Origin of the sequence: Rhodococcus sp. NPDC059179, assembly GCF_042754885.1 — a bacterium.
Classification (GTDB): Bacteria; Actinomycetota; Actinomycetes; order Mycobacteriales; family Mycobacteriaceae; genus Rhodococcus_G.
In genome coordinates this window covers 56,674-111,199 of record NZ_JBHZBV010000011.1, presented here as the reverse complement: position 1 = coordinate 111,199, position 54,526 = coordinate 56,674, and the positions used below count along the sequence as shown (strand labels likewise).

Here is a 54,526-nt window from a genome sequence, read left to right as displayed (position 1 = left end):
GTCGACGGCGATGACCCGCTCGATGTTCGGATTCTGCGCGAGCCGCGCAACCAGGTATCCCCCGAGGAATCGGCTGGCGCCGGTCACCAGTACGACACCCGGCGGCTGCACTCCGCGTTCGCTGACCTCCACACGTACCCCTGTCTGCTCGTCCCCTGCGAGCGTAGTCACACCGAGCGCAGACCGCACGGCATCTTAATGCGCCCGAAACACGCGGCTACCAGGTATTTCGTATTGCCCTATAACGAAGTTCGCCCGTCCGAAATCCTGGACATTCGCCCAGTCTTGGCCCGAACGCAGCGATGCCCGCCACCTTTCGGTGACGGGCATCGTCGGGGACCTGAGTCCCACACCTGCGAACTCGGCGATTTACTTACCGAGCTTCCTACGCTGCACTCGCGTCCTACGAAGCAGCTTGCGGTGCTTCTTCTTCGACATGCGCTTGCGTCGCTTCTTGATCACTGAACCCATGGCGGGTGTCCCTCACGTTCTTCTCTAGCGTTCCTGCGCACGCCGGTTACGTACGCGTGCGTTACGAATCTGGCGCTCGGCCTCGTATCTGCTAACCCAGCGCCTGATGACACCGGCTGGCTGGCACGACAAGTCATCATCGTACCGGTGCGGCCTCGCTCCGCAGAAACCGAGCTTCCGTTCTCCCCCGGATGCAGCATCCGAGGGGAACGTCCGGACCGGTCAGCCCGGCGTCGAGCTCGTCAGCCCGCGTCGAAATACGAGGTTTCCAGGTAGTCGTGCACCGCCTTCGCATGCACTCGAAATGACCGGCCCACCCGCACCGCGGGCAGCTCGCCGTTGTGCACCAACCGGTACACCGTCATCTTGGAGACCCGCATCAGCGTCGCCACCTCGGCGACGGTGAGAAACTGCGTGCCGCCGACCATGGGTTGACCGTCCGGGTTTGAGCCCTTCGACTTACTTGTAGACACCATTAATCCACTTACCTCCGGCACGTCTCGCGCCGCCGGCTTCCCCTCCGGCGGAACAGACACGCACGTGCTGCAATCAGCTTAGCGGGACAGATGGGGTTACAGCGACGGGTGTGGAGGACCAATATCTATTCGGGACCACCGCCGAGCACGGCGGATCGGCTCTTCGCCGCCACCAGCGCTTCGTAGAACGCGGTCCGGACCCCACCCCGCTCGAGCTCGCGCAGGGCCGCGGCGGTGGTGCCGCCCGGCGACGTCACGGCGGCCCGCAGGTCCGCCGCGGACTCGCCGGACCGGTCGAGCATGGCCGCCGAACCCAGCATCGTCTGCACGACCAGTTCGGTCGCGGTCGCCCGGGTCAGGCCGATCCCGACACCCGCGTCGACCATCGCCTCCGCGATCAGGAAGAAGTAGGCGGGCCCGGACCCTGACACCGCGGTGACCGCATCCATCTGCGACTCCTTGACCGCGACGACCTTGCCCACGGACGCGAGGATGTCGGTGACCAGCGCGAGGTGCTCCGCCTTCGCGTACCGCCCGCCCGCGATCGCGCTGGCCCCCTCGCCCACCAGCATCGGCGTGTTGGACATCACGCGCACCACCGGGAATCCTGCGGGCAGCTTGGCCTCGTAGCGAGAGGTCGGGAGACCGGCCGCCAGCGTGACAACCAGCTGCTCGCGGTCCCCGTCCAGGTCGATCGATGTCAGCTCGACCATCACGGCGTCGACGTCGTCCGGCTTGACCGCGATCACCACGACATCGGCACCCTCGGCGGCATCCGCGATCGTGGTCGCCCTGATCCCGAACAGCCCCGTCAATTCATCCGCCCGCGCGGCCGAGGACTCGGCGACGACCAGATCCTTCGGCGCCCGACCCGACTGGAGCAGACCCGCGATCAGCGCCTCGCCGATCCTGCCGCCACCGATCACTGCAATTCTCGTCATGGCCGCAAGCCTGCCATGCAGCCGTCGGCCGCCTGCGACAGAGGTCCGGCGGCTCAGCCCTTCGGGATCATGGCGAGCTGACGACTCTGCACCACGGCATGCCCCGCCTCGTCGAGGACGAGATGGTCCTCCTCGAACCAGGTGTCGCCGAGCACGGTGGCGCTGGCCATCACCCGCAGCCAGCCCGGCGCGGGGAGGCGTCGCAGGTAGGTGGTGAGCTGGACCGTCGGCGCCCAGCCGAACATGCCGCGGTTCATCGTGACCGGGGCGCTGATGTCGCCGGTCATCAGGGCGAACAGCACCGCGACGTCCGGATCGGCCTCGTCCTCGGCGAAGGGCCGCACCCACATCCGGTTCACCGGATCGCCCTGCTGCCCGGACAGGAACAGCGCGGCCGACGGATCGACGCGGAGGTCGCAGCCCTTCGCGACGTGCACGATCTGCCCCATCGGATGGTCGGGGGTGATGTGGATGGCGTCGGCGGGCGGCTCGGCGGGCAGCTCGGACAGCGCGAGCGACTCCTGGTGCCGCGGGTCGCCGACGTCCGGAACGCCGAGCGTCACGGCCGCGGACACCGCGACCCTGTCGCCCTGGATCAGGTCCACGTCCACCAGGCACACCTGCCTGCCACGCTTGCGGACGGTGGTGACCAGCCGCACCTCACCGGGATCGGGCGCGCTGAGGTAGCTGGCGCTCACCGAGATCGGCTGCATCGCGGCGGCATCGTCGCCGGAGGCCCGGATCACGTCGCGGGCCGCGGCCGCGCAGACGGCCATCATGCAACCGCCGTGCACCTTCGGGCCGATGGTCCAGATCGGGTCGATCAACGCTCCGAACGTGCCGCCGCCCAGGTCCGTCAGCGCGGTCAGGTCCGCGAACGGGCGGGTCGAGGTCAGGGTGGCGGTCTCGGTCATCGGGTTTCCTCTCGGGGGTCCTGCGGTGAAAAGTTTCTGGACGCGATGTCCTGGTGGGCGAGGCGTCGCATCGCGGCGATCACGGGTTCAAGGATTGCGGTGCCGAGCACCGCGTACTCGACGGCTGCCTGGGTGGATCCGGTCGGCATCAGCGCAAGGTCCACCTCCGCAATTCCCATGATGTGCCTGCCGTAGGCATCGATGCGTTCGTCGGTGATCGGGATGCCGACGTCCTCGACCGCCTTCAGTCCCCGCTCGAGCTGTCCGACCGCGGGGAAGGCGGGGTCGTAGACCTGCCCCAGCCGTTCGAGCACCCGGCGCGCGCGGGGAAAGTCGCGCTCCGGGTCGCCCTCGCGATCGTCGGAGTAGGGCGGCAGGGTAGCCACCGCCCGGCCCAGCGTGTCGTAGAGCCCGCCGACGGGCTCGTCGATCAGGCGAATGATCGCGCGGATTTTGTGGATCGGCAGCCCAGCCCCCGCCAGCGCCTTGATCAGCGCGAGGCGCCGCAGGTGCTGTTCGCCGTAGCTGGACTGGGTCGCACTGGTCGGTTCGCCCGACATCAGGACGCCCTCGCGCAGGTAGTACTTGATCGTCGCCAGCGGGAGACCCGACCGCTCGACGAGCTCGGAGACGCGCATCGACCCTCCCTGTTGACGGATAGATTAGATACTTCTACTATCCAACTCACTGGATAGTGTTGCTATCCGGGCACCCGAGAGTACCTCCCGACACAGGAGATTCGAAATGGACCCCATCCTCACGATCATCGTCGGCGTCACCCTCCTCACCGTTGTCGGGATCGCCTTCGGGGGCACGTTCATGCTCCGGATCGTCAGCGGGAAACAGGGCGCCAACGCCCTGCAGAAGACGATGTTCCGCGCCGGGCACGCGCACGCCGGGGTGCTCGTCACGCTGGGTCTCGTGGTCGCACTGCTCACCCAGGCCGCAGGCGTCTCGCCCGGGTGGTCGGCGGCCGGATCGATCCTCGTCCTCTCCTCGGCGATCTTCGTCCCGGCCGGGTTCTTCCTGTCCGTGATCGGCGCGGATCCCGCGCGCCCCAATTCCTGGATCCGCTCGGTGTGGATCGGGTTCGGGGTGCTCGTGGCCGGGCTGATCGTCTCCGGGATCGCGGTGATCGCCGCGGGCGTCGGGGCGCTCTGACCCTCTAGGACCGCGCGCCCACCGACAGGTGCTCGCGGGCGAAGGCCAGCGACTGCGCGAGCATCGACGACCGCTCGGCCTGGGTGCGCGCGTTCTGGGTGTTGATCTCCAGGACCGCCTGCCCGTCGAAGCCACTCTCGACGAGGTGCCTGCACACCTGCGCGCACGGCTGATTGCCGTGCCCGGGGATCAGGTGCTCGTCGACCGACGCACCCCGCCCGTCCGCGAGGTGCAGGTGGGTCAGACCCGAGCCCATCCGCCGTGCCAGCTCGAGCGCGTCCATGCCCGCCGTCGCGGTGTGTGACAGATCAAGCGTGTAGTGCGCATGATCGCTGTCGGTCGGGTCGTAGGAGGGCGCAAAGGCAGACACCCCTGGGCCTGGACCGCCCCGCTTCTCGAGCCGCTCTGCCGATTTCCCGCGCTTGCCCCAGAAGCGGTCGGCCCGCATCGGGAACATGTTCTCCACCGCGACCGCGACGTCGCTGCGCTCCTCGAGCTCGCGCACCTGGTCCGCGAAACCCTCGGAGTACTTGCGTTGCCAGCGAAACGGCGGATGCACGACCACCGTGCGCGCCCCGAGCACCTCGGCGGCGCGAACCGACCGCTCCAGCTTGGCGACCGGGTCCGCGCCCCACACCCGCTGCGAGATCAGCAGACACGGCGCGTGCACGGCCTGCACGGGGACCGCGTACTTGCGGACCAGCGCCTTTACCGCGTCCATGTCCTGGCTGACCGATTCCGCCCAGACCATCAACTCGATGCCGTCGTAACCCAGCTCGGCGGCGTACTCGAAGGCCGCCTCCGTGTTCTGCGGATAGACCGACGCCGTCGATAGTCCGACGAGTATCTTGCGTGTCCCGGTATGGGAGCCGTCCATCGCCACCCTCGGTCAGGTCGTGAGCAGAAAGGCCAGCGGACCGATCGTCACGAACACACCGACGATGATCGCGATCAGCAGGCTCACCAGGTCGTCGGTCTGCCGCAGGATCCGGACCACCGCGACCAGCCCGGCGATCACGAGCACCGCGAGGATCAGCGCCACCCAGGGCAGCACATCCCACAGCTTCTCGAAGCCCTTGAACAGCAGTGCACCGACCAGCAGCGCGACGACGCCCTGTCCGATCAGTACCGCCCACTCGCGGGCCGCCTGCCGGTCGGAGCCACCGGAGGTCGCATCTGCGGCCGCGACGGAGTCGACTGGCGCCTGATCCGCCGACTCCTCCGACCTGAGCGCCACGGCCTCGCGCGACGAATCCTCGGGAGCCGACCGGGTGAACGCCTGCTTCTCGACCGCGGGTTCCCTGAGTGCGGTGGTCCTCGGCACCACGACCCGCGGGATCTCACCGGTGACGTGCACCAGCGCCTTGGCCTCGTCCAGGGTCTCCCGACGGGAGGTCCCGGCGGCCCTGGCCTGGCGCATGAGGTCGCCCTCGACGGTGGACCCGGAGAGCAGCGCCGGCTCACGGATCGGGGTGTACGGCACGAAACCGGGGCGCGGGACATCCGCGGCCTGCATGGCCGCGGTCTTCGGCTGCTCCGCGATCGGAGCGCGCATCGAGGTCTCGGGCCTCACCTTGGGCGTGTCGGCCTGCGTGGGAAGGGAGCTCTCCAGGTCGAAGGCGCTCGAGCGCGACCGGTACTGCGGCGGCAGCGCGGGCACCGGTGTCGCGGGCGTGATGTCGGGTGTCGCGGCCGCCCGATACTGAGCGGGCGTCGCGGCGGCCGGTGTCGCCGGGGCCGGGGTTGCGGCGGCCGGGCGCGGGAAGGGGTCGGGAGCCGGGGTTACGGGGGTTGGCGCGGCGGCGACCCGTTCGACCTTCGGCGGCTCTACCTTCGGCGTCTCGACCTTCGGCTCCAACACCGGCGCGGCCGCGGGCCGCTCGCGTTCGGGGACGGTGTAGCGCGCGACGACCGGCGGTACCGCAGACCGGTCGGCGCGGCGGGTCCGGGGCGGGGTTGGCTGGGGATCGACGGCAGCGGGGGTGGGCTCCGGCGACCGGTCGGCGCGTCGGCTTCGGGGCGTCGCGGGCTGGGACGGGGCGGCCGGCGCGGACGACGCGACGGGCGCGGGCGGTGGGACGGGGACGGGAGGCGCGACGGGTTCGGGCGGGAGGACGGGCGCCTCGGGCATGTGCCGCGAATCCTCGACGGCCCTGATGACCGGGATCTCACCTGTCAGCTCGGCGACGCTGATCCCGCCACCCGACACGCCCTTGCGACGGCGTCCACCTCGCGACTCGACCTGCTGGCCGTTCCTGGCGAGCAGCTCGGCAACTGAGATCTGCCCGGTGTCCTCGGATCCTTCACTCATCGAGCACTCACCACCAGTTCTCCGCCCATCTCGGTATCCAGCTTCCGCAGGATCAGTCCCTCACGCAGCGCCCAGGGGCAGATCTCCAGCGACTCCACCGACAGTGCCCGCATGCTTGCCTCCGCGATCAGTGCGCCCGCCACGATCTGCTGCGACCGATCCGAGCTCACCCCCTCCAATTCTGCGCGGTCCGACGTCGTCATCCTAGAAATGAACGCGATCAGTTGACGCAGACCGCCCGCAGTCAGTGTCCTCTGCACCCGGGGTCCGGCGGCGGAGGGCGCTGCCCCGGTGAGTCGCGCCAGCGACCGAAACGTCTTGGACGTACCGACGACTCGGTCCGGCGCCCCGGCAGCACGCAGGGCCTTGGCCGGTTCGACCAGCTCGGCGTCGAGCCAATCCCGCAACACCGCCACCCTGCGCTTGCCGGGCGGGTCGGCCTGCAGCCAGTCCCGGGTCAACCGTCCGGCACCGAGCTGCAGCGAGAACGCGACGTCCGGGTCCTCGTCGCCGCCGGAGGTGAGCTCCAGCGAGCCGCCACCGATGTCGATGTTCAGGATCCGGCCGGCGCTCCAGCCGTACCAGCGCCGCACCGCGAGAAAGGTCAGCCGGGCCTCGTCGACGCCGGACAGCACCTCCAGCGCCACCCCCGTCTCGTCGCGGACGCGGGCCAGCACCGCCTCGGAGTTGTTGGCGTCGCGGACCGCCGAGGTGGCAAAGGCCATCAGCTCGCCGCACCCCGAGGTCGAGGCGATGCTCGCGAAATCCTGTACCGCCGCGACCAGCTTGTCGGCCCCCGGCCCAGTGATGTCGCCGCGGTCGTCGGTGTTCTCGGCGAGCCGCAGCGTCGACTTGGTGGAGCTCATCGGCGTCGGGTGAGCGCCCCTGTGGGCATCCACCACGAGTAGATGAACCGTGTTGCTTCCGACGTCGAGTACCCCTAACCGCACGTGACCACGGTACTGGGTCTACCGTCGGAACCTGTGACAGCAGGCAATACCGCGCCCCATCCGAAGATGGAGCCGACGCCGGAAGTCGGCCCCGACTTCCCCCGTGAATGGATCGAATTCGTCGACCCCGCCAACGCGGAACATCTCGTGGTGGCGGACCTGACCTGGCTGCTTTCGCGTTGGACCTGCGTGTTCGGCACCCCCGCGTGCCAGGGCACCGTGCCGGACCGTCCGGACGACGGCTGCTGCTCACACGGCGCCTTCCTCTCCGACGCGGACGACAAGGACAAGCTCGACCGGTCAGTGAAGCTGCTCACTCCGCAGGACTGGCAGTTCATGGAGAAGGGTCTGGGCAAGAAGGGGTATGTCGAGGAGGACGACCTCGACGACGAGCCCGCGCTGCGCACCAGGAGATATCGGGGTGCCTGCATCTTCCTCAACCGGCCCGGATTCGAGGGCGGGATCGGCTGTGCCCTGCACTCGATGGCCCTGCGTAAGGGCATCGAGCCGCTCGAGGTGAAGCCCGACGTCTGCTGGCAGCTGCCGGTCCGGCGCACCCAGGACTGGGTGGAGCGGCCGGACGGCTCGCAGATCCTCAAGACCGTCATCACCGAGTACGACCGGCGCGGATGGGGCGAGGGCGGCGAGGACCTGAACTGGTACTGCTCGGGCTCGCCCGACGCGCACGTCGGCTCGAAGCCGGTGTGGCAGAGCTATGCCCCCGAGTTGACCGAACTGCTCGGCAAGCCCGCCTACGAGGAGCTGGCCAAACACTGCCGCCGCCGCGCAGGCCTCGGCCTGATCGCCGTCCACCCGGCGACGACCGCGGCGCAGGCGTAGGCAGCTGCGCTGCCCGTGCGCGGTTAGCGGGTCCGTGGACCCGCAAACCGCGCACGGGCGCGGAGCGCCTACCCCTCGAGCTTGTAGCCCAGCCCGCGCACGGTGACGAGATGTTCCGGCTTGGCGGGGTCGGACTCGATCTTCGAGCGCAGCCGCTTGACGTGCACGTCGAGGGTCTTGGTGTCACCGACGTAGTCGGCGCCCCACACCCGGTCGATCAGCTGGCCGCGGGTGAGCACCCGGCCCGAGTTGCGCAGCAGGTACTCGAGCAGGTCGAACTCCTTGAGCGGGAGCATGACCGGGTTGCCGCTCACCTGGACGATGTGACGCTCGACGTCCATCCGCACCGGGCCCGCCTCGAGCACCCCGTCGGCGATCGAGTCGTCGGTGTCGTTGTCGGCGCCGCGCCGCAGCACCGCCCGGATCCGGGCGATCAGCTCGCGGGCCGAGTAGGGCTTGGTGACGTAGTCGTCGGCGCCCAGTTCCAGGCCGACGACCTTGTCGATCTCGCTGTCGCGGGCGGTCACCATGATCACCGGCACCCCCGACCGCGCCCGGAGTTGCTTGCACACATCGGTGCCGCTCATCCCTGGGAGCATCAGGTCGAGCAGGACGATGTCCGCTCCGGACCGGTCGAACTCGGCGAGGGCGGACGGCCCGTCCCCCACCACCGTCGCCTCAAACCCCTCCTTGCGGAGCAGGAACGCCAGCGGGTCGGCGAGCGACTCCTCGTCCTCCACGATCAACACATTCGTCACCGGTTTGCCTCCAAACTCGTCGCAGCCTCGTGCTGCGTCAATTCGTGATCGATCGATTCGGTCTTGTCCGCCGCTGATGCCGCATCCGGCGCCTGCGGTGCATCGGTGATCGGCACCGGAGTCGCGGACCGGATCGGAACGCTTGTTCCCGAGGTCGCGCTTCTCGCCGGTACCGCCTCCGTGTCGTCGGAGAGTTCTTCGTGCCCGGGAATGTGCAGCGTGAATGTGGATCCGGTGCCGAGCTTGCTCCACAGCGTGATCGAGCCGTGGTGGTTCGCCGCGACGTGCTTCGCGATCGCCAGGCCCAGCCCGGTGCCGCCGGTGGACCGGGACCGCGCCTTGTCCACCCGGAAGAAGCGCTCGAACACCCGCTCCTGGTCCTCGCTCGCGATGCCGATCCCGCGGTCGGTGACGGCGATCGCGACCTTGTCCCCGCGCCGCGACCGGCTCACCGACACCGGGGACCCCTGCGGCGAGTACGCGATCGCGTTCTCCACCAGGTTCGACAGCGCGGTGATGAGCAGGGTCCGGTCGCCGAGCACCTCGAGGCCGCTGGGCCGGTCGGCGGTGACCGTGATGGAGGCTGCCTCCGCGGTGAGCCTGGACCTGCGGATGGCCTCCTCGACCACCTCGTCCACGTCGACGACCTCGAGATCGGGCAGCTTCTCCGCGCCCTGCAGGCGGGAGAGCGCGATGAGTTCGGTGACCATGTTCCCCAGTCGCTTCGACTCGGACAGCACCCGCTCGCCGAAGTGCCGCACCGATTCCGGGTCGTCGGCCGATTCGAGCAGCGCCTCGGCCAACAGCCCCATCGCGCCGACCGGGGTCTTGAGTTCGTGGCTGACGTTCGCGACGAAGTCGCGGCGGGTGGCCTCCATCCGGACCTGCTCGGAGTCGTCGTCCGCGAAGAGCACCACGAACCGTCGGTCCTGCTCGCTGAGCAGCCGGGCGACCCCGCGCACCGCGATCTTGTTCCGGCCACGGGCCGGGTTCTTGATGCTGAGGTCCATCTCGACCGGCACTCCGGTGGTGAGCACCCGGTTTGCGGCCTCCCAGGCCCGTTGCTCGACGGTCCGGTTGCGCACCAGTCCCAGTTCCTCGGCGCGCGGATTGAACAGCACCACGTCGTGGAACCGGTCCACCACCGCGATGCCGCTGTGCGAGGCGAGCACGATGAGGTCGAGGACCTGGGACATGGTCAGGCCGGCCTGCTCGGCCTCACGTCTGGAGAACCGGTTCTTCAGGAAGGGGACCAGCACCCCGCCGACCAGGTATCCGCCCAGGGCGGCGACCACGGCCAGGAGCACGGCCTGAACAACACTCACAGCGCAATCGTACGGTCGCGTGAAGCCCGACGGACGCAGGGTGGAGGCATTTCACTGCACGTCATGGGCCCGCGGCGCCCCGTTTTCCGGCTGTTCACCAGAAGTTTGGGTCGCTCCGCCGGCTCCGCTCCGGCGTTGGCCCGGGTTGCCCGTCGTGGTGACGACGGGGACCCGGGCCGACATCGAAACTGCTACTTCGCGCCCTGGTTGGCCACCGCGGCGGCGCCGGCGGCAGCGGCCTCCGGGTCGAGGTAGGTGCCACCCCGGTTGAGCGGCGTGAGGCTGCCGTCCGCCGCGACCTCCAGGTCGTAGCGCAGCGGGATGCCGGTCGGGATGTTCAGCCCGGCGATGTCCTCGTCCGAGATGCCGTCCAGGTGCTTGACCAGGGCACGCAGCGAGTTGCCGTGCGCGGTGACCAGGACGTTCTTGCCCGCCTTGAGGTCCGCGGAGATCGTCTCCTCCCAGTACGGGATGAGGCGCTTGACCACGTCGAGCAGGCACTCGGTCAGCGGCACGTCCTCGAGGCCCGCGTAGCGCAGGTCGGCGTCCTGGCTGTACTCGCTGCCCGCCTCGATCGGCGGCGGCGGGGTGTCGTAGCTGCGGCGCCACAACATGAACTGGTCGTCGCCGTACTCGGCCTTGGTCTGCGCCTTGTTCTTGCCCTGCAGCGCGCCGTAGTGCCGCTCGTTCAGGCGCCAGTCCCGCACGACCGGGATCCAGTGCCGGTCGGCCTCGTCGAGGGCGATGTTCGCCGTGCTGATCGCCCGACGGAGCACCGAGGTGTACAGCACGTCGGGCAGCAGGTCATGCTCCTTGAGGAGCTTGCCGGCCCGCTTGCCCTCCCCGACGCCCTTGTCGGAGAGCGGCACGTCCACCCAGCCGGTGAACAGGTTCATGGCGTTCCATTCGCTCTCGCCGTGGCGGAGCAGCACAAGGGTTCCGGTACTCATGCGGACAATCCTGGCATGCGCGGCCCGTCGCCCGTGCCCGGGTCGGCTCGCCATGCCTGCCACACTCCGGCGCACCGGCACTCGAAATGTGCCAATTCTCACAATCAAATATGTAATATATGTGATCGTGAGGCGGGCATCCCCTCGATGCCCGCATTGGATGGGGGTCCAATGCATGAGGCCGGCGATCAACGGGAACGACGCGGCGGGGATCACAGGGGGATCACCCGGCGCTCGATACTGACGGGACTCGGCGCCGCCGGACTGTTGTCCGCCGCAGGCGGGGGCACAGCGGGAGCCTCGACGGCCGCCCGCCGAACCCCGATGCTGCGCACCGCAGGCGCGTCGGTCGCCGTCCTCGGGGGCGGCATGGCGGGGCTGGCCGCCGCCCACGAACTGATCGAACGCGGGTTCTCCGTGACGGTCTACGAGCCGACGGCCCTCGGCGGCAAGGCCCGCAGCATCCCCTCGCCCGGCACCGCGACGGGCGGGCGCAGCGATCTGCCCGGCGAACACGGCTTCCGCTTCTTCCCCGGCTTCTACCAACACATCCCGGAGACGATGAGGCGAATTCCGTTCCCCGGCAACCCGAACGGCGTGCTCGACAACCTGGTGGCCGGATCCGGCTTTCTCCTCGCGAGGCCGGGCGCGCCGGACCTGACCGCGCCTGCGTCCGCGGTCCCGCGACTGGACCTGTACGACGCGAACTCGCTGCGTACCTCCCTGGCTGCCATGTTCGACCTCGGCGGCTCGATCCCGCCACACGAGATGAACGTGTTCCTCGGTCAGCTCGTCCGCTTTCTCACCAGCAGCCTCGAGCGGCGCGACGGCGAGTGGGAACAGCGCACCTGGTCGCAGACCCTCGAGGTCGACGGCAAATCCGAGGCCTACCGAAATGTGCTGGTGTCCGCGCTCACCCGGCAGCTCGTGGCCGCCAGGCCCGCGACCGTCTCCACCCGCACGATCGGCATCATCGGCCAGGCCTTTGTCCTCAACGCCTCGGGGATGGTTCCCGAGTACGGGCACCTGGACCGGCTCCTCAACGCGCCGACCAACGAGGCCTGGATCGACCCATGGGCCGACCATCTGCGCGCCCTCGGGGTTCGGTTCGAGATGGGCCAGACGGCCGAGTCACTCGAGTTGAGTGGCGGTCGGGTCACCGCCGTGCGGCTCCGCGATTCCGCGGGCGCCCGCTCCACCGTCGAGGCGGACTGGTTCGTCGCGGCCATGCCGGTCGAGCGCGCGACCGCGCTGTGGACGCCGGAGATCCTCACCGCCGATCCGCGACTGGAGTTGATGAACAGGCTGACCGTCGACTGGATGGTCGGCATCCAGTACTTCCTGCGCCGCAGGATCCCGATCGCGAACGGCCACGTCGCGTACCTGGGGTCCCCGTGGGCCCTCACCTCGATCAGCCAGGCTCAGTTCTGGCGCGGCGATTTCGCCGCCAGGTACGGCGACGGCACGGTCGCGGACTGCCTGTCGGTGGACATCTCGGACTGGGACACGCCCGGCATCCTGTACGGCAGGCCCGCCAAGGCGTGCACCCGCGACGAGATCGCCCGGGAGGTCTGGGCACAGATGGCGTCGCAGCTGAACGACGGTGGCACGCCGGTCCTTCGCGACGCGGATCTGGCCTCCTGGTTCCTCGACCCGGGCATTGCCTGGGACCCCGCGCTGCAGGCCAACACCAACGCCACTCCCCTGCTGATCAACACGGTCGGGTCGCGTGCCAACCGTCCCGACGCGCGCACCGCGATCCCGAACCTGTTCCTCGCGGGCGATTACGTCAAGACCGACATCGACCTCGCGACAATGGAATCGGCGAACGAGTCCGCCCGCGCCGCGGTGAACGCGCTGCTCGAAGCGGCCGATTCGCCCGCCCGTCCGTGCGCGATGTTCCGGCTGCACGAACCCGCGGAGCTGGCCCCGATGCGGGCCCTCGACGCGCAGCGCTACGCCGCCGGACTTCCGCACATTCTGGCGACGTGAACGCCGCCGACCACGCGATTGCCTCCGCCAGCATCCCGGAACATGGCCACCTCCACGCTGATTCGGCAATCGAAACGTGCAACCTTCTCGAATGTGACATTTCGGTCTCAGAAGCGCGGCGGATCACAAGCTTTCGGTCTGCACGGTTTCACCCATGTGATCATTTCCGAACTGCACCGGTCCCTCTCCGAGGCCGGGCGTCGAGCCGAGGAGCGCTGCCATGTCCGTTCCCCCGCAAGATCCTCAACACCCAGGCCAGTACCCAGCGCCCGGCGGCGGCCAGGGAGGCCAACCCGGGCAGTTCCCGCCGCCCGGGCAATACCCGCCGCCCGGCTACTACCAGCAGCAGCCGCCGCCGGCCAAGCGCAAGAAGTGGCCGTGGATTCTCGGTGGCATTGTCCTGGTCTGCATTCTCGCGTTCGCGGGCTGCGCCGCGCTGCTCGGCGGCGCCGCCAACGAAATCGACAAGGAACTCAACGAAGTGGTCAGTGTCACCTACGAAGTGACCAGTGACGGTCCGACCGCCAGCAGCATCACTTACACCAGCGGCGATTCCGCGAACACGGCGCAGGACAACGGCGCCTCCCTACCGTGGAGCCGCAACGTGACGGTCTCCGGGCTGAAGATCGTGTCCCTCACCGCCCAGGCCGGCGAGTCCGCGACGACGATCACCTGCACCGTCCGCCAGGGCAGCACAGTGATCAGCGAGCAGACCTCAACGGGGCAGTTCGCGGTCGTGTCCTGTAGCGGGACTGCCGAGTAGGACCGACGTCCCAAGCGCACACTGAGGTGCATGGTCCGCGACCGCTGGGTGCTGCACGTCGACCTCGACCAGTTCGTCGCGGCGGTGGAGGTGCTGCGCCGACCCGAGCTGCGCGGGCGGCCGGTGATCGTCGGCGGTCGCGGCGATCCCACCGAGCGCGGTGTGGTGTCGACGGCGTCGTACGAGGCCAGGGAATTCGGCATCGGCTCCGGCATGCCGCTGCGAGTGGCGGCACGCAAGATCGCTGCCAGGGGCGTCACCGACGCGGTGTTCCTCCCCGTCGACGGCGAGGCGTACACCGCCGCATCCCGAACGGTGATGGACACTCTGCGCGGACTGGACGCGATCGTCGAGGTGCTGGGCTGGGACGAGGCGTTCCTCGGCGTGGCGACCGAGGACCCGGAGTCGTTCGCGCGGGCGGCACAGGCGGCGGTGTTCGCGGCGACCGCCCTGCACTGTTCGGTTGGCATCGGCGACAACAAGCTGCGCGCCAAGATCGCGACGGGTTTCGGCAAGCCGCAGGGCCTGTTCCGGCTCACCGCGGAGAACTGGTTCGAGGTGATGGGCGACCGCGACACACACGCGCTGTGGGGTGTCGGCAGCAAGACCGCGAAAAAGCTTGCCGCCCTGGGCATCAACTCGGTCCGGGAGCTGGCCGACGCCACGGATTCCGATCTCGCGGCGGCGCTGGGTCCGGCCACCGGACCGTGGCTGCACCGACTCGGACGCGGCCTCGGCGACGAGGTGGTCACCGCGGAACCCTGGGTGGCCCGCTCACACAGCCGGGAGATCACCTTCCAACACAACCTCGACGATCCGGCGTCGGTGGCCGACGAGGTCCGCCGCCTTGCGGTGCTCGTCACCGAGGACCTGCGGACCGAACAGCGGCCCGCGGTGCGGGTGACACTGAAGGTTCGCTACGCCCCCTTCGACACCCACACCACCGGCAGGCCGCTCGCGGAACCGACGCTCGACGTCGGGATCATCGCGGACGCCGCCGCCGCGCTGACCGAGCGTCTCGATCACGAACGGGAGGTGCGCCTGCTGGGTGTTCGCCTCGAGATGGCGCCGCGGTGAACGGCAGGCGTCACTGCGCCGGATACGGGTAGAACCCCTCCCCGGTGGCGACACCGAGCTTGCCCTTGTCGATGTAGTTCTCCTTGAGGTACTGCGCGAACCTCTGCTGGTCGGGCGAGCCCGCCATCGAGATGTTGTAGGCCGTGTTCAGTCCGACGATGTCGTAGATCTGGAACGGTCCGGCGGGCGCACCGGTGCCGATGCGCCAGGTTTTGTCGACCATCTCGGGCTCGGCGATCCCGTCCACCACCAGCTGTCCGGCCGCGGCGAGGAACGGCACCAGCAGCGAGTTCAACAGGTAGCCGGCCTTCTCCTTCTTCATCTCGATCGGCACCATGCCGATGGCGGAGGCGAAGTCGGCGACCCGGCGGTACACCTCGGGGTCGGTCTCGGCGGTGCCCATCACCTCGGCGGTGTTGTGCGCCCAGACGCGGTTCGCGAAGTGCAGCGCGAGGAACTTCTCGGGACGGCCGGTGAACCCCATCAGGTCACTCGGCAGCAGCGTCGAGGAGTTGGTCGCGAAGATCGTCTTCGCCGGAGCAACGTCACCGAGCTTGGAGTAGGTGTCGCGCTTGATGTCGATGTTCTCGGGGATCGCCTCGATGACCAGGTCGGCGTCGGAGACGGCATCGGCGAGGTCGGAGGAGTAACGGATCCGGCCAAGCGCGGCGTCGGCCTTGCCGTCGGCCGCCCCCGCGACCTCGGACTTGTAGGTGGCGGCGAGACCGGCAAAGCGCGTCTTGGCAGTCTCGAGGATCTCGTCGTTGATGTCGTACGCGACGACGTCGACGTCGTGGTACGCGCTCTGGTACGCGATCTGGGAGCCGAGGACGCCGGTTCCCAACACGGTCACCTTGGTGATGGCGGTCATTGATTTGTCCTTTCGGTTGGGGTTCTCAGTTGTGCGGGCCCGACGGGTGCCGGGTCAGATATCCGGTCACGATCAGCGCGACCTGTTCGCGGAGCGAGTCCGACGGGGTGGCGGCCGGGCGAGGCGCGCCGACCGGGTGGGCGATCTCCATGTGGACGACCGCGAAGACGGCGCGGGCCGCGGCCATCGCGGGCGAATCCGTGAGATCCGCGTCCGAGCGGAGTGCGGGGTCGAGTCCGCGGGCGATCAGGGTCTCGAGCCGGAGGACGATCGCCAGCCCCTTCGAACGGAACTGCTCGTCGGCGGGTCCGAACAGCAGGTCCCGCTGGTAGGCGACGGTGTTCTCGGACGCGACGTGCCCGGCCTCGAGCACCGGGGTCACGAGCGCGAGCACGCGCTCGATCGGCTCGTCGAGGGTCGCGGACACCGCCTCGCCCTCGGCGACGGCCGCGGCGAACACCTCGTTATAGACCATGAGCAGCAACTCCGCCTTGGTCGCGGCGTAACGGAACAGTGTCCCGATGGACACGTCCGCTCGATCCGCGATCTGCTGGGTCGTCACGGCCGCGTAGCCGTGCTCCTCGAACAGGTCCGCGGCTGCGCCGAAGATCCGGGTCTGCTTCAACGTCTTGCCGCGTTCCCGTCGGCCGACGGTGGCCGACGGAACCGGATCGACATCCGCGTGCACTGGAATCACTTCCCCAAATTCGGAACTCACTCATAAATGAGCGTACTCCGTTTTCCGGCCGGCGCACGGTACGTGGCGAGACTCACCACCGGAAACGGCCGAGGGGCACCTCGCGCGGCCGAAACCGCGCGAGGTGCCCCTCGGAACTGCTTTTGTCGGACTGCGCCTATCCCCGCGTCGCTTCGCTCGCGCTGCGCCTAACCCCGCGTCGCTTCGCTCGCACGAAGATCCTTGCGGAGGATCTTGCCCGCCGCCGACTTCGGCACCAGGTCGATGAACTCCACGATGCGGACCTTCTTGTGCGGCGAGACCCGCTCGGCGACGAACGCGATCACCTCGTCCTCGGTGAGCTCGGCCTCGGCCTGCCGGACGACGAACGCCTTGGGCACCTCCTCACCCTCCGCGTCGAGCACGCCGATGACGGCGGCGTCGGCGACCTTCGGGTGGGTGAGCAGCAGCGCCTCCAGCTCGGCGGGCGGCACCTGGTAGCCCTTGTACTTGATCAGCTCCTTGAGCCGGTCGACGATGTAGACGACGCCGTCCGCATCGACCGTGGCGATGTCGCCCGTGTGCAGGTAGCCGTCTGCGTCGAGGGTCTCGGCGGTCGCCGCGTCGTTGCCGAGGTAGCCGACCATCACGTTCGGGCCCTTGATCCACAGCTCGCCTGGCGCGCTGACGCCCTCGGCGGGGATGCCGATCTCCTCGCCGGTGGCCGGGTCGACGATCTTGTTCTCGGTATTCGCGACCGGCTTGCCCACCGAGCTGAGCCGGACATCGTCGTCCTCGAACGCGATCGCGTGACTGACCGGGCTGAGCTCGCTCATCCCGTAGCCCTGACGGACGCGGCAGTTCAGCCGGGCCGCGACGGCCTTGCCGAGCTCCTCGTCGAGCGGCGCGGCACCGGAGAAGATGGTGTGCACGCTCGACAGGTCGTACTGGTCGATCAGCGGGTGCTTGGCCAGCGCGACGGCCACCGGCGGCGCCACGAAGATGTAGGTGCACTTGCGCTCGGACACGTTGCCCAGGAACTCGACCAGGTCGAACTTCGGCATCGTGACCAGGCTCGCGCGCTCGTACAGCGCCGCGTTGAGCAGCACCGTCAGCCCGTAGATGTGGAAGAACGGCAGCACAGCCAGGATCCGGTCGTCGGCGCTGATGCCCATCCGCGGGCGGATCTGGCAGACGTTCGCCACCAGGTTCCGATGGGTCAGCATGACGCCCTTCGGGCGACCGGTGGTGCCCGACGAGTACGGCAGCACCGCGAGGTGGGTGGCCGGGTCGAAGCTGACCTCGGGGGCCGGGGCGCCCTGGGTGAGCAGGTCCCGCAGCGACGGGTGCCCCTCGGCGCCGTCGAGCACGATCACCCGGTCGGCGGGGATGCCGACCTGCTCGGCGGCAGCCTTGGCCTGCGGCAGCAGCGGCGAGACGGTGAAGAGGAAGGTCGCCTTGGAGTCGGTGAGCTGCTTGGCGATGTCCTCGGCGTTGTAGAGGGCGTTGATGGTGGTCGCGGTGCCGCCCGCGCGCAGGATGCCGTGCAGCACCGACGCGAACGCCGGGACGTTCGGCGAATGCAGCGCGGCGACGTCGCCGACGGCCAGCCCGCGGGCCGCAAGCGCGCCCGCGACGGCGTCGATCTGACCGATCAGCGCCCGATAGGTGGTCTCGGCGCCCGAGCCGCCGTCGATGAGCGCGGGTCGGTCCAGGTCGGCCTCCGAGACCTGGCCGAACAGGAAGTCATAGACGCTCAGGTTCGGGATCTCGACGTCAGGATAGGGGCTCTTGAAGCTCACGGGGGCCTCTCCTCGAGTGGTGCGGGCAGCGTTCGGCGAACCGAATAACTGTGACAGACAGGAACAGTTATATCACCCTGTGACAACGGTCACAGGATGGCCGAAACCCTACCCCGGCCCGCCGCGCCCCACCGCGTCAGTCGGTGCCGGCCGCGCGGAGCTGGTCGCCGGACATCAGGTGCTCGAACGCCTTGAGGTTCGCCAGCGACTCGCCGCGGGAGACCCGCCAATCCCATTCCCGCCGAATCGAAGCGGCGAACCCGAGCTCGAGCAGGGTGTTGAAGTCGTCGTCCGCGGCCTCGAGCACCTGCCCGAGCACCCGGTCCAGTTCCCCGCCGGTGACGGCGTGGGTGGCGATCTGGCCGAGCAGGTAGATGTCGCCGATCTTGTCGATCGTGTAGCTCACGCCGTACAGCCGACGGTTGCGACGGAGCAGGAATCTGTAGACGCCCTCGAAATTCTCGTCGGGTTTGCGACAGACGAACGCCTCGACCCGGACACCGTGCGCGCCGACGGTGAGCAGGCAGGTGGTCTTGAGCTTGCGTTCGCCGGGCAGTTCGACGACGAACTGGCCCTCGCCCTTACGGCTGTACTCGAGTTCCCGCTCGGTCAGCTCCGCGTCGATCAGCGTCGCGACATCGTTCACGCCCGCACTCCCCCCATTCGGCGCAGCTTCCACAGCCCGCGGCCGCGGCGCGGCGCATGCTCGGGCTGCCTGCGGTAGCTGGCGGCCGCCCGTTTGTAGCTCTCCAGCAGCCCGTCGGCGGTGTGCTCCCAGGAGAAGTCTTCCGCGTGCAGCGGCGCGCGGCGCGCCATCTCGGCCAGCCTGCCGGGGTCCGCGAGCAGCGAGTGCAGGGCATCGGCCCAGTCGTCGGTACGGTGCCCTGGCACCAGCAGCCCGGTCTCGCCGGACCGCACCGCAACGCCCAGCCCCCCGACGTCGGCCGCGACCACCGGCGTCCCGCAGGCCTGCGCCTCGATCGCCACCAGCCCGAAGGACTCCGAATAGCTCGGCACCGCAACCAGATCCGCGGCCCGGTACACCTGGGCAAGCCGCTCGGGCCGCTGCGGCGGCAGAAAGGTGACACGGGCGGTGATGCCCAGCGACGTTGCCAGTTCGATCAGCGAATCCGGCCGGTCCAGCCCGGTACCCGAGGGACCGCCGACGACCACGATCCGCAGCGGCAGCGCGGGCTCGCGCTCGATCAGGGCGGCCGCGGCGCGCAGCAGCACGTCCGGCGCCTTGAGCGGCTGGATCCGGCCGACGAACGTCACGATCAGCTCGTTCGGGTCCAGCCCCAGCTCGGACCGCGCAGCGGCGCGGTCCCCCGGGCGGTACCGGGACAGGTCGGCGCCGGGCGCCACCACGTCGATCTTGCCGGGGTCGGCGCCGTAGATCTCGATCAGCTGCTTGGACTCGTCGGCGGTGTTGGTGACCAGGCGGTCCGCCTCCGCCACCACCTGCTGCTCGCCTATCTGCCGCGCGGCAGGCTCCGGGGTGTCCCCGTCGGCGAGAGCGGCGTTCTTGACGGCGGCGAGGGTGTGCGCGGTGTGCACCAGCGGCACGCCCCACCGGTCGCGGGCCAGCCAGCCGACCTGACCGGAGAGCCAGTAGTGCGAGTGCACCAGGTCGTAGTGCCCGGGCTCGTGGTGCGCCTCCTCGCGCAGCACCCCCGCCGCAAACGCGCACAGCTGGGTGGGCAGGTCGTGCTTGTCCAGGCCCTCGAACGGGCCCGCGACGACGTTGCGGACCAGCACCCCCGGCGCGGCCTCGACCACCGGCGCGTCCGACGACGAGGTGGCCCTGGTGAAGATCTCCACCTCCACGCCGCGGCGGGCGAGCTGCAGCGCGGTCTGGAGCACGTAGACGTTCATTCCGCCCGCGTCACCGGTCCCCGGCTGCGCCAATGGAGAGGTGTGGACCGAGAGAACGGCCACCCTCCGCAACCGATGGTTCTGCGCTGGGGTCACGGCTCCATCTTGCCCTGCGGGGCCGCGACGCCAACAACCCCGCTCTCTGACCTGCCGTGTCGCGGGGTTCCTGGTGTGACGAGCGTCTCTCCGCGCCGCTGTCACATCTCCGGATCCCGCGGTGTCCTGGGTGATGAGATCGAAACGTCGAGAGGGGAAATGACATGAGTGAGCTCAGGCAGGTCGTCGTGGTCGGCGCGGGGTACGCGGGCGTGATGGCCGCGAATCGAATCCTGGCGGCGGGGCAGGACGGCGTGACCGTCACCGTGGTCAACCCCAGGGCCGACTTCGTCGAACGCATCCGGCTGCACCAGCGCGCCACGGACGGCGCCGAGGCCACTGTGCCACTGGCCGAGCTCCTGCATCCCGACGCGCGGCTGCATCTGGCGACCGTCGACCGAATCGGGGACCGGGCGGTGCTGCTCGACGGCGGGCAGAGCCTGCCGTACGACTACCTGGTCTACGCGGTGGGCAGCGTGGCGGACCGCGGCGGCAACCCCGCCGACAGCGTCCACACGGTGGGCGACCTCGAGGACGCGGATCGGCTGCGGGCCCGGCTGCGCGAGCTGCCAGGCGGCGCCGACGTCACCGTCGTGGGCGGCGGGCTGACCGGCATCGAGACCGCCGCCGAGGTCGCCGAGCGCCGCCCCGACCTGGCGGTGCGGCTGGTCTCCGCCGGCCCGCTCGCCGAGCACCTCCCCGCCGCGAGCCGGGCGTCGATCACCCGGACGCTCACCTCCCTCGGCATCGCGGTGCGCGAGGGCGCCCGGATCCGACGGGTCGCCGACGGCCGGGTCGAGCTCGACGACGGCAGCAGCCTCCCGAGCGACTGCACCGTCTGGGCGGGCGCGTTCGGGGTACCGGACCTCGCGCGCCGCAGCGGGCTCCCGGTCGACGAATCCGGCCGGCTGCGCACGGACGAGTCGCTGATCTGCCAGGGCCACCCGACCATCGTCGGCGTCGGCGACGCGGTGGCGCCGCCCGCGACGGTCGCCGGGCACGTCCGGATGAGCTGCCAGGCCGCCCTGCCGCTCGGTGCGCACGGCGCCGACACCGTGCTCGCGCTGCTGCGCGGCGAATCCCCCGACCGGTTGTCGCTGGGGTTCCTCGCGCAGTGCGTCAGCCTGGGCCGCCGGTCGGGCCTGTTCCAGCTGGTCCGGGCCGACGACAGCCCACGCCGGTTCGCGCTCCGCGGCCGGCTCGGGGCGTTCGTGAAGGAACAGATCTGCCGATCCACCGTGAAGTACGTCCGCGCCGGTTCGTACCCCGGCCCGGCGGGGCCGAAGCCGGTGCGGGAGCAGCCGAGCGTGTCGGCATGAGCACCGCCGCCGACGTCTTCACCGAGTACCGGCCGCTGCTGTTCACCGTCGCCTACGAGATCCTCGGTAGCGCCGCCGACGCGGAGGATGTGCTGCAGGACAGCTACCTTCGCTGGTCCGAGGTGGATCCGGCCACGGTCGACAACCCGCGCGGCTACCTCGCGCAGATCGTCACCAGGCAGTCGCTGAACCAGTTGCGTTCCTCGCAGCGCCGCCGCGAGGAGTACGTCGGGAGCTGGCTGCCCGAGCCGATCCGGACCGGGTCCGACGCGTCGGAGGACACGCTGCTCGCCGAGTCGGTGTCGATGGCGATGCTGCTGGTCCTCGAGACGCTCAGCCCGGACGAACGCGCGGTCTTCGTGATGCGCGAGGTGTTCGGGTTCAGCCACCGCGAGGTCGCGGACGCCGTCGGCAGATCCGAGGCGGCGGTCCGACAGACCGCGCACCGCGCCCGCGCGCACGTGCAGGCCCGTCGCAGGAGATTCGAGCCGACGTCGGCCGCCGCTCAGGAGGTCGCAGGGCAGTTTCTCAGCGCGGCGGTGACCGGCGACATCCAGGCGTTGATGGACCTGATGTCACCCGATGTCGTCGAGATCTCCGACGGCGGCGGGAAGGTCAACGCAGCCCGCGTGCCGATCGTCGGACCCGAGCGGGTCGCCCGGTTCATGGTGGGGCTCGGCCGGATCAGCCTGCCCGACATTCGGTTCGAGGTGGCGATGTTCAATTCGCTGCCGTCGGCGCTGATCTACTCGGGCGATCGGCTCGACACGGTGGCGATGTTCGAGGTCACCGACGGCCTGGTCTCCGCGGTGTACCTGGTGCGCAACCCGGACAAGCTGGCGTCGGCCGAGCTGGCCAAGGTCCTGGCCCGCTGAGCCGTCGAATTCGCACCCCGGCTATACCCCTCGCACCCGCGATCGCGCCCGCGACGCGTGCAACCGGGGTGCGGATCGAGTCCGGCGCCTACAGCCCGTCGACGAACCCGCTGACCTCGGCGACGAACCGCTGCGGGTCCTCGACGAACGGGCCGTGGTCGCAGCCCTCCCAGTACGAGGTGGTGTTGGCCGGGATCAGCCCGGCGGCGTGCCGGGCCGCGGAGACGTCGACGACGGTGTCGGCGGTGCCGTGCAGGATCAGCGCCGGGATGGTGAGCCCCGCGAGCAGGTCGTCGTGCCCGACCGCACGGGTGAACAGCGCGGCGCGCACCCGCGGCGGCGTCGACAGGCTGGCGCCGAACAGCGCCTGCGAGGCGACGCCCCTCCCCTCCAGAACGCTGCCGTCCGGCGGACCGGTCAGGGCGGTGCCGAAACTGCCGAGCGCGCGGATCGACTCGCGGGGGTCCTCCGACATCGCGGCCGGGATGGCCGCGCGCATCGTCGACCCGACGCGGCCGCCCTTCTGGCCGGGACCGATGCTGGTGATCGCGCCCACCAGCACGATCGCGTCGACCGCGGCGGAACCGAACTCCGCGAGGTAGTCACAGATCACCAGACCGCCGTAGGACCAGCCCAGCAGCACCGCGCCGGAGTCGACGTCCTCCGCCGCCAGCACCGCCTCGACGTCCGCTGCCCACACCTTCGGGTCGTCGTAGCCGGACTCGGGCGCCCCGGAATAGCCGTGGCCGCGCAGGTCGACGGCGATCACGCGGTACTTCGCGGCCAGCGCGTCGAGCACGTCGTCGCCCCAGCAGCGCAGCGACTGAGCCCAGCCGTGCAGCAGCACCAGCGGCCGCGCGGCGGCGTCACCCTCGACGCGGTAGACGATGGACGTGCCGTCGACGCTGACGGTTTCCCGGATAGCCATGCGAGCCATTCTGCGCCTCCGGCGACTGTGAGCGATTTTTACCCCAATCGGGTTGAATTTCACTCACAGGCGCGGAGCGCATACTCAGTACATGTGCCGCTTGTTCGGTATGACCAGCGCACCGTCACGGGTCAAGGCCACCTTCTGGCTCTTGGACGCCGCCGACAGCCTGGCCGCGCAGAGCCGACGGGAGCCGGACGGCACCGGCCTCGGCACCTTCACCGCCGACGGCGAAGCGCTCGTGGAGAAGCAACCACTGCCCGCCTATGCGGACGCGGACTTCGCGACGGAGGCGAGGGAACGCGAGTCCGCCACCTTCGTCGCCCACATCCGGCACGCCTCCACCGGGGGCCTGACCCCCGCCAACACCCACCCGTTCAGTCTCGGGGGACGCATCTTCGCGCACAACGGGGTGATCGAGGACCTGCCCCGGCTGGACGAGGAGCTCGGGCCGTACCGGTCCGCGGTGGCGGGCGACACCGACTCCGAGCGCTTCTTCGCGCTCATCACCAAGCACATCGACGTCCGCGGCGGCGACGTCACCGCCGGCCTCACCGACGCCGCCAGCTGGGTCGCCGAGCAGCTGCCGATCTTCGCCATCAACATCGTCCTGAGCACACCGACGGAGCTGTGGGCGCTGCGTTACCCCGACACCCACCAGCTGCTGGTGCTGGGCCGCGAGCCCGACACCGGCCGGCACCTCGAGCACGCCAGCCCGGCCGGCACCATCCGGGTGCGATCGGGCGAATTATCCTCCGCCCCAGCCGTTGTGGTGGCCAGCGAACAGATGGATGAGAACCCCGCATGGCGTCCGCTGGCGTCGGGCGAACTGCTGCACGTCGACGCGGAGCTGAACGTCGACACCGCCGTGATCCTCGATGGCCCGCCCGCACACCGGCTCAGCCTGTCCGACCTCGACGCCACCGCGGCCGCATCACAGTCCAGCCGCTGAGCCGAGATCGCGATCACCCCTGCTACCCCAGCCCCGCGACGATTTCCGCCGCGGTGGCGTGCACCGCGCCGATCCGCCCCGCCTCCTCGAGATGCCGATCGTCGACGCCCGAGATCGCGTCCGCCGCGATCAGCACCCGCAGGTCCCGCTCGCTCGCGTCGACGATGGTGGCCCGGGGGCAGTTCGGGTAGTTGCAGCCGGCCATCACCACCGTGTCGACACCGCGCTCGCGCAGGTGCGCCTCGAGCTCGGTCCGGTGGAACGCGCTCCAACGCGGCTTGAACAGGACGACCTCGGTCGGCGATACCTGCTGTACCCCGCCGCGCAGCAGCAGGACCGGGTCGAGGTCCGGGACGCCGAACTCGCGCACGATCTGCGATCCCGCGGTGCCTGGCCGTGCCATCGGCGCGCCCGCGGCGATGGCGGATCGCCGGACGAGGTCGACGTCGTCGCCGGCGTACAGCCGGACGATGTGAACGATCGGCAGGCGCGCGGCCCGGTAGGCGTCGAGCAGACGCGCGATCGCGGGCAGCACCTGCGAGGTGCCGGGGATCGGGCTCGATCCACCGTCCACGAAATCGCGTTGGGTGTCGACCACGAGCAGGGCGGATTCGGCCAGATGCGGCGCGATCCAGGGGTCGAGGCGCTCTCCTAGACTGCTCACCGCACCACCGTAACTCCCCGAAAACTGTGGACGGCGGGTCTAGCATCGAGCCATGGAGCTTGACGAGCTGCTGGCCACAATGCCGTTCGCGGTGAAGGCGGGAGTCGAGCTGGTCTCCGCGACCCCAGGTGAGGTCGTCGGCCGGCTGGCGTGGAGCGAAGACGTCACCACCGCGGACCACATCATGCACGGCGGGGCGCTGACCACCCTCGCGGACAGCGTCGGCGCCGTGTCGGCCTTTCTCAACATCCCGTCGGGGGCCGCGCGCGTGACGACGGCCTCGAACGCGGTGTTCGCGCGGCAGGTGCGCCGCGGCGTCGTCACCGCGGCCGCCCGCCCGTTGCACGTCGGCCGCAAGACGGTCCTCGTCTCGATCGACCTCACCGATGACGACGGCAGGCTCGTCTCCCAGGTGACGCAGTCGCACGCGGTCGTCGGCGACTTCGGTTTCTGACCCGCCGGGGGATGATGCCGGGCCGGCCCGGGCCGAGGCGGACCGGCGCGGCGCGGCCGATGCCACGGACGCGCCGCCGCTGTGACCGGCCCTAGGTCGCGGCCCTCCGCATCGCGGCGAGCGGATCGGAATAGAGGGAGCTGAGCGAGACCACCCCCGCGGCGAACTCCTGGACACGATTGCCGAACCCCGTGATCCGGATATCCTTGCGCGCCAACGTCGACGTGGTCGCGAACGCCTCCGCGACGTGCGGAATTCCCGCGGGGTACTCGGTGAAGGCCTGACCGCCGAGGATCACCCGATCGGGGTTGAACAGGTCCCGCAGCATGGCGACGGTGCGCCCGAGGACCCGGGCCCGCTCGACCAGGAGTTGGTGCGCGGGAAGCGATCCCGACGCCGCCGCGCGGTAGACCGCGGCGATGGCCGGTCGCTCGTCGGTGTCGGTGAGGATGCCTGCATCCCTCGCCGCGGCGATGGTGGCACGGTCGCTCACCGTGGCCTCGAGGCATCCCCTTGCGCCGCAGGAGCACAGCGCCGAGGAGCCGGTGGGCAGGTGCACGATCGAGCCGGGTCCGCTGGACGGCGTGTGCACCCGGCCGTCGATGGCGACGGCGACGCCCGCGGTCTCTCTGGCGTAGAAGTACAGGCTGGTCCCGGCGGTGTCCGGACCGCCAGGGCGCTGCGGCGCGAGCAGCAGCTCCGAGGCCGCCATGGCCTCGACGTGCGCGGCGACCGAGACCGGCAGGCCGAGCCCGTCGCCGATGATCGACGCCACCGGCGCGTCGGTCCACCCGAGTCGAGGGTGGTCCACCCGGCCGGTGGTCGCGTCGACGCGTCCACCCAGCGCGATGCCGACCCAGAGCGGCCGACGCCGGTGCCACCGGGACGCGAACAGCTGTGCGCTGCGGGTGATCTGCGCCAGTGCCGCCTCCTGCCGGCCAGCTGGCGTCGGGATCTCCACCGCACCAAGGATTTTGCCGCGAATATCGCTGGCGACGATGCCGGTCACCACGGCGCCGATGTGGATACCGAGCGTCAGGTAGGGCTCGTGGTTCGCCTCGAACGGCACCCGGGGCCGCCCGACCGCCCCGGAGGCGGTCAGGTCCGCCCGTTCGCGTAGCAGACCCACCGCGAGCAGGGCCGCGACCTGGCGGTTCACCGTGGCGGTGCTCAGACCTGTGGCCCTCGCGGCGGCGTCCCTGGCGATGGGCCCGCGGCTGCATGCGACCCGCAGCACGGCGGCAGCGGGCGCGTCGGCGACACGCAGTTCCGGCGGGACGACCTGGGTTCGCGGCAGCGGACGGGCGGCGGCGCGGGCCGATCGCGGCGAGCGAGCGGGTGCGGCGGACGGCGACAACGTAGAGGTGAGCACGCAGATTCCTTGCGTTTCGTCCCTGGCGGGGACAGGCCAACACGGATGAGAGCAGGCGCTGCCGGTGGGGACGCGGGCCATCAGGCCCTGATCCGCGACCCTAGGGACGACGAAAAATGGGTGATGACGTGCGAAGAGAGGGCAGCGCGATCAGCGACAGATACCGCGGGGGGAACAACACAGTTCCCGCGCCAAGGGCAGGCGAGAGCCCAACGCGGCGGTCACATAGGTGACGCGCAGGGCGTTGAGCCGGCCGGAAGACATGGCGCAAAGCTAGCACCTTGCGCCCGATTGTCCAATCAGGGACCAGCCGACGTCGTGCTATCTCGGTACGGAAAACCCTTGGCGCACTCCGCAGCTGGTGGTTCGGTATCCGAGAACAACCGCGCCACCCAGCACTACGCGATCGACGACTACGACGGCTGACGTCGACGGCTCGGCCGAATCACCCTGGCCGGCGACGTCCCGGTCAACATCCACGGCGAACGGAGTCGCGTCGTCACCGGCGACGCCTCGCACTACTCCGGCGTCGACGCCCCTGCCGGTCCGGCGTCCGAATCGCGCGGCACCGCAGCGCGGCGGTCTGGTCCTACGATGAGGTCATGATCATCTCGCCAGATGCAAACGTTGCCGTCGTCACCGGTGCGAGCTCCGGAATCGGGGAGGCAACCGCGCGAACCCTCGCCGCGCAAGGGTTTCACGTGGTTGTCGGCGCCCGCCGGATCGACCGGCTGGAGAAACTGGCCCAGGACATCGGCGGCACCGCACTCGAGCTCGACGTCACCGACGAGGACTCGGTGGATGCCTTCGCCGCCGTGCTGCCGAGGGTCGACGTGCTGGTCAACAACGCCGGCGGCGCCAAGGGCCTGGCCCCGGTGCTCGAGGCGGACCTGGACGACTGGCGCTGGATGTGGGAGACCAACGTCCTCGGCACCCTTCGGATCACCAAGGCGCTGCTGCCCAAGCTGATCGATTCCGGCGACGGCCTCATCGTCACCATCACCTCGGTGGCGGCGTTCGAGGCGTACGACAACGGCTCCGGCTACACCTCCGCCAAGCACGCGCAGGCGGTGCTGCACCGGACGCTGCGCGGCGAACTGCTCGGCAAGCCGGTACGGCTGACCGAGATCGCGCCCGGCGCGGTGGAGACCGAGTTCTCCCTGGTCCGCTTCCACGGCGACGAGGAACGCGCCAAGAAGGTCTACGAGGGCATCACCCCGCTGGTCGCCGCCGACGTGGCCGAGGTGATCGGGTTCGTCGCGTCCCGCCCGTCGCACGTGAACCTCGACCAGATCATCATCAAACCCCGCGATCAGGCCAGCCCCGGGCGCTTCTCTCGGACCTAGCCCTTCAGCCCGGCTCGAGGTGCCGGGTCCTCGTCGCGCGGCGCCGATCTCATCGACGGACGGCGGCGGTGTGCGCGACGCCGACGAGCCGCTGCACCTCCGCGGCGATGTCCTCACCGCGGGCGGGCAGCGCGCTCACGATGTCGGATCCCCGCACGAGGTAGCGGCCGTCGTCGGCGAAGTCCATCCAGTGGAAGCCCTGGCCGTCGCCGGTCGGCCGGTTGTCGTAGGCGGGGCCGGCGAAGACCGTGATCTCGCCCAGTCCGGTGCGCGGTCGCCGGAAGAATTCGTCCCGCTCCTCGTTGCCCCGTGCCCGGCTCGCCGGTTGCAGGATGGAGCCGTCGCTCACCGGCGCCACCGACCGGGGTACCGACACGCCCCGTCGTCGGCCCGCCGCGACGGGCGGAATCGATTGGGAAACAGCCGTTCCCACCTGGGTGACGGGAGCGGACGCCAGCAGGATGTCGGAGCCCGCGTGCGGGTCGGGACCCGGCAGCTGAACCGCCACGGCCGCAACGGAATTCCGGATCCCGGCGTGTAGCCGGATCGTCGACTCGAGCCGGGCCCCGCGAAACCCACACAGCTCGACCCGGACCGCGGGCTCGGCCAGGGCGACCAGCGCCTCGTACAGGCGCTCGTCGAGCATCGGTGCGACCTTCCGCGCGGCCGCCCGTCGATCGGCCCGGAAATCGTCGTCCGTCGCCGCGGTGCCACGGAACTGGAACGGGTACGGCAGCCTGTCCCGACCGAATCGCTCCCACAGGACCGTGAACTCGAGGGCGGTCAGCCGCCACCGACCGTCGCTCATCCGCCGATCACCGGCGGCGCGACCTTCGGAAGCGTGCCCACCAACTCGTTGCCGTTGTCGACATTGATGAGGTAGCTGGGGGTCCTGTGTTCCGTGTCGTCGTCTCCGTTCGCGCGGGCGCCGCCGGGCGCCATGCCGCCGCCCATCGCGCCCGGGCGGCCCGCGGCACCGGCCGCGCCGACGCCGGATCCACCCGCACCCGCCGCCGCACCTGCCCCGCCGGGCACGCCCATCCCGCCGCCGAGACCACCCGCGACACCGCCCGAAACGCCCAGGCCTGCACCTACACCTGCACCGCCGCCGGCCGATCCACCGCCCGGCGCGAACCCCGAGCCCGCCGAACCGTAGCCCCCCGAACCGTAGCCCCCGGAACCTGCGCTGGCGCCGAGCCCGCCGCCGCCCGCGCCGTCGGCACCTCCCGCGGCGGCCGGGGCTGTCCACGCGGAGGACGGATCGGTCTGCGTGAAAGGCGAATCCGTGGCATTGGCGCCGGAGCCGTCCGAAGACAGCGGATTCTGGCCGTAGGGCTCATCGCCGGGCGTTCCGGACGTCGGGTCGCTTCCGTCACCCTGCCGCATCGGGTCGGTCGGCGCGTCTCCCGCGTTCCCGGTCCTCGGGCCGGCGTACTCGGAGGGGCTGAAACCGGACGGCCCGCCTGGCCCTGGTCCGCCGGGGATCAGCCCGGGCCTGTCAATGGGTCCGTCGGTCCGATCCTGCGGCTTCGGAAACCTGGGGACGTTGGTGTCCGCCTGCACCATGACCGGCGTATAGACGGTCTTCATGATCTGGATCGCCTGCTGGCGGGCTTCGTCCGAGCCGTGCACCAGCTGCTTCACCATGCCGACCGAGGGCAGCGCGACGTTGACGAGCGTCTCGAGCGCGGAGGTCGCCTCGACCGCGGGCATGGTCGCCTTGACCTGGGAGATGCCCGTCGCCGCCTCGGCGACCTTGGTCCCCACTAGCCTGCCTGCCATGGCCAGCTGATCGGATTCGGCGACGTAGGTCGCGGTCGCCGCCAACGCGGCATTTGCGCCGATGCCCTCCCACTTGCCCTCGATCTCCGACGAGATGTAGGTCTTGAACTCGGTCAGGCCTTCCGCGAGCGAGGATCCGATCTGCTGCCATCCCTCGGCGCTGGCCCGGACCGGATCCGCGCTCATCGCGTCGACCGCGCCCTTGATCGCCTCGTGGGACATCGAATCGAAGCTGTCGGGGACCATCGACCGCGGCTCGAAGTCGGTGAGCCCAGGCGTGAGGACCGCCTGTTGGGTGTGGATCGCGGCGCGCTCAGCGTTGCCGATCGCCTGCTGAACCTCGACGCGGTCACCCTCGTCGATGTCGTAGCCGGACACCACATCGATGATCTTGTTGCCTGGGTCGCGCGCCAGATCGGACAGATCGTCGAAGGCGCCCGACGCCATGTCGCCGATCGACCCCTTCAGGTCATCCAGGCTGGGCAAAAACGACATCTCAGATCCCCCTCGTCATGCTGAAACTCATTCTCCGTGCCCGACGCCGCCGAACCGCTGCGCGCCGGACTGATCCGACGCGCTGTAGGCGGCATCGATCTTCTCGAATACCTGCTGCATCTCCTGCACGACGGTGATGTGGTCCGCGAGCGCCTGATCCATCGAGTAGTCGCCGCCGACGGCCTTCTTCCCGAATTTGGCGGCGAGCGCGACGCCGGATGGGAGGTCGCCGAACCCATCGATCGTCGCCAGCCCTCTCGCACCCAGCTGCATTCCCTTGAGCTCGACGATGAACTCTGCGCATCGCTGTGCACATCTACGCGCCACCCCTTGTTCGAGGTACACATGGCCGGCGTCGACAGCGGCCCCTACGCGCGCCCATGATTCAGTCATGTCAGACATCGCCAAGGCCCTTCTGTACAACGTGGAAAATCACGCCGGGATGTACGACTCGAGTTGGACCGCGGACCGGATCGCGACGGCGCACGGTTCCTCGACGATCGGATCGTTTCCAAGGTAGGAAATCGAAATGAGAACGGCACCCTCGTTGGACCCGACCGCGACGTCGCAGTTCCTTCGGCCCGTGTCGGCGACACCTCGGTACGAGGTGGCCTCTCGGCCGTTCAGATTCACTGCAGTGAACTCGTGATTGTTCTTGTTGGAGCGGACATCGTCCAGCGTGTAGACGGTGGCGAACACCGACAACGAATAGGCCGGACCTTGCCACATACAGACATTCCACCCGGGCTGTTTGACCCCGAGAATGTCCCGCGATTCCGTCACAACGTCGACACCCACTCCCCGTAGGGCATCGTCCGGAATGTCATCACACGGACTGAACACCGGCTCCCCCGAGCCAGACGATGACCCCTCGGCTCCGGCCGTGCCCTCCACCGTCTCCGAGCCGCATCCGGCCAGTATCAGCGCACCACAGACCGCACCAACGGCGACCTGGCTCCCGACTCTCATCCGCACGCAACGCTCCCCCACTGGGCCCGACCGATATCGGTCCACCTTAGATAGACGCAGCACCGACCCCGCCGGTTCCACCCAGGCCAGAAAAACCCGGCGAGGCAGCTCACCCCTCCGCAGCTGCCTCGCCGGTCACCGTCTCGGAACTGAACCGAGCAGCATCAGCGCGCGGCAGGCCGCCGATCGGCAACCTGCGACCCAACCCCCCGTTCGCGCGCGATACTCCCGCCCCGCCCAGTCCTTACGGCTTACCTCTAATAGACGCGCAAGGACGCCTGCCGGTTCCGCGCTCTGCAGGCGAAGACCTTCGGACCGCGGAGCCAGGCTTTGGAAAGGATTGCCGAGGCACACTCTCCGGCAATCCCGATCCCGCCCGACTTTCGAACGCCATCATTTCTCAGAGATAGCGCGAAGCTTGGAAAGCAGAGCATCCACCCCACCATGAGAATCGAAGAGGTATAGGCACGCATCGTGCTCTGAACCGAAAACCTTTCGGTCATACTTGGATCCGCGCTCGCAGTAGAAGACCTCCCACTGACCGGCTGGGGTTTCGGAAACCGAGAACGAATCGTGCGTCATTCCATTGATTCCCACTGGAACACGAATGCCCGCCAGATCCAGGGCCTCGAGCAGCTCAGAACTCTTCACTTCCTACCTCTCTCAAGTAACCGCCATCTCCGTCAGCCCGGCAGATGGAGCTGTCGACCCACCGTGCGGAACAAGCTGATCAACTGTTCCGAGAGATCGATGGATTTGCTTGGTTGAGCGGCGATGCCTCCAGTTCCGCCTCCCGCGATCAGCTCATTTCGGCTGACGGAGCGTCTCGACGGTCGGATCCAGATTGATCCGAGCCACAGCGACGTTCTCGAGCTTCGCGAAATCCACGGCTCCGTCGCGCATCTGCGAATTGTCGATCACGTACGCGAGGTTCACCCACAGGTCCCTCATGTCCGGCGCCACCTGGGTCCCCTGAAACCGCGCACAGAACACGACCGCGTAGACCAGGACGACCGCGCTGCCGTCCGTGTCGGTCTGCAAGAAATCCGACTCCACGCGCGAGACATCAAATTCCGGACCCGGCTTGAACACGAGCCGCTTCTCGAGCAGGGCCAGGCAATAGTCCGGGCGATCGGGTCCCGGCAGCACCCGCACCAGCTCGGCGCGAACCGGCAGCTGCGCCGTCAATTCGGCGGGCCCGGAATCGACCTGGTCGAGAATCACCACTGGCATCGTCAAGCCCCCTTCGTTCGATCGATTGTTGCAAGAGTTCTCGTGGTGCCGCGCACATCAGCTCGGGTCGATCGGATCGAATGCCCAGAATGGGCGCATCACCCGCATGTTCGGGATTCCCTCGGTGAGGAGATCGTCCAACTCCTCGACATCGACCATCATGGCGCGACTGAACCAGTCGCGATCACCGATCGGCACCGTGCAGTGAGCGCCCGGATCCGCCTTCCTCACCAGCAGGACCCGATCGCCGTTCGGGAAGGCCTCGACTCCCTCATTCAGTCCGAGCTCCGACCATTCCGGACCCCGTGGCGCGAATCCTGCGTGCCTACGGAGGCGGTCACCGATCCGCACCGCGAGATACCGCTCGGCGTCATCAACCCTACTGAACGACAGTGGCATGCCGGCGTCGTCATCGTTCGCCCGCGCGAGCCCGAAATGCTCGCCCTCGACGAACACCTCGTACTCGGCCGATCCGTCCCGGACCGAAATGCCACCGCGCCTGGTCAGTGCACTGCCGACCTGACCGGGCATGCCCAACTTGTCGAACCGGTATCCCCAGCGCTGAAACCTCCAGAACAGCGCGCCATATCGACCCAGCCATCCCGCCAAATCGTCGGTGCGCATGACGCCCTCAGCCGCGTTCACCGTTCAATCCCCTCGATCAGCTGCGCATCGAGTTCCGCCATCGACATCATCATGATCTGGCTGGTGGCGGCCTGCTCAGACACCGGGACCTTGCACCAGACAGATGGATCGTCACGCAACGTCAGGACCGCCGCGTACATTTCTTCCTCGACCGAGACCGCGGGATGAACTCCCATCGCCCTCCAGTCGAGGTACTTGCGCGGCAGTTTCAGGTACGACCGGACCTTTTGTCCTTCGCTCTTCAGCAGCAGTTTCGCCGCGTCGTCGAATCGACTGAACTCGTCCCCAAAGGATTGCTGGCCTCGTTCGATCGTCAAATGAGCGAAATGGTCATCGACTATGACAACCCCCCGATGCAAGTCGGCCGCAGGGTAGACGAGTCCTCCGGAGAGGGTGATCGTCGGCGATCCGCTCGCCGGAACCCCAAGTCGCGCAGCCCGGTCACGCCAGAGTTCGAAGTATCGTGTCGCTTCGCCGTACCGGTCGAGTAACCCGGCCACATTGTCAGATCTCAACGAGGTAACCCGCATCTTCCAGTCGTTCGACAGAGGGTCGGCGTCCCGATTCGTCTACCAGCCGATACTGGATTCCACCGCCTGGTTGTCCGAATCCCGGCGCGATCACAGACGCCTCGATTCTCCAATGATCTGGCAACGGAACTCCCGTGACACGGTACTGGTGATAGGGCTTCCCGAGGCTTTCCGGAGGTAGCGCGCGATCGCTGAACGGAATGCCGTCTGGCGCCAAGTATGCGCCGTTTGAGTCACCGAACCGATCGATGACCGTCCCCTCCGGAAGGCGGATGTCAGGATCGAGGATCCGCAAGTCCCCATCGCCATCGAGGGCGATCCCATCGTTGTCCGGGTATCGCCACCACCCTGTGTCCGGGTCGTAGTACCGGGACGCGAACTCCTCCTCGGTCATCCCGCCGAATCTGTCGTACCCGTCGAGCATCTCGGGCGGCACCCCGTCCGGAATCTCGTCCGGGCCTCGCATGTCGTCGGGAAGAGGCTCCTCGGGGTATTGAGGCGGGAAGTCTGCGTTGTAATCGGGCTTCGTCGGATGATCCGTGGCGTCTGCACCACTCGAACCGTCCAGCCCGCCATTCAGCCCCGGCAGCGACGGCGTTGGAGCGGTCGGTGCTACAGCCGGCTGCGCCCCGCCCGCGGCCGACGGCTGCGCAACCCCCGTCCCCATGTTCAGCCCGCCCGGCCTCCCGACCGGGGCCGTCGCGGTGGTTCCGGCGCCGGCGCCCGCTGTCGGCTCCGAGATCCCCATGTTCAGTCCGCCGGTGCGGGGACCCGACCCCGTCGAGGGCGCATCCACGACCGGGCCAGGACGCACCCCGGCGTCGGCCGAGCTGGGCACCGTGCTCGCGGGGGACTCCGGCGCCGAGAAGCGGGGAGCGTCGCCCAGCGAGGTGGGCCGGGTGGACACGTCCGCCCCGCCGATGCCGCCGCCGATCGCACCCGAGGCGAGGTCCTGCAGGGACACGCCCTGACCCGACACCGCCGCACCGGCCGCGGACCCGGCCGCCCCGCCGATCGCCTCGGTGCCGATCTGCCCGAACGCCGAGCCGGAACCGAACCGGCCCACCCCACCGGAGACCGCTCCCTCGACGAAGCCCTCGATCGCGCCGGACGCCAAACTGCCCGTGTCCAGCCGGTCCCGGTTGCCCTGCAGGATCTGCAGCGACTGAATTGCGCCGTCCAGCAACACATTCTGCGCGGCGCTCAGCGCGGCGTGCTGGAGCAGCTTCATGATCAGCTGCCGCACCACCATCCGCACCGCGATCTGGGTGGCGATCTGGGCCGCGGGGATCGCCGCGGTGCTCGCGCCGAGCGTGGGGATGGCCGCCGCCGCGAGCGCCGCGATCTCGGCGGCCAGCAGCGCCAGCGCCGCAATGATCGTCAGCTTCGCGTACTCGACGTCGGTGGCGGTGGTGTCACACGATTCGGACAACTGATCGCAAAGCGCGATCAGGGACTGGAAGGCGCCGTCGGCACCGTCGAAGTTCTCCCAGTACTGCGCCATGGCCGTGTTGACGTCACCGAGCACGGCCTCCAGCGCCTTGCTCATCGCGGCGTCGCCGTCCTGGGCGATCAGTTCCATCGCCGAGGAGGCCGAGTCCCACGCGTCGGCCAGCCTGCGCAGCGACGTCTCGTCGGCCTCCGGCCAGTCCGCCCCGACCGCGATCGAGGCGACGCCGCGGAGCCATCCCGGGATCTGGATCCCCATCAGGCGGGTCCGCCGAGGCTGCCCGCGAATCCGCGGTCCGAGCCGTCGAAGGCGTCCGAGGTGTCGGTGGCGGTGCCGGCGATCGCCCGCATCGCCTCGGCGACCTTGAGCAGCCCGTCCAGCGCCGAATCGGCGCCCGGCACGTAGCCCTCGGCGAAGGCCGCGCCGGTCTCGTCGGATCCCCAGCTCGCGCCCTCGGCCTGCATTGCGGCGGCCAGCTGGGTCCGGGTGCGGTCCAGCGCGTCGGCGACCGCCTCGAACCGCGGCGCGGCGGACCGCAGCCCGTCCGGGTCGACCCACACCGGGCGGCTCATTCGTCGGCACCCCGCAGGACGGACGCGCCGGGTTCCCAGCCGGGCCCGTCCGGTCGTGACTCAGGGGCGAGCACCACGGGCACCAGGTCCCGCAGGCTCGGCGCGCCCGGGATCAGGTCCGGCAGGTCGGGCAGGTCGAAGTCGGTCCGCGACACCGGCGCCATCAGCTCCTGCACCCGCAGGCGCGCGGTCGCCGCGGCATCGCGCGCGGCCGCGGCGATCGCCTCGCCGAGCCGGGACGGCGTGGTCCTCGCGAACGCCTCGGGCGCGATGTCGACCTCGACGATCGCCCCGGCCGAATCGACGCTGACACGGGCCAGCCCGTCCGGCGTCCGCGTCTCGACTCGCAGCGCCGCGACCTCGGATTGCGCCCGGGACAGCAGATCTGACCGACGGTGGAGATCGTCGAGCATGTCGTCGATCTGAACCCGCAACGCCTCGTTGCGGGCGCGCAGTTCCTCGCGCGCACCCGGATCCTTCACCCGTATCCCCCACAGCCTCAGCAGGGCCGCAGCTTCAGCCCGTCACCCTTCTAGACGCGACGCGGTCGGGTTCGGTTCCATCGAGTCAACGGCGGAGCTCTGCGTTGAGCCGTGCGGCCTGACGCGTGAGGTGGTCGCGTTCGGGGAGGTTGGGCGCTGATCGGGCGGCTTCGGCGTAGAGCCGTGCCGCGGTCACCGGGTCCCCGTCGCGCTCGTGCAGGTACGCCGCGGCGGCGGCATAACGGGGCAGGGAGGGGTCGAGCCCCGCCAGGGCGGCCAGACCGGCCCGCGGGCCGTCCGCCTCGCCGACCGCGACGGCGCGGTTGAGGCGGGCCACCGGGTTGTCGGTGAGCCGCAGCAGTTCGTCGTACCACTCGACGATCTGCACCCAGTCGGTCTCCTCGGCCCGGCGGGCGTCGGCGTGGAGTGCGGCGATGGCGGCCTGAACCTGGAACTCCCCCAGTCGGTCTCGGGCGAGGGCGGCCTGGAGCACGTCGACGCCCTCAGCGATGAGTCGGGTGTCCCACAGGCCGCGGTCCTGCTCGGCGAGGGGCACGAGGCTGCCGTCGGCGCTGGTCCGTGCCGGGCGCCGCGCGTGGTGGAGAAGCATGAGCGCGAGCAGGCCCGCCACCTCCTCGTGCTCGGCCTTGGCCGCCAGTTGGCGGGTGAGCCGGATCGCCTCGACGGCGAGGTCGACGTCGCCGGAGTAGCCCTCGTTGAAGACCAGGTAGAGCACCCGCAGCACCGTGGCGACGTCACCGGGTTGGTCGAACCGGACGCCCGAAACGGTCCGCTTGGCCCGGCTGATGCGCTGGGCCATCGTCGCCTCCGGGACGAGGTAGGCCTGCGCGATCTGTTTCGTAGTGAGCCCGCCGACCGCACGCAGCGTCAGCGCGACGGCCGAGGCCGGTGTCAGAGATGGGTGCGCGCACAGGAAGTACAGCGCAAGCGTGTCGTCCACCGCCTCGCCCGGGCCGGGCGCGGGTTCGATCTCGACCAGCTCCTCGCGCCGCCGCCGAGAGGTATCCGCGCGGGCGGCGTCGAGAAACTTGCGCCAGGCAACGGCGATCAGCCAGCCCCGGGGTTCGCGTGGCGGATCATCCGGCCATACGCGTACCGCTTCGACCAGCGCCTCCTGCACGGCGTCCTCGGCCGCCGCGAAGTCGGCTCCGCGGCGGACGAGGATCCCGATGACGGTGGGGATCAGGGTCCGCAACAGGACCTCGTCCACCATGCGTCACTCCGTGACGGTCGGGGGCGCGGTCAGGAACGGGCGCAGTTCGAGCCACTCGTGGATCGGCTTCCCGCCCGCGCCCGGAGCCGCAGACAGCTCGCCTGCCAGCTCCAACGCCCGCTCGTATGTCTCGACGTCGATCACCATCCAGCCGGCGATCAGGTCCTTGGTCTCCGCGAACGGGCCGTCGGTGACGGGCGGCCTACCCTCGCCGTCGTAGCGGACGAACGTGCCGCCCGGGGAGAGCGCCTGCCCGTCGACGTACTCGCCGGTGCCCTCGAGCCTGGCGGCGAAGTCGTTCATGTACTGCACGTGGGCCGAGATCTCCTCCGGCGTCCACTGGTCCATCGGCACGTCGTTGACCGCGGCAGGCGCGCCGCGGTAGTGCTTGAGCAGCAGGTACTTGGCCATCATGTTCTCCTCGATGCGGTACGGACCATTGTGGCCGTATTCACCCCTGGGACGGAGCCGCGCTCGGGATCTCGACATCCCACCGCGAAATTTCCCGGCGATCATCGGCCGCGCCGGATCGCCGCTGCTCCGTCTGGCCTCCTGCCCATCGCGGTATCCTTCAGCGCAAGGTAGCCCCGCGCCCGATGGCGTCGCCCATCGGATCCTCGAGTGCGTGGGGTTTTGACGATGATCGCCGAATCGGCCAATCGCACTCTTGCTGTGTTCGTCCCTGGATGGGTTCTCGACGACGGATCGCTCGCACCACCCGCTCGCGATGACGTCATCGAAGTCGTGCTGACCTTCGACCCCGCCGACCCGACAGCACCAGGTGGGCAGACCGTGCGGGCAAACGTGCGGCCGGTGTTCGGACACACGCCGTACAGCCACCCGGAGGGCGGACTGCGGTGGCCGCTCGAGGTGATCGGTGACGGATGGTCCGCCGGATGGATGTCCGACCGGCCACTGGCGGGACGAGTCGAACTCACGGGACGACTGTTCGCCGACATCACCTGGACAGGGTCCGACGATCCCGTTCGGGTTCGGGGGCGGGTTCGACGGGTCCAGGTCGTCGAGCAACGCATCGACCGCACCGGCAGTGGGCTGCGCGCCGTCGACGGCACCGAGCGCCTGACCGAGGTCGAGTCAGCCCCGCACCGCTCCTGGTCGAACTGGGACACGCCCTCGACCGAGGACCACTTCCGGGGGACGGGAGTGCTGGTCGACCTGGACGTCGACGACGTACCGGCCACCGAGGCGGGGTTCGTCGCAGGCGCGGTCTCCGTCGACGGACCCGACGTGTGGGTGATGGACCGGTCGAATCCTGTCCTGCTGCACATCGATACGGCCGCGACGCCACCACGAGTCGTCGAGTATCTGCTGCCGTTGACGATCGAGTCGCCGAAGGACCAGTGGACCCGCAAGGTCCACGCCGACCGCGGCGGGTGCTGGATCACCTCCCGACACGAGGTGTTCCGCTGCGACCGCACCGGGGACGCGGCCGTGACCGTCGAACGCGTCTGTGCCGAGGGCGGTTTCAGCGTCGTCGTCGACGGGCGACTGTTCCTTGTCGGCTCCTCACGTCCGGCGCTGCATGTCGACCGCCGGTACGGCGTGGTGCGGGTCGATGCCGACGCCCACCCGGTGCGGATGCTCGACGACGAACGGCGGCTGGTCCCTGTCGATGATCCGGCTACCGTCGCCCGGGTGATGGGACATAGGCGACGTGCCGACAAGGCGCACGCCGCCGACGGCTCGGAGTGGATCGCCGTCGGCGACCTCACCACGCAGTCTCCGGACGGCACGCGCCGACGAGTCGATCTCGATGCGCGTACGCGTGGCACGGTGCACTGGATTCAGCCGGATCCGTATGCCGATCCGGCCAATGCGGACATCATGGCGCGGATCTCGGTGCGGATGCCGCGTCCGCGTCCGACGGACGAGGCGGCGGGCTCGTGACCCTGCGCCCCGGGCTCGCTGTCAGCCGACCGGCGCGGCCGCACCGCCGGCGGGCAGCGCCGACATCTCCTGCCACGCCGGCCAGTCGATCGCCCAGTCGTAGATGTCGCCGTCCGCCGCGGACAGCTGGATCCGGGTCCCGGTGACCTCGACCGGGTCGCCGTACAGCGCAGTGCCGAAGTACTCCTCGGCGTCGGTCAGCGACAGGTTGATGCAGCCGTTGGTCACGTTGGCCGCGCCCTGCACGCCGGTGGTCTCCGGGTTGGCGTGGATGAACTCGCCGTTGTTGGAGATCCGCACCGCCCACCGTTCGCGGACGTTCTCGTAGTAGGGCGGGTTCGACATGAGGAAGTCCTCGTGCTTCTCGCTGACCACGTGGACGCCGCTGCGGGTCACGTTGCGGTCCTCGTTGCCCTCGCCGTAGCTGACCGGGATGTCCATGATCGTGGCGCCGTCCCGCACCACCTGCATGCGGTGGCTCGGGGCGTCGGCCTTGACGATCTGGCTGCGCCCGATGGTGAAGTTCAGGCTCAGATCCTCGGCGCCGTACGCCCCGTCGCCGTAGTCGACGCCGTACAGCTTTGCCGCGAGGTTCACCGTCGTGCCGGGCGCCCAGTAGCTCTGCGGCCGCCAGTGCGCGCGGGAGCCGTTGTCGTCCGGCAGCCACGCCCAGGAACCCGGGGTCGGCGGGCTGGTGGTCACGGCGAGCGCCTTCTCCACCGCCGCCTTGTCCTCGACGTAGTCGCTGAACTTGAGGATGATCGGCGCCGCGATGCCGACCTGCTGGCCGTCCGCGATGTTGGTGTTCGCGGACGTGGTCGACTGCGGGGCCACCGTGGTGAGCGTGCCCTGCACCGGCACGGTCTGGCCGTCGGAGCCGATCGCGCCGCCGGACCAGGTGTAAGTCGCGCCGTAGCCGAGCGGTTCGGTGACGGTGAAGGTCGTCTTGTCCGCGGACAGCTGGCCCTGCACCGGCTTGCCCGCGGCATTGGTCAGCGCGACGCCCTGCAGGGTGCCGCGCGCCGCAGTCACGGAGACCGGCGCGGTCGGGCTGACGTCCTCGGCACCGGCCGCGGGGACCTGGGTGACCGCCGCGGTCGGTCCGTCCGCCGCCACCGGGTTTCCGCCGGTGCCGCCGCCGACGGTGCAGCCTGCGAGCACCGCGACGACCGCGAGCAGCACCGCGATCAACGAGAACCCGCGGGCCTGTCTTGTCCGAACACGCTGGATAACCACGCAGGCCACGGTACCTGCGCGGCCGATGTGGCCCACGCCTCGCCGACCGGGCACCCGCCAGAAGGCGCAGCTCAGATGGCGCAGCCCACCGTCACGGGCTCCGGTTCGAGGGTCACCCCGAACGCGTCCCGCACCCCGTCCCGGACCTCTCTGGCCAGCGCCAGCAGGTCCTCCGTCGACGCGGCCCCGCGGTTCGTCAGGGCCAGCGTGTGCTTGGTGGACAGTCGCGCCGCCGCTGCCGGCCCCGGGTGCCCCTTGGTGAAGCCGGCCCGCTCGATCAGCCAGCCGGCCGAGAGCTTGGTGCCTGCGTCGCCGGGGAACTGCGGCACCCGCACCTCGTCGCCGAGCCGCGCGGCGATCGTCGCCAACACCGTCGGCAGCCGGTCGCCGGTGAGCACCGGGTTGGTGAAGAAGGATCCGGCGCTCCAGGTGTCGTGGTCGGCGGCGTCGAGCACCATGCCCTTGCCCGCGCGCAACCCGAGCACCACCTCCCGGACCTTCGCCGCGGGACGGCGTTCGCCCTCCTCGGCCCCCATCGCGTGCGCGAGCTCCCGGTACCGCAGCGGCTCGCTCAGCCCGTCGGGGCGCACGTCCAGCTCCACCGCCAGCACCAGCGCGGCGTCCGAGTGCTTGAGCACGCTGGTCCGGTAGCCGAGACCGAGCCGGTCCGGCGTCACCCACCGCACCTCGCCGGTCGCCCGGTCCAGCAACTGCACCCGGCGCAGCAGGGTGCCGACCTCCACGCCGTAGGCCCCGACGTTCTGCACCGGCGTCGCGCCCGCCGACCCGGGGATCCCGGACAGGCACTCGAGGCCACCGAGCCCGGCTTCGACGGTCCGCGCGACGACGTCGTCCCACCCGGCGCCCGCCTCGGCGAGCACCGAGTCCGGGCCGAGCCGCACCGCGTCGTTGGCCACCAGCACCACCACCGCGTCGACGCCCCCGTCGGCGATCACCAGGTTGGATCCACCGCCAAGGACGAGCGTCGGGATGTCCGCCGCGTCGAGCGCGCGCACCACGCCGACCAGCGCGTCCGTGCTGCGACAGGTGAGCATCGCCCGGCCCGGCCCGCCGAGCCGCAGCGTGGTGAACCGCGACAACGGCACACCCTCGCTCAGCTCGGCACCGAACTCCGTCGCGATGTCATTCAATGCCTGCACGGGGTCAAACGGTAGCCTGCCGAACATGGCCCGCAGCATTCCGCATTCCGCGGTGTACCCCCAGCCCGTCGATCAGGTCCACCGCGCCCTGACCAGCGAGCGGTACTGGCGCGACCGGCTGACCGAGGTCGGCGGCGACGGAGCCGAGCTGGGCCACGTGGTCACCGGCGAGGGCACCATCGACGTGGAGATGGCGCAGTCCATCCCGGCCGAGCACCTGCCCGCCATCGTGTCCAAGATCCGCCCCGGCGACCTGATCATCACCCGGACCGAGACCTGGGGCGCCCTCGACGGCGACCGCGCCGTCGGCACGTTCAGCGCGCGGGTGGAGGGCCTGCCCGGCGCCGTCACCGGCACACTCACCCTGGCCCCCGAGGGCACCGGCTCCGCGATCACGCTGGACGGTCAGGTCGAGGTGAAGCTGCCACTGATCGGCGGCAAGATCGAGGCCGTCATCGCCGAGCAGGTGGTCGAACTCCTCGACGCCGAGCACGAGTTCACCGAGGGCTGGATCTCCGCCAACGGCTGATCAAGAAGGGGCTGATGTGACGCGGGTGACGCCATGTAATCTGCGTGCCATGTCACGCCCAATTGAGTTCACTGCCAACTACCAGATCCCCGCCGAAGCGGTTCATCGCACGCTCACCGACGAGCGCTTCTGGAACCACCGAATCGAGGGTGCCGCCGACGTCACCGTCGAGCGCCTCGTCACCGGCGAGGGCACCATCGACGTGTGCATCGCCCAGAAGCTCGACCCCAGCTCGCTGCCGAGCCTGGTCTCCAAGTTCATCAAGGGTGACTTCGGTCTGGTCCGCAGCGAGATCTGGGGGCCGTTCGACGGCACCCGCGCGGAGGGCACCTTCGTCGCGGAGACCATGGGCCTGCCGATCAAGGCAACCGGCTCCGCGGTCCTGACGGTCGCCGCCGACGGGGGCGCCACCATGAGCATCACCGGTGAGGTCGTTGTCAGCGTGAAGCTGGTCGGCGGCACCATCGAGGGCCTGGCCGGCGATCAGATCGTCAACATCCTCGGGAACGACCAGGGCGCGATCGAAGAGTGGGCCACCGCGAACGCCTAGTCGAGGCTATTCCGGGCGAATGAGCCCGACGATGCGGCGGGCCGGTACCCTTGCCGGTCATGGCTCGCCGCATCGACTATTCCGCCCGTTACACCCATCCCGCCGAGAAGGTGTACTCCGCGCTGACCAACCGGGACTACTGGGAAGCGCGGATGGTCGAACTGCGAAAGTTCTCCGACAACCACGTCGAGAGCTTCGAGGTCGGCGACGACGGCATCGACCTCGTCTTCCACCACATCATTCCGCGTGACACCCTGCCCGACATCGCGCAGACCGTGATGAAGAAGGACATGGTGATCACCCGCAAGGAGCACTACAGCGTCTTCGGCGACGAGGTCACCGGCACCTACTCGGCCTCCATCCCGGCTGGCCCCGGCAGCCTCTCCGGCACCATGGCGCTGTTCGCCACCGACACCGGCTCCACCCTGCGGACCTCGTCCGAGGCGAAGGTGTTCATCCCCTTCGTCGGGGGCAAGCTCGAGCAGCTCATGCTGGTCAACCTCGTCGACCTGTTCCGCACCGAGGCCCAGGTCACGGCCGACTGGCTCGCCGAGCAGTAAGCCGACCGTCATGGCCCGCCCCAAGCCGGACGGCGTCATCACCCGCGGCACCACCGGCATCAACCGGCTGCGCCGCAGCGATCGCTGGCTGATGCACCGGCCCTCGGTCGCCGACGCGCTGCACGCGGCCGTCGATCCGCTGGTCGTCGACCTCGGTTACGGCGCCCGCCCGCACACCACCTTCGAGCTGGCGTCCCGGCTGCGCACTGTCCGTGCGGACATCCGGGTGGTCGGCCTGGAGATCGATCCGGCGCGCGTGGTCGAGGGCCGCGACGGCGTCAGTTTCGCCCGCGGCGGCTTCGAGCTGGCCGGGCTGCGCCCGGTGCTCATCCGCGCGTTCAACGTGTTGCGTCAGTACCCGGAGGAGGCCGTCGCCGGGGCCTGGGCCAAGCTGCAGTCCGGGCTGGCCCCTGACGGGTTGCTTGTCGACGGCACCTGCGACGAGCTCGGCAGGCGCTGCGCCTGGGTCCTCCTCGACGCCGAGCGGCCGCTCACGCTGACCCTCGCCTGGGACCCGTTCGACGTCGAACGGCCCAGCGACATCGCCGAACGGCTGCCCAAGGCGCTGATCCACCGCAACGTGCCAGGGGAACCGGTCCACGAGCTGCTGCAGTCGGCCGATCGGGCGTGGGCGACCGCAGCCCCGCACGCCCCGTTCGGGCCGCGGGTGCGGTGGCGTGCCGCCCTCGACCTGCTGCGACTGCAGGGTCTGCCGGTCGAGATCCCGCGCCGCAGGCTGCGCGACTGCGTGTTGACCGTCCCGTGGTCGGTGGTCGCGCCTTCCTCAGAGAACGGAAAATGACGGGGGCAAAGGGGTGCGACCGGTCAACGACAGCAGCACCTCTTGGGCCTGCCCGGTCGCCACCGCGATCGCCGCTAGCAGGACCGTCACCTCGGCGAGGACATCGGCGGGCAGCGTGAACGGGACGCCGGCAGCTCGTGCGATGTCGAGGCTGTGGACCGCCAGCTCGAAGGTGCGGGTCGGCACGTAGCTCCGCAGCCGGATGCCCAGTCCGCCGGTGACCCTGATCAGCGAGTCCTCGACGCCCATCAAGTCCGACAGCGCGGTTTCGACGAGGCCGTCGACCGCGGCGGCCGGCGCCTCGCCCAGTTCGTGCCCGGCATTCCTGCCAAACTCCTCGATGCGGGCGGCTATCGCGGCGTTCGACGCCATCGACTGGTGGACGAGCGCGTAGTAGTCCGCCGCGCTCGCGACATCCTCGCGCTCCGCCGGCCTGTGCCGATAGCGACCCACCGTGCTGAGCGCCTGCGACGTGTGCCCAACCAGCGAACGAAGATCCCACGCACCGAGACCCGGCCCGTCCCAGGCCGACTCCGGGATCTCGTGGACAAGACCCGCAAACGCTCGCGCCGCTGAGCCGAATAGAGCGATCTCATTGTCCATAGCCCGGATTGTCGTCCGCGCGCCGTGAAAAAACACGAATACCGTGTGAGCAGATTCTTCGGAGACCGGCAGCGCAAGAGGGTCGTCAGCAGTCCGTCATCTCTGACAAAGCAGGCCGCAAGGAAGTCGACACATCCGACGTTAGCCTTGTCGGTGACCACGCACCTGCGAAGGGACCAGAGAATGCGTTCGACCCTGCTGTCGCGGAGAGACCTCGACTTCCTGCTCTACGAATGGCTCGACGTCGAGGCGCTGACGGAGGACCCCCGCTACCGGGACCATTCCCGCGACACCTTCGACGGCGTGCTCGAGCTCAGCGAGCAGCTGGCCACCCGTTACTTCGCCACCCACAACAAGAAGGGCGACGAGCAGGAGCCGAGCTTCGACGGCACCCGGGTCACCATGATCCCCGAGGCCAAGGAGGCCCTCGACGCCTTCGTGAAGGCGGACCTGATGGGCGCGGGCATGGCCTACGAGGCCGGTGGCCTGCAGCTGCCCGCCACCGTGACCGCCGCCTGTTTCGCGTGGTTCCAGGCCGCGAACGTCGGCACCGCCGCGTACCCGATGCTGACGATGGGGAACGCGAATCTCATTCTGGCGCATGGCACCCCGGAGCAGATCGAGACCTTCGCGCGGCCACTCGTCGCGGGCCGCTACTTCGGCACCATGTGCCTGTCCGAGCCGCAGGCCGGGTCGTCCCTCGGCGACATCGTCACCCGCGCCGAGCCGCAGCCCGACGGCAGCTACCGACTCTTCGGCGGCAAGATGTGGATCTCCGGCGGCGAGCACGAACTCTCCGAGAACATCGTCCACCTGGTGCTGGCGAAGATCCCAGGCGGACCCGATGGCACCAAGGGCATTTCGCTGTTCATCGTCCCCAAGCTACTGGTCGATCCCGACGGCGGCCTCGGTGAACGCAACGACGTGACGCTAGCCGGACTCAACCACAAGATGGGCTACCGCGGCACCACGAACACCGTGTTGAACTTCGGCGACGGCGCCCACACCCCCGGCGGCGCGGCAGGCGCCGTCGGGTACCTGGTCGGCGAGGCCAACCGGGGCCTGTCCTACATGTTCCACATGATGAACGAGGCCCGGATCGGCGTCGGTCTCGGCGCGACGGCGCTCGGGTACACCGGCTACCTCAAGTCCGTCGACTACGCCCGGCTGCGCGAGCAGGGCCGCCCCGTCACCGCGAAGGATCCTGCCGCCAAGCCGGTCCCGATCATCGAGCACGCGGACGTGAAGCGGATGCTGCTGGCGCAGAAGTCGTACGTGGAGGGCGCGCTGGCGCTGGAGATGTTCTGCATGCGGATGGTCGACGAGCAACGCATCGCCGAGACCGAGGCCGCGCGGAACCGGATCGGGCTGCTGCTCGACATCCTCACCCCGATCGCGAAGAGCTGGCCGTCGCAGTGGTGCCTCGAGGCGAACAACCTCGCGATCCAGGTGCACGGCGGGTACGGCTACACCCGCGAGTACGACGTCGAACAGCACTACCGCGACAACCGGCTCAACCCCATCCACGAGGGCACCCACGGCATCCAGGGACTCGACCTGCTCGGCCGCAAGGTGACCCAGCAGGGCGGCGTCAGCCTGCGGCTGCTGAGCGAGTCCATCGGCCGCACCATCGCGGACGCGGCCGACGGCGGCGGCGAGCTCGCGGATCTGGCCGAGCAGCTCGGCGACGTGCTCGGCCAGGTCGGCAAGGTCACCGCCGGGCTGTTCGCGTCCGGCGACATCGACGCGGCACTCGCCAACAGCTCGGTCTACCTGGAGGCGGTCGGGCACCTGGTGGTCGCGTGGATCTGGCTGGAGCAGATGCTCGCCTGCGAGGGCAAGACCGGCGACTTCTACGACGGCAAGCGTCAGGCCGGGCGGTACTTCTTCCGGTACGAGCTACCCAAGACCGGACCGCAGCTGGCGTTGCTCGCCTCGCTCGACCGGACCACGCTGGAGATGCAGGACGCCTGGTTCTGATCGACGCGCGATCGACGCGCCGGGACCGGTCAGGCCCAGGCGGCCAACGCGCGGCCGACCCGGCGTTCGATCCGGACCGACTGTCCCACCGAGCCTGCCTCGAGACCCGCCCGGTCGAGCCTGCCGATCGCCAGCGCGTCGCCGACCACCTCGTCGAGCACCCACTGCGAGATCCCGCCGTCGGCCAGGTCGAGCACCGTGCGCAGCGGTGTGGTGATCGGGAAGGCGCCGGTGTGTTGGCAGTCGGCGGGCAGCAGGTCGGCGCGGTGCACCGCGACCCGGTCGGTCCGGACGTGCACGGACGCACCCGCGGTCACGTGCAGGAACTGCGGGTGCAGGTGGCCGAGCCCGTACAGCTCGGCCGCGCTCTGATGCGAGACGACCGCGCCGTCGAATTGGACGCAGCGCCGCGCCACGTCCTCCAGGTCGGTGTGCGGCCACGGCTTCAGCCGGAACAGGTCCCTGTCGACGCGTTCCCAGTCGCCTGCACCGATCGCGCCGCCGATCTCCCCCGGCGAGTAGCCGAGCGTCCGCGCCTGCCCGGCGGTGAAGTACCCGGCCTGTTCGAGCGCGCGCTCGTACAGCCCGCGCTCCCGGTCCTCGTGGCGCCGAATGACCCCGTCGTCCATGACGCCACAGTACGGCGACTGTGGCGTGGATCACAGGGATTCCCCACAGCGAGTTCTCAGAGCCCCCACAGATTCTTCGGGAAGAATCCCTGCAATGGCCTCCACCGCGAACGCTACATACCGGGTCAAGAACTCGGGATCGAACAACAACCGCGCCCTCCTGATCGTCCTGATCGTGATCGCCGCGCTGGTCGCGGCCCTGATCGCCGCCGAGCTCTTCGTGCGGCACAACGTCAAGCAGTGCATGGCCGACCAGTTCGAGAGTGAGCTCGGGTCCCAGGTCGACGTCGACCTGAGCTGGAAGCCGGTGCTGCTCCAGGCCGTCGACAAGAACGTCCCGTACATCAAGATCACCAGTGACGACTCCAGCTTCGGCCCCGCCAAGGACATGCACGTCACGGCGAAGGTCAACGACATCAAGCTGACCGAGACCGGCGGCACAATCGGCAGCTCCACCGCCGACGTCGACTGGTCCACCGCGGGCATCCTCGCGACCATCCAGGCGCAGCCGTTCGGCCAGCTGGTCTCCGGGGTGACCGCGGACCCGTCGGCCGGCACGCTGTCCTTCCAGGTCATCGGGCTAGCGCAGCTGACCGTCCGGCCGCAGGTCGTGGGCGGAGCCGTCGATGTGGAGACCGTCGAGGCCTCGGTGCTCGGGCTCGGGCTGCCCACCGACCTGGTCAGCGGCATCGTCGACGTGCTCGGCGCCAGCCTGCAGACCCTGCCGCTCGGGATGTCGCCGACGTCGCTGACCATCACCGACGGCGGACTGCAGATGGCGATGGCGGGCGGCGCGTACACGATGCCGGAGGCCTCCCCCGAGGCACAGGCCGCGGGCGGCGGCTGCTCCCTGCTCAGCTGAGCCGCCTCGCGGTGGTCGGGGTGCTGACCTCGCTACTCGGCCACCGCGAAGCCGTCCAGCACCGCGCGGGTTCCCGACAGCCCCAGCCTGGTGGCTCCCGCCTCGATCATCTCCCGCGCGGCGTCCGCGGTCCTGATCCCGCCGCTCGCCTTGACGCCGAGCCGGCCGCCGACGGTCTGGGCCATCAACCGCACCGCGGCGGCCGTCGCCCCGCCCGCCGGGTGGAAGCCCGTCGAGGTCTTCACGAAATTCGCCCCGGCCCGCTCGGCGGCGCGGCAGCACTCCACGATCGCCTCGTCGGACAGCGCCGCGGACTCGAGGATCACCTTGAGCACGGTGGTCTCCCCGATCCCCTCCCGCACGGTGAGGATGTCCGCGAGCACCGCGTTGTAGTCGCCCGCGACCGCGGCGCCCACATCGATCACCATGTCGATCTCCCGCGCGCCCTGCTCCGCCGCGAGCCGCGCCTCCGCCCCCTTGATCAGCGAGTGGTGCTTACCGGACGGGAACCCGGCGACGGCGGCGACGGTCAGCCCGTCGGCGCGCAGCGGGAGCATCGACGGCGACACGCACACCGCGTACACGCCGAGCTCGCGCGCCTCCGCGATCAGTGCGTCGACGTCGGCGAGCGTCGCCTCGGGCTTGAGCAGGGTGTGGTCGACCATCTTGGCGACCCGGTCTCGGGTCAGCGGGGCGTCAGGCATACCGATGAGCTTGGCACAGCGGCAAACTCGGTTGCACCGCCGCCGCGCCCCCCGCCACACTGGGGTGGTGCTGATCCGACGTGAATGCCCCGCCGACGTCGACGCGATCGCGGCCGTGCATCGCGCCGCCTTCGCGGACCAGGTCCCGCCGGGAGCGGAGCCCGCGGAGCGACCCGGGAACACCGGCGCCGACGGGCCGATGGAGCCCGGTCTGGTCGCGACGTTGCGGGCGTCCGATGCGTGGCTGCCCGCGCTGTCCCTGGTCGCCGAGGTGGACGGCGCCGTGGTCGGGCACGTCTGCCTCACCAGGGCCGCCGTCTCCGGTCGCCCCGCCCTCGCACTCGGACCGATCGGGGTGCCACCCGAGCATCAGGGTCACGGGATCGGTGCGGCGTTGATGCACGCCTGCCTCGGCGCGGCCGACGCCCTCGACGAGCCGCTGGTCGCGCTGCTCGGGCACCTCGACTACTACCCACGGTTCGGGTTCGTGCCCGGATCGACGCTGTCCATCGACCCCGGCGTCCAGGAGTGGGTCTCGCACTTCCAGGTCCGCGCCCTGTCGGCCTACACCCCGGACCTGACCGGTGAGTTCCGGTACGCGCAGCCGTTTTACGAGGAGTGAGCGCGCGGCCAGGGAATCCGCGGCTACCGTGTTCGTATGAGTGCCGACCAACTGGCCTCCGTGTTCAACTCCGGCGCCGCCGAGTTCAGCTGGCTGACCCCGCAGGTCTGGGGCCCGGCCGGGCAGGCGCTGGTCTTCCAGCTGCGGCTGCGGCCCGGCGATGCGGTGCTCGACGTGTGCTGCGGCGCGGGCGCCTCGGCTCTGCCCGCGGCCGCCGCGGTCGGGCCGAGCGGCCTGGTGCACGCGGTCGACCTCGCGGACGACCTGCTCGAGGAGGGCAGGCTGCTCGCGTCCGATCGCGCCCTGCACAACATCGACTTCGTGCGCGCCGACGCCACCGAATGGGAGCCGCCGAGCACGGTCCCCGAGGCCGGCTACGACGCGCTGGCCAGTTCCTACGGCGTGTTCTTCCTCCCGCACATGGACGAGTCGGTGAACAGGCTGGTCAACCTCGTCCGCCCGGGCGGCAAGATCGGCGTCACATCCTGGCGGCGCGGCGCCCACGAGGACTACGCGCGCGCCTACTTCGACGCGGTCGGCCGACACGTGCCGGGCTTCGCGTCGCCCGACCGGGGCGGCGCCGCCGACCCGCTCAGGAAGCTCGAGACGGTCGACGCCCTTGGCTCCTGGCTCGCCGGGTTCGGCGCCGCCTCCATCGAGATCAACGAGCTGTCCAACCGGCTGCCCGCGACCCCCGAGCTGGTCTGGGCCCTGGCGCTGGGCAGCGCGTTGCGCGCACCGCTGATCGCTCTCGACGCGGGCACCGTCGAGTCCATCCGGCTGGAGTTCCTGGCCCTGCTCACCGAACGCGACGTCGAGACGCTGGATCTGGGCACGCTGGTGGCGACGGCCGTCGTCGAGCGCTGACCGGTGACCTGCGACACTGAGGCCATGAGCTCGCCTGCCTCCGAGGACGACCGCCGCTTCGTACTCACCCTCGGCACCCCAGACCGCACCGGCATCGTCGCCCGCATCTCGACGTTCCTCGCCGACGTCGGCGGATCCATCGTCGAGGCCGCGTACCACGCGGACCCCGACAGCGGATGGTTCTTCACCCGCCAGGCGGTGAGCGCGTCGTCGATCGACATGAGCGTCGACCAGCTCCGCGCCGCCTTCACCGAGGTCGCCGCCCAGCTCGGCCCGGAAACCGAATGGACGCTTCAGGATTCGTCCGAGCGCAAGCGCGTCGTGCTGCTGGTCAGCAAGGAGGCGCACTGCCTGCACGACCTGCTCGGCCGGGCCGCGGGCGGTGAGCTGCCCGCGGACATCTGTGCGGTCATCGGCAACCACAAGGACCTGGCCCCGGTGGTGGAGGCGCACGGGCTCGCGTTCCACCACGTGCCGTTCCCCAAGGATCCCGCCGAGCGGGGACCGTCCTTCGACCGGGTCCGCGAACTGGTCGACGCGCATGATCCGCACGCCGTGGTGCTGGCCCGCTTCATGCAGGTGCTGCCCGCCGAGCTGTGCGAGCACTGGGCAGGCCGCGCGATCAACATCCACCACAGCTTCCTGCCGTCGTTCGTCGGTGCCAGGCCCTACCACCAGGCCTTCGCCCGGGGCGTGAAGCTGATCGGCGCCACCTGCCACTACGTGACCGCCGACCTGGACGCCGGGCCGATCATCGAGCAGGACGTGATCCGGGTCGACCACTCCGACGAGGTCCGCGACATGGTGCGGCAGGGCCGCGACATCGAGAAGCTGGTGCTCTCGCGCGGCCTGCGCTGGCACCTCGAGGACCGGGTCCTCGTGCACGGCCGCAAGACCGTCGTCTTCAGCTGAGCGCCTCCGGCGCCGTTCGCACTCAGAGGCTGAGCAGCCGCTCGATCTCGGCGTTGACCGCCGCGGGAGCCTCGATCGTGGTCATGTGGCCGATCCCCTTGAGCCGGATGAGGCGCTGCAGGTGGCCGGCCTCGTCGAGGATGTCGCTCATCCGCACAGAGTGCACCGGCGGGGTCAGCCGATCGACGTCGCCGACCAGCACGGTCGTCGGCACCGTCAGGTTGTCCAGCGACGCCCCGATGTCGAGGCCGCTCAGCGCGGCGCCCCAGCCGCCTCGGGTGCGGGGCTTGCAGTCCATTACGATGCGCGCGGTGAAGTCGATCTCCTCGCGGGTCGATCCGGCCGCCATTGCGACGTATTGAATGCCCTTGCGGGTCAGCGGGGATGCGATAAGCGGGGCCCGCGATCCCAGGATCACCTTGCCGACCGGCGTCGGCACCGGTGGCAGCCGCCGGGGCAGCGGGATGACGGTGGTCTCGGCGACCAACCGGTCCGGGCCGGTGCTGGCCAGCAGCACCGCGCTCGCCTTCGCCTGCACCTGCTCCGGGTACCTCAGCGCCCACGACATGATGCTCATGCCGCCCATGCTGTGCCCCACCACTACGGCCTTCTTGTCGCCGGTGACCGTCGCGGCCAGCACCGCGGCGAGGTCGTCACCGAGGAGATCGGTGCTCAGTCGACCCGTGCCCAGGCCCGTCCGGCCGTGCCCGCGCTGGTCGTAGGTGATGACGCGGTACTTGTCGGCGAGCGCGTTCACCTGCGGGTACCAGAACGAGGTCGAGCAGGTCCAACCGTGGCTGAGCACGACCGGCTGCGCCTCCGGGTCGCCATACGCGAGCACGTGAATCCGGTGCCCGTCGGCGGAGGTCACGGGGATCACCTCGGGCTGCTGACTCGGATCCCTGAATGCCACGTTCGGCTCGCCGTCGACGAGCCGTACGGGGGTCTTGCCCCGGCGCGCCTTCACGGCCGCGCCCACCCCGACGATCGCCGCACCGGCCGCCGCTCCGACGAGGATCCGTCGCATCGAACCCCGTGACTGTGCCGTCACCTGTCCACCTCCGTGGTGTGTCTGATTGTTCTCGATTGGGCTGGTTGTCAATTGGGAAGGCGCCGCGCCGGGCCTCGGGCGGAGCTAGATGATGTGCGCCCGGCGCAGCAGGAGCGTCGACGGCCCGCCCACCAGGCCGACCTCGCTCAGGAACTCGATGGTCTTCGAACTGCCCTGGCGGAGCATGTCGTGGTAGTGCTTGTTCGCCCTGGCCGCGGCGCGGGCCTTCTTGGGATCGAGGCCCGCGGCCTCGTACACCTGGTCGTTCACCAGGCTGGTGACGATGAAGTACGCGGTCACCCCGAGCACCAACCGGATCCGGGCGCGGGTGAACCACGAGATGCCCTCGACGCGGCGGACGGTCTCCTCGCGGGCGAACTTGATGTGCCGGGCCTCCTCGAGGACGTGGATCCTGCTCACCGTCCTGGTGATCGGCTGCAGGCGCTCGTCCTTCACGAAGTCACGCTGCATCATGTCGAGGATCTCCTCGGCGAACAGCGTGCCCCCGTAGGCGAGCGAGCCGCTGGCCGTCGCCTTGAAGGCGCGCGCGGCCTCACGGACCCACCTCTTGGGTCGGTACGACGGGACGCCGAAGCGCTGCGCCGACCTGGCGAACATGGTCGAGTGCCTACACTCGTCGGCGATCTCGGTGAGCGCGAACTGCACGTGCGGCTCGGACGGATCGTGCGAGTAGATGTCACGCAGCAGCATCTGCATGAGGATCATCTCGAACCAGATTCCGGTGCCCGCGACGCTGGCGACCTCATGCATGGTGAGGGTGATCCGCTGGTGCTCGGTCATCGATTCCCACAGGTCGGTGCCATAGAGGCTGGACCATTCCGGCGTCATGCCGTACAGGCCCTCGGGGATCGGCGCCTCCCAGTCGACCTCGATGAGCGGGTCGTAGGACTTCCGGGCCGCCGACGCCAGCAACCGGCTGGCGGTCTCCTGACGTTCGCCTGCCCTGGCCGCGCGCGATCCTGACCTGTTCACGGTCTTGCGTTCGTGAATGATCGACATCGCCACTCCTCGGCATCGGATCCGGTGATGCGCGCCGGCATCGCCTCACTCAAGGATGCGCGGCGGCAATGTCCGTTGTCAAGGGTTATATGTAACTGTTATTCGCAGATATTCTTCGGCTCGCGCAGGGCGTCGACCTACCAGCGCGGCCCGCGCTGGACCTCGTCCACTCGCGGCCGCACGTCGACCAGGTAGACGCAAATCGCCACGACCGCGATCATCCAGAAGAGCATCCCGAAGGGCAGCAGCAGCACCAGCAGCGCCACGAGCAAGATGCCCAGCCAGATCGGCTTGCTCAACTTGTCGACCGCGGTGAAGGCGTCCGTGCGCTGCCGGATCGCGTGGAACACCGCGAAAACGCCCGCCGCGATGGAGGCGAGCTGGAGCGCGAGCATGATCAGGCCGGTGAGGCCATTGACGGTCGGCATGGCATCCATCCTACGAGTTCGGCCCCCGCGCAAGGTGATGCGCGGGGGCCGAACTCGATTCAGCTGTGCGAAACGTCAGCTGGTTGCCTTCTTGGCCGGAGCCTTCTTGGCGGGAGCCTTGGCCGCGGTGGCGGCGGGCTTCGCGGCGGCGGGCTTGGCAGGCGCCTTCTTGGCCGGAGCCTTCTTGACCGGTGCCTTCGCGGCGGCGGTGTCGACCTTCGCGGCGGCGGTCTTGGTGGTGGACTCCGCCTTCTCACCCGCACCGACGAAGCGGCTGGCGACGCTCTCGCCCGCCTCGGTCACGGCGTCGCTGACCTCGTCGGCGACATCGCTGATGCGCTCCGCGGCACGGCCCGCAAACTTGGCGGCCTGCTCGCCGACGGCCCGAGTCTGGCGGGCGACGGTGCCGAGCGCCTCCTCGGTCAGGGTCGCGGCCTCGCCAAGGACCGACTCGGCCCGCTCGATGCCCTCTTCGACCGCGGACTGCTTGCGCAGCCGCTCGACGGTCTCCTCGCCGCGCTCGGCGAGCGAGCTGTAGATGTCGGAGGCGAC

Annotated in this window: 61 protein-coding genes and 1 pseudogene (2 of these 62 running past the window's edge); 21 read left to right on the top strand and 41 right to left on the bottom strand. The window is 69.7% G+C overall.

Annotated features, from left to right (window positions below; genetic code table 11):
• The 6 genes from ACFXMV_RS18915 to ACFXMV_RS18890 form a co-directional block, all read right to left on the bottom strand.
• Positions 1–132: the 5' portion of an NAD-dependent epimerase/dehydratase family protein gene (locus ACFXMV_RS18915; RefSeq protein WP_378498577.1), read on the bottom strand. 939 nt of this gene lie to the left of the window's left edge; the window shows 132 of its 1,071 coding nt (coding positions 1–132); its start codon is at positions 130–132; the stop codon falls past the left edge of the window.
• Positions 133–369: 237 nt separating this feature from the next.
• Positions 370–471 carry a 30S ribosomal protein bS22 gene (locus ACFXMV_RS18910; RefSeq protein ID WP_003402602.1) on the bottom strand — a complete coding sequence of 34 codons (102 nt, stop codon included), beginning with the start codon at positions 469–471 and terminating at the stop codon, positions 370–372.
• Between the two features lie 242 nt (positions 472–713).
• Positions 714–947 carry a helix-turn-helix domain-containing protein gene (locus tag ACFXMV_RS18905; protein ID WP_027500762.1) on the bottom strand — a complete coding sequence of 78 codons (234 nt, stop codon included), beginning with the start codon at positions 945–947 and terminating at the stop codon, positions 714–716.
• Between the two features lie 125 nt (positions 948–1,072).
• Positions 1,073–1,888 (bottom strand): pyrroline-5-carboxylate reductase, encoded by an 816-nt coding sequence (gene proC / locus ACFXMV_RS18900; RefSeq protein ID WP_378498578.1) that lies wholly within the window; start codon positions 1,886–1,888, stop codon positions 1,073–1,075.
• 53 nt (positions 1,889–1,941) lie between these two features.
• Positions 1,942–2,802 (bottom strand): thioesterase family protein, encoded by an 861-nt coding sequence (locus ACFXMV_RS18895; RefSeq protein WP_378498579.1) that lies wholly within the window; start codon positions 2,800–2,802, stop codon positions 1,942–1,944.
• Positions 2,799–3,440, bottom strand: a complete 642-nt coding sequence (locus ACFXMV_RS18890; protein WP_378498580.1) for a MerR family transcriptional regulator — start codon at positions 3,438–3,440, stop codon at positions 2,799–2,801. The genes ACFXMV_RS18895 and ACFXMV_RS18890 overlap by 4 nt, the downstream gene beginning before the upstream one ends.
• A gap of 106 nt (positions 3,441–3,546) precedes the next feature.
• Between ACFXMV_RS18890 and ACFXMV_RS18885 the strand changes: the two genes are divergently transcribed.
• The gene (locus ACFXMV_RS18885) at positions 3,547–3,963 is read left to right on the top strand and encodes a hypothetical protein (RefSeq protein ID WP_378498581.1); all 417 of its coding nucleotides are present in this window, start codon (positions 3,547–3,549) and stop codon (positions 3,961–3,963) included.
• Between the two features lie 4 nt (positions 3,964–3,967).
• On the opposite strand, the gene ACFXMV_RS18880 is transcribed toward ACFXMV_RS18885, so the two are convergent.
• Genes ACFXMV_RS18880 through ACFXMV_RS18870 form a run of 3 tightly spaced genes read right to left on the bottom strand, consistent with a single transcriptional unit; the run spans position 3,968 to position 7,224 of the window.
• Entirely contained in the window at positions 3,968–4,840 is an 873-nt protein-coding gene (locus tag ACFXMV_RS18880; protein WP_378498582.1) for a sugar phosphate isomerase/epimerase family protein, read from the bottom strand.
• Positions 4,841–4,852: 12 nt separating this feature from the next.
• Complete coding sequence (locus ACFXMV_RS18875) at positions 4,853–6,274, bottom strand: hypothetical protein (protein WP_378498583.1); 1,422 nt, start codon at positions 6,272–6,274, stop codon at positions 4,853–4,855.
• Positions 6,271–7,224, bottom strand: coding sequence for a hypothetical protein (locus tag ACFXMV_RS18870; protein ID WP_378498584.1), 954 nt, complete (start codon positions 7,222–7,224; stop codon positions 6,271–6,273). The genes ACFXMV_RS18875 and ACFXMV_RS18870 overlap by 4 nt, the downstream gene beginning before the upstream one ends.
• Positions 7,225–7,290: 66 nt before the next feature.
• On the opposite strand from ACFXMV_RS18870, the gene ACFXMV_RS18865 reads away from it, so the two are divergent.
• On the top strand, positions 7,291–8,064 hold the full coding sequence (locus tag ACFXMV_RS18865) for a hypothetical protein (RefSeq protein WP_378498594.1): 774 nt from the start codon (positions 7,291–7,293) through the stop codon (positions 8,062–8,064).
• Between the two features lie 68 nt (positions 8,065–8,132).
• On the opposite strand, the gene ACFXMV_RS18860 is transcribed toward ACFXMV_RS18865, so the two are convergent.
• The 3 genes from ACFXMV_RS18860 to ACFXMV_RS18850 form a co-directional block, all read right to left on the bottom strand.
• Complete coding sequence (locus ACFXMV_RS18860) at positions 8,133–8,822, bottom strand: winged helix-turn-helix domain-containing protein (protein WP_378498585.1); 690 nt, start codon at positions 8,820–8,822, stop codon at positions 8,133–8,135.
• Positions 8,819–10,147, bottom strand: a complete 1,329-nt coding sequence (locus ACFXMV_RS18855) for a sensor histidine kinase (RefSeq protein WP_378503455.1) — start codon at positions 10,145–10,147, stop codon at positions 8,819–8,821. The genes ACFXMV_RS18860 and ACFXMV_RS18855 overlap by 4 nt, the downstream gene beginning before the upstream one ends.
• Positions 10,148–10,338: 191 nt before the next feature.
• Positions 10,339–11,097: a phosphoglyceromutase gene (locus tag ACFXMV_RS18850; protein WP_378498587.1), complete on the bottom strand. Its 759-nt coding sequence runs from the start codon at positions 11,095–11,097 to the stop codon at positions 10,339–10,341.
• A 171-nt stretch (positions 11,098–11,268) separates the two neighbouring features.
• On the opposite strand from ACFXMV_RS18850, the gene ACFXMV_RS18845 reads away from it, so the two are divergent.
• The 3 genes from ACFXMV_RS18845 to ACFXMV_RS18835 all read left to right on the top strand — a co-directional run bounded on the left by ACFXMV_RS18845 (position 11,269) and on the right by ACFXMV_RS18835 (position 14,929).
• On the top strand, positions 11,269–13,089 hold the full coding sequence (locus ACFXMV_RS18845; protein WP_378498588.1) for an FAD-dependent oxidoreductase: 1,821 nt from the start codon (positions 11,269–11,271) through the stop codon (positions 13,087–13,089).
• Between the two features lie 220 nt (positions 13,090–13,309).
• Positions 13,310–13,852, top strand: a complete 543-nt coding sequence (locus ACFXMV_RS18840; RefSeq protein ID WP_378498589.1) for an MmpS family transport accessory protein — start codon at positions 13,310–13,312, stop codon at positions 13,850–13,852.
• Between the two features lie 30 nt (positions 13,853–13,882).
• The gene (locus ACFXMV_RS18835) at positions 13,883–14,929 is read left to right on the top strand and encodes a DNA polymerase IV (RefSeq protein WP_378498590.1); all 1,047 of its coding nucleotides are present in this window, start codon (positions 13,883–13,885) and stop codon (positions 14,927–14,929) included.
• 10 nt (positions 14,930–14,939) lie between these two features.
• Here ACFXMV_RS18835 and ACFXMV_RS18830 read toward each other — a convergent pair whose 3' ends face one another.
• From ACFXMV_RS18830 to mshA, 5 genes are all read right to left on the bottom strand, one after another.
• A complete protein-coding gene (locus tag ACFXMV_RS18830) occupies positions 14,940–15,800 on the bottom strand; it encodes a 3-hydroxyacyl-CoA dehydrogenase (protein WP_378498591.1) in 861 nt (286 codons plus the stop codon).
• A gap of 25 nt (positions 15,801–15,825) precedes the next feature.
• Entirely contained in the window at positions 15,826–16,497 is a 672-nt protein-coding gene (locus ACFXMV_RS18825; RefSeq protein ID WP_378503454.1) for a TetR/AcrR family transcriptional regulator, read from the bottom strand.
• 188 nt (positions 16,498–16,685) lie between these two features.
• Entirely contained in the window at positions 16,686–18,278 is a 1,593-nt protein-coding gene (locus ACFXMV_RS18820; protein ID WP_378500197.1) for an AMP-binding protein, read from the bottom strand.
• Positions 18,279–18,414: 136 nt separating this feature from the next.
• Positions 18,415–18,924, bottom strand: a complete 510-nt coding sequence (locus ACFXMV_RS18815; RefSeq protein WP_378500196.1) for a YbjN domain-containing protein — start codon at positions 18,922–18,924, stop codon at positions 18,415–18,417.
• Entirely contained in the window at positions 18,921–20,249 is a 1,329-nt protein-coding gene (gene mshA, locus ACFXMV_RS18810) for a D-inositol-3-phosphate glycosyltransferase (RefSeq protein ID WP_378500195.1), read from the bottom strand. The genes ACFXMV_RS18815 and mshA overlap by 4 nt, the downstream gene beginning before the upstream one ends.
• Positions 20,250–20,413: 164 nt before the next feature.
• On the opposite strand from mshA, the gene ACFXMV_RS18805 reads away from it, so the two are divergent.
• A complete protein-coding gene (locus ACFXMV_RS18805) occupies positions 20,414–21,568 on the top strand; it encodes an NAD(P)/FAD-dependent oxidoreductase (protein ID WP_378500194.1) in 1,155 nt (384 codons plus the stop codon).
• Entirely contained in the window at positions 21,565–22,443 is an 879-nt protein-coding gene (locus tag ACFXMV_RS18800) for an RNA polymerase sigma-70 factor (protein ID WP_378500193.1), read from the top strand. Before ACFXMV_RS18805 ends, ACFXMV_RS18800 begins: the two co-directional genes overlap by 4 nt.
• Positions 22,444–22,531: 88 nt before the next feature.
• Here ACFXMV_RS18800 and ACFXMV_RS18795 read toward each other — a convergent pair whose 3' ends face one another.
• Positions 22,532–23,371, bottom strand: a complete 840-nt coding sequence (locus ACFXMV_RS18795) for an alpha/beta fold hydrolase (protein WP_378500192.1) — start codon at positions 23,369–23,371, stop codon at positions 22,532–22,534.
• A gap of 91 nt (positions 23,372–23,462) precedes the next feature.
• Between ACFXMV_RS18795 and ACFXMV_RS18790 the strand changes: the two genes are divergently transcribed.
• Positions 23,463–24,323: a class II glutamine amidotransferase gene (locus ACFXMV_RS18790; RefSeq protein WP_378500191.1), complete on the top strand. Its 861-nt coding sequence runs from the start codon at positions 23,463–23,465 to the stop codon at positions 24,321–24,323.
• A 22-nt stretch (positions 24,324–24,345) separates the two neighbouring features.
• Here ACFXMV_RS18790 and ACFXMV_RS18785 read toward each other — a convergent pair whose 3' ends face one another.
• Positions 24,346–24,987, bottom strand: a complete 642-nt coding sequence (locus ACFXMV_RS18785) for a cysteine hydrolase family protein (RefSeq protein WP_378500190.1) — start codon at positions 24,985–24,987, stop codon at positions 24,346–24,348.
• Positions 24,988–25,039: 52 nt separating this feature from the next.
• On the opposite strand from ACFXMV_RS18785, the gene ACFXMV_RS18780 reads away from it, so the two are divergent.
• Positions 25,040–25,441: a PaaI family thioesterase gene (locus ACFXMV_RS18780; RefSeq protein WP_378500189.1), complete on the top strand. Its 402-nt coding sequence runs from the start codon at positions 25,040–25,042 to the stop codon at positions 25,439–25,441.
• A gap of 91 nt (positions 25,442–25,532) precedes the next feature.
• Here ACFXMV_RS18780 and ACFXMV_RS18775 read toward each other — a convergent pair whose 3' ends face one another.
• Positions 25,533–26,813, bottom strand: a complete 1,281-nt coding sequence (locus ACFXMV_RS18775) for an ROK family protein (protein ID WP_378499965.1) — start codon at positions 26,811–26,813, stop codon at positions 25,533–25,535.
• A 378-nt stretch (positions 26,814–27,191) separates the two neighbouring features.
• Here ACFXMV_RS18775 and ACFXMV_RS18770 point away from each other — a divergent pair.
• Positions 27,192–27,419, top strand: a pseudogene (locus tag ACFXMV_RS18770) (hypothetical protein); the annotation flags it as partial.
• Positions 27,416–28,159 (top strand): SDR family NAD(P)-dependent oxidoreductase, encoded by a 744-nt coding sequence (locus ACFXMV_RS18765; protein WP_378499966.1) that lies wholly within the window; start codon positions 27,416–27,418, stop codon positions 28,157–28,159. The pseudogene ACFXMV_RS18770 and the gene ACFXMV_RS18765, both read left to right, overlap by 4 nt.
• 49 nt (positions 28,160–28,208) lie before the next feature.
• Here the strand turns inward: ACFXMV_RS18765 and ACFXMV_RS18760 are convergent, their stop codons facing one another.
• The 12 genes from ACFXMV_RS18760 to ACFXMV_RS18705 all read right to left on the bottom strand — a co-directional run bounded on the left by ACFXMV_RS18760 (position 28,209) and on the right by ACFXMV_RS18705 (position 37,962).
• A complete protein-coding gene (locus tag ACFXMV_RS18760) occupies positions 28,209–28,967 on the bottom strand; it encodes an ESX secretion-associated protein EspG (protein WP_378499967.1) in 759 nt (252 codons plus the stop codon).
• The gene (locus ACFXMV_RS18755; RefSeq protein WP_378499968.1) at positions 28,964–30,436 is read right to left on the bottom strand and encodes a hypothetical protein; all 1,473 of its coding nucleotides are present in this window, start codon (positions 30,434–30,436) and stop codon (positions 28,964–28,966) included. The genes ACFXMV_RS18760 and ACFXMV_RS18755 overlap by 4 nt, the downstream gene beginning before the upstream one ends.
• Positions 30,437–30,463: 27 nt before the next feature.
• On the bottom strand, positions 30,464–30,838 hold the full coding sequence (locus ACFXMV_RS18750; protein ID WP_378503453.1) for a hypothetical protein: 375 nt from the start codon (positions 30,836–30,838) through the stop codon (positions 30,464–30,466).
• 30 nt (positions 30,839–30,868) lie between these two features.
• The gene (locus ACFXMV_RS18745; protein WP_378499970.1) at positions 30,869–31,405 is read right to left on the bottom strand and encodes a DUF3558 domain-containing protein; all 537 of its coding nucleotides are present in this window, start codon (positions 31,403–31,405) and stop codon (positions 30,869–30,871) included.
• An 804-nt stretch (positions 31,406–32,209) separates the two neighbouring features.
• The gene (locus ACFXMV_RS18740; RefSeq protein WP_378503452.1) at positions 32,210–32,638 is read right to left on the bottom strand and encodes a hypothetical protein; all 429 of its coding nucleotides are present in this window, start codon (positions 32,636–32,638) and stop codon (positions 32,210–32,212) included.
• A gap of 57 nt (positions 32,639–32,695) precedes the next feature.
• A complete protein-coding gene (locus ACFXMV_RS18735) occupies positions 32,696–33,283 on the bottom strand; it encodes a hypothetical protein (RefSeq protein ID WP_378499971.1) in 588 nt (195 codons plus the stop codon).
• On the bottom strand, positions 33,280–33,798 hold the full coding sequence (locus tag ACFXMV_RS18730; protein WP_378503451.1) for a hypothetical protein: 519 nt from the start codon (positions 33,796–33,798) through the stop codon (positions 33,280–33,282). Before ACFXMV_RS18730 ends, ACFXMV_RS18735 begins: the two co-directional genes overlap by 4 nt.
• The gene (locus ACFXMV_RS18725) at positions 33,788–35,521 is read right to left on the bottom strand and encodes a glycohydrolase toxin TNT-related protein (protein WP_378503450.1); all 1,734 of its coding nucleotides are present in this window, start codon (positions 35,519–35,521) and stop codon (positions 33,788–33,790) included. The genes ACFXMV_RS18730 and ACFXMV_RS18725 overlap by 11 nt, the downstream gene beginning before the upstream one ends.
• The gene (locus tag ACFXMV_RS18720; protein ID WP_378500144.1) at positions 35,521–35,835 is read right to left on the bottom strand and encodes a WXG100 family type VII secretion target; all 315 of its coding nucleotides are present in this window, start codon (positions 35,833–35,835) and stop codon (positions 35,521–35,523) included. The genes ACFXMV_RS18725 and ACFXMV_RS18720 overlap by 1 nt, the downstream gene beginning before the upstream one ends.
• The gene (locus ACFXMV_RS18715; protein WP_378503449.1) at positions 35,832–36,317 is read right to left on the bottom strand and encodes a YbaB/EbfC family nucleoid-associated protein; all 486 of its coding nucleotides are present in this window, start codon (positions 36,315–36,317) and stop codon (positions 35,832–35,834) included. Before ACFXMV_RS18715 ends, ACFXMV_RS18720 begins: the two co-directional genes overlap by 4 nt.
• Before the next feature lie 85 nt (positions 36,318–36,402).
• Positions 36,403–37,548, bottom strand: coding sequence for an RNA polymerase sigma factor (locus tag ACFXMV_RS18710; protein ID WP_378500151.1), 1,146 nt, complete (start codon positions 37,546–37,548; stop codon positions 36,403–36,405).
• A 6-nt stretch (positions 37,549–37,554) separates the two neighbouring features.
• On the bottom strand, positions 37,555–37,962 hold the full coding sequence (locus ACFXMV_RS18705) for a YciI family protein (RefSeq protein WP_378500152.1): 408 nt from the start codon (positions 37,960–37,962) through the stop codon (positions 37,555–37,557).
• A 228-nt stretch (positions 37,963–38,190) separates the two neighbouring features.
• Here ACFXMV_RS18705 and ACFXMV_RS18700 point away from each other — a divergent pair, with 228 nt between their 5' ends.
• Positions 38,191–39,459: a hypothetical protein gene (locus ACFXMV_RS18700; protein ID WP_378503448.1), complete on the top strand. Its 1,269-nt coding sequence runs from the start codon at positions 38,191–38,193 to the stop codon at positions 39,457–39,459.
• Between the two features lie 21 nt (positions 39,460–39,480).
• On the opposite strand, the gene ACFXMV_RS18695 is transcribed toward ACFXMV_RS18700, so the two are convergent.
• Both ACFXMV_RS18695 and ACFXMV_RS18690 read right to left on the bottom strand, forming a co-directional pair.
• Positions 39,481–40,650: an Ig-like domain-containing protein gene (locus ACFXMV_RS18695; RefSeq protein ID WP_378500153.1), complete on the bottom strand. Its 1,170-nt coding sequence runs from the start codon at positions 40,648–40,650 to the stop codon at positions 39,481–39,483.
• Between the two features lie 116 nt (positions 40,651–40,766).
• Positions 40,767–41,882, bottom strand: coding sequence for a UDP-N-acetylmuramate dehydrogenase (locus tag ACFXMV_RS18690; protein WP_378500154.1), 1,116 nt, complete (start codon positions 41,880–41,882; stop codon positions 40,767–40,769).
• On the opposite strand from ACFXMV_RS18690, the gene ACFXMV_RS18685 reads away from it, so the two are divergent.
• The 4 genes from ACFXMV_RS18685 to ACFXMV_RS18670 are packed head-to-tail and all read left to right on the top strand — an operon-like array spanning position 41,881 to position 44,296.
• Positions 41,881–42,384, top strand: coding sequence for a DUF2505 domain-containing protein (locus tag ACFXMV_RS18685; protein ID WP_378500147.1), 504 nt, complete (start codon positions 41,881–41,883; stop codon positions 42,382–42,384). The genes ACFXMV_RS18690 and ACFXMV_RS18685 overlap by 2 nt on opposite strands.
• Before the next feature lie 49 nt (positions 42,385–42,433).
• A complete protein-coding gene (locus ACFXMV_RS18680; RefSeq protein WP_378500148.1) occupies positions 42,434–42,934 on the top strand; it encodes a DUF2505 domain-containing protein in 501 nt (166 codons plus the stop codon).
• A gap of 59 nt (positions 42,935–42,993) precedes the next feature.
• The gene (locus ACFXMV_RS18675; protein WP_378500149.1) at positions 42,994–43,494 is read left to right on the top strand and encodes a DUF2505 domain-containing protein; all 501 of its coding nucleotides are present in this window, start codon (positions 42,994–42,996) and stop codon (positions 43,492–43,494) included.
• Between the two features lie 10 nt (positions 43,495–43,504).
• Positions 43,505–44,296: a class I SAM-dependent methyltransferase gene (locus ACFXMV_RS18670; protein ID WP_378503447.1), complete on the top strand. Its 792-nt coding sequence runs from the start codon at positions 43,505–43,507 to the stop codon at positions 44,294–44,296.
• On the opposite strand, the gene ACFXMV_RS18665 is transcribed toward ACFXMV_RS18670, so the two are convergent.
• On the bottom strand, positions 44,279–44,899 hold the full coding sequence (locus ACFXMV_RS18665; RefSeq protein WP_378503446.1) for a maleylpyruvate isomerase N-terminal domain-containing protein: 621 nt from the start codon (positions 44,897–44,899) through the stop codon (positions 44,279–44,281). The two genes, ACFXMV_RS18670 and ACFXMV_RS18665, sit on opposite strands and share 18 nt — an antisense overlap.
• Positions 44,900–45,082: 183 nt before the next feature.
• Between ACFXMV_RS18665 and ACFXMV_RS18660 the strand changes: the two genes are divergently transcribed.
• Positions 45,083–46,879, top strand: coding sequence for an acyl-CoA dehydrogenase (locus tag ACFXMV_RS18660; protein ID WP_378500243.1), 1,797 nt, complete (start codon positions 45,083–45,085; stop codon positions 46,877–46,879).
• 29 nt (positions 46,880–46,908) lie between these two features.
• Here ACFXMV_RS18660 and ACFXMV_RS18655 read toward each other — a convergent pair whose 3' ends face one another.
• Entirely contained in the window at positions 46,909–47,508 is a 600-nt protein-coding gene (locus ACFXMV_RS18655) for a hypothetical protein (protein ID WP_378500242.1), read from the bottom strand.
• Positions 47,509–47,602: 94 nt separating this feature from the next.
• On the opposite strand from ACFXMV_RS18655, the gene ACFXMV_RS18650 reads away from it, so the two are divergent.
• Positions 47,603–48,370, top strand: a complete 768-nt coding sequence (locus tag ACFXMV_RS18650; protein ID WP_378500241.1) for a DUF2993 domain-containing protein — start codon at positions 47,603–47,605, stop codon at positions 48,368–48,370.
• Between the two features lie 32 nt (positions 48,371–48,402).
• Here ACFXMV_RS18650 and deoC read toward each other — a convergent pair whose 3' ends face one another.
• The gene (gene deoC, locus ACFXMV_RS18645; RefSeq protein WP_378500240.1) at positions 48,403–49,074 is read right to left on the bottom strand and encodes a deoxyribose-phosphate aldolase; all 672 of its coding nucleotides are present in this window, start codon (positions 49,072–49,074) and stop codon (positions 48,403–48,405) included.
• A 67-nt stretch (positions 49,075–49,141) separates the two neighbouring features.
• Between deoC and ACFXMV_RS18640 the strand changes: the two genes are divergently transcribed.
• Genes ACFXMV_RS18640 through purU form a run of 3 tightly spaced genes read left to right on the top strand, consistent with a single transcriptional unit; the run spans position 49,142 to position 51,475 of the window.
• A complete protein-coding gene (locus ACFXMV_RS18640) occupies positions 49,142–49,696 on the top strand; it encodes a GNAT family N-acetyltransferase (protein WP_378500239.1) in 555 nt (184 codons plus the stop codon).
• 36 nt (positions 49,697–49,732) lie between these two features.
• Complete coding sequence (locus ACFXMV_RS18635; RefSeq protein ID WP_378500238.1) at positions 49,733–50,563, top strand: class I SAM-dependent methyltransferase; 831 nt, start codon at positions 49,733–49,735, stop codon at positions 50,561–50,563.
• 24 nt (positions 50,564–50,587) lie between these two features.
• Positions 50,588–51,475: a formyltetrahydrofolate deformylase gene (gene purU, locus ACFXMV_RS18630; protein WP_378500237.1), complete on the top strand. Its 888-nt coding sequence runs from the start codon at positions 50,588–50,590 to the stop codon at positions 51,473–51,475.
• 22 nt (positions 51,476–51,497) lie between these two features.
• Here purU and ACFXMV_RS18625 read toward each other — a convergent pair whose 3' ends face one another.
• The 4 genes from ACFXMV_RS18625 to ACFXMV_RS18610 form a co-directional block, all read right to left on the bottom strand.
• A complete protein-coding gene (locus ACFXMV_RS18625; protein ID WP_378500236.1) occupies positions 51,498–52,526 on the bottom strand; it encodes an alpha/beta fold hydrolase in 1,029 nt (342 codons plus the stop codon).
• Positions 52,527–52,610: 84 nt separating this feature from the next.
• On the bottom strand, positions 52,611–53,546 hold the full coding sequence (locus ACFXMV_RS18620; protein ID WP_378503445.1) for a diiron oxygenase: 936 nt from the start codon (positions 53,544–53,546) through the stop codon (positions 52,611–52,613).
• A 137-nt stretch (positions 53,547–53,683) separates the two neighbouring features.
• Complete coding sequence (locus ACFXMV_RS18615) at positions 53,684–53,974, bottom strand: DUF2516 family protein (RefSeq protein WP_378503444.1); 291 nt, start codon at positions 53,972–53,974, stop codon at positions 53,684–53,686.
• A gap of 75 nt (positions 53,975–54,049) precedes the next feature.
• Positions 54,050–54,526, bottom strand: the 3' portion of a protein-coding gene (locus ACFXMV_RS18610) for a heparin-binding hemagglutinin (RefSeq protein WP_378499581.1). 318 nt of this gene lie beyond the right edge of the window; only the last 477 of its 795 coding nucleotides appear in the window; its start codon lies off the right edge, out of view; its stop codon occupies positions 54,050–54,052.

Coding starts and splice junctions, on each gene's coding strand:
- ACFXMV_RS18910 (WP_003402602.1), bottom strand. CDS start 471: ATGGGTTCAGTGATCAAGAAGCGACGCAAGCGCATGTCGAAGAAGAAG.
- ACFXMV_RS18905 (WP_027500762.1), bottom strand. CDS start 947: ATGGTGTCTACAAGTAAGTCGAAGGGCTCAAACCCGGACGGTCAACCC.
- proC (WP_378498578.1), bottom strand. CDS start 1,888: ATGACGAGAATTGCAGTGATCGGTGGCGGCAGGATCGGCGAGGCGCTG.
- ACFXMV_RS18895 (WP_378498579.1), bottom strand. CDS start 2,802: ATGACCGAGACCGCCACCCTGACCTCGACCCGCCCGTTCGCGGACCTG.
- ACFXMV_RS18890 (WP_378498580.1), bottom strand. CDS start 3,440: ATGCGCGTCTCCGAGCTCGTCGAGCGGTCGGGTCTCCCGCTGGCGACG.
- ACFXMV_RS18885 (WP_378498581.1), top strand. CDS start 3,547: ATGGACCCCATCCTCACGATCATCGTCGGCGTCACCCTCCTCACCGTT.
- ACFXMV_RS18880 (WP_378498582.1), bottom strand. CDS start 4,840: ATGGACGGCTCCCATACCGGGACACGCAAGATACTCGTCGGACTATCG.
- ACFXMV_RS18875 (WP_378498583.1), bottom strand. CDS start 6,274: ATGAGTGAAGGATCCGAGGACACCGGGCAGATCTCAGTTGCCGAGCTG.
- ACFXMV_RS18865 (WP_378498594.1), top strand. CDS start 7,291: ATGGAGCCGACGCCGGAAGTCGGCCCCGACTTCCCCCGTGAATGGATC.
- ACFXMV_RS18850 (WP_378498587.1), bottom strand. CDS start 11,097: ATGAGTACCGGAACCCTTGTGCTGCTCCGCCACGGCGAGAGCGAATGG.
- ACFXMV_RS18845 (WP_378498588.1), top strand. CDS start 11,269: ATGCATGAGGCCGGCGATCAACGGGAACGACGCGGCGGGGATCACAGG.
- ACFXMV_RS18840 (WP_378498589.1), top strand. CDS start 13,310: ATGTCCGTTCCCCCGCAAGATCCTCAACACCCAGGCCAGTACCCAGCG.
- ACFXMV_RS18835 (WP_378498590.1), top strand. CDS start 13,883: ATGGTCCGCGACCGCTGGGTGCTGCACGTCGACCTCGACCAGTTCGTC.
- ACFXMV_RS18830 (WP_378498591.1), bottom strand. CDS start 15,800: ATGACCGCCATCACCAAGGTGACCGTGTTGGGAACCGGCGTCCTCGGC.
- ACFXMV_RS18805 (WP_378500194.1), top strand. CDS start 20,414: ATGAGTGAGCTCAGGCAGGTCGTCGTGGTCGGCGCGGGGTACGCGGGC.
- ACFXMV_RS18800 (WP_378500193.1), top strand. CDS start 21,565: ATGAGCACCGCCGCCGACGTCTTCACCGAGTACCGGCCGCTGCTGTTC.
- ACFXMV_RS18795 (WP_378500192.1), bottom strand. CDS start 23,371: ATGGCTATCCGGGAAACCGTCAGCGTCGACGGCACGTCCATCGTCTAC.
- ACFXMV_RS18790 (WP_378500191.1), top strand. CDS start 23,463: ATGTGCCGCTTGTTCGGTATGACCAGCGCACCGTCACGGGTCAAGGCC.
- ACFXMV_RS18780 (WP_378500189.1), top strand. CDS start 25,040: ATGGAGCTTGACGAGCTGCTGGCCACAATGCCGTTCGCGGTGAAGGCG.
- ACFXMV_RS18765 (WP_378499966.1), top strand. CDS start 27,416: ATGATCATCTCGCCAGATGCAAACGTTGCCGTCGTCACCGGTGCGAGC.
- ACFXMV_RS18760 (WP_378499967.1), bottom strand. CDS start 28,967: ATGAGCGACGGTCGGTGGCGGCTGACCGCCCTCGAGTTCACGGTCCTG.
- ACFXMV_RS18755 (WP_378499968.1), bottom strand. CDS start 30,436: ATGTCGTTTTTGCCCAGCCTGGATGACCTGAAGGGGTCGATCGGCGAC.
- ACFXMV_RS18750 (WP_378503453.1), bottom strand. CDS start 30,838: ATGTCTGACATGACTGAATCATGGGCGCGCGTAGGGGCCGCTGTCGAC.
- ACFXMV_RS18745 (WP_378499970.1), bottom strand. CDS start 31,405: ATGAGAGTCGGGAGCCAGGTCGCCGTTGGTGCGGTCTGTGGTGCGCTG.
- ACFXMV_RS18740 (WP_378503452.1), bottom strand. CDS start 32,638: ATGCCAGTGGTGATTCTCGACCAGGTCGATTCCGGGCCCGCCGAATTG.
- ACFXMV_RS18725 (WP_378503450.1), bottom strand. CDS start 35,521: ATGGGGATCCAGATCCCGGGATGGCTCCGCGGCGTCGCCTCGATCGCG.
- ACFXMV_RS18720 (WP_378500144.1), bottom strand. CDS start 35,835: ATGAGCCGCCCGGTGTGGGTCGACCCGGACGGGCTGCGGTCCGCCGCG.
- ACFXMV_RS18705 (WP_378500152.1), bottom strand. CDS start 37,962: ATGGCCAAGTACCTGCTGCTCAAGCACTACCGCGGCGCGCCTGCCGCG.
- ACFXMV_RS18700 (WP_378503448.1), top strand. CDS start 38,191: ATGATCGCCGAATCGGCCAATCGCACTCTTGCTGTGTTCGTCCCTGGA.
- ACFXMV_RS18685 (WP_378500147.1), top strand. CDS start 41,881: ATGGCCCGCAGCATTCCGCATTCCGCGGTGTACCCCCAGCCCGTCGAT.
- ACFXMV_RS18690 (WP_378500154.1), bottom strand. CDS start 41,882: ATGTTCGGCAGGCTACCGTTTGACCCCGTGCAGGCATTGAATGACATC.
- ACFXMV_RS18680 (WP_378500148.1), top strand. CDS start 42,434: ATGTCACGCCCAATTGAGTTCACTGCCAACTACCAGATCCCCGCCGAA.
- ACFXMV_RS18675 (WP_378500149.1), top strand. CDS start 42,994: ATGGCTCGCCGCATCGACTATTCCGCCCGTTACACCCATCCCGCCGAG.
- ACFXMV_RS18670 (WP_378503447.1), top strand. CDS start 43,505: ATGGCCCGCCCCAAGCCGGACGGCGTCATCACCCGCGGCACCACCGGC.
- ACFXMV_RS18665 (WP_378503446.1), bottom strand. CDS start 44,899: ATGGACAATGAGATCGCTCTATTCGGCTCAGCGGCGCGAGCGTTTGCG.
- ACFXMV_RS18660 (WP_378500243.1), top strand. CDS start 45,083: ATGCGTTCGACCCTGCTGTCGCGGAGAGACCTCGACTTCCTGCTCTAC.
- ACFXMV_RS18655 (WP_378500242.1), bottom strand. CDS start 47,508: ATGGACGACGGGGTCATTCGGCGCCACGAGGACCGGGAGCGCGGGCTG.
- ACFXMV_RS18650 (WP_378500241.1), top strand. CDS start 47,603: ATGGCCTCCACCGCGAACGCTACATACCGGGTCAAGAACTCGGGATCG.
- deoC (WP_378500240.1), bottom strand. CDS start 49,074: ATGCCTGACGCCCCGCTGACCCGAGACCGGGTCGCCAAGATGGTCGAC.
- ACFXMV_RS18635 (WP_378500238.1), top strand. CDS start 49,733: ATGAGTGCCGACCAACTGGCCTCCGTGTTCAACTCCGGCGCCGCCGAG.
- purU (WP_378500237.1), top strand. CDS start 50,588: ATGAGCTCGCCTGCCTCCGAGGACGACCGCCGCTTCGTACTCACCCTC.
- ACFXMV_RS18620 (WP_378503445.1), bottom strand. CDS start 53,546: ATGTCGATCATTCACGAACGCAAGACCGTGAACAGGTCAGGATCGCGC.
- ACFXMV_RS18615 (WP_378503444.1), bottom strand. CDS start 53,974: ATGCCGACCGTCAATGGCCTCACCGGCCTGATCATGCTCGCGCTCCAG.